This is a genomic window from Amycolatopsis sp. NPDC004625 (assembly GCF_040609695.1).
Lineage (GTDB): Bacteria > Actinomycetota > Actinomycetes > Mycobacteriales > Pseudonocardiaceae > Amycolatopsis.
In genome coordinates, this window is the sequence record NZ_JBEXKX010000043.1 from 1 (window position 1) to 57,199 (window position 57,199).

General features: G+C 71.1%; 52 protein-coding genes, 1 tRNA gene and 1 pseudogene (1 of these 54 cut by a window edge). 18 read left to right on the forward strand and 36 right to left on the reverse strand.

The genetic code is table 11. From position 1 onward, the window contains the following. Positions 1-117 precede the first annotated feature (117 nt). The 6 genes from ABZW17_RS35745 to dacB form a co-directional block, all read right to left on the reverse strand. The gene (locus ABZW17_RS35745; RefSeq protein ID WP_354823973.1) at positions 118-1,515 is read right to left on the reverse strand and encodes a hypothetical protein; all 1,398 of its coding nucleotides are present in this window, start codon (positions 1,513-1,515) and stop codon (positions 118-120) included. Between the two features lie 22 nt (positions 1,516-1,537). Then, positions 1,538-1,903 (reverse strand): hypothetical protein, encoded by a 366-nt coding sequence (locus ABZW17_RS35750; protein WP_354823975.1) that lies wholly within the window; start codon positions 1,901-1,903, stop codon positions 1,538-1,540. Positions 1,904-2,074: 171 nt separating this feature from the next. After that, entirely contained in the window at positions 2,075-2,626 is a 552-nt protein-coding gene (gene hpt, locus ABZW17_RS35755) for a hypoxanthine phosphoribosyltransferase (RefSeq protein ID WP_354823977.1), read from the reverse strand. 3 nt (positions 2,627-2,629) lie between these two features. Continuing rightward, positions 2,630-3,589 (reverse strand): tRNA lysidine(34) synthetase TilS, encoded by a 960-nt coding sequence (gene tilS / locus ABZW17_RS35760; RefSeq protein ID WP_354823979.1) that lies wholly within the window; start codon positions 3,587-3,589, stop codon positions 2,630-2,632. Beyond that, positions 3,586-4,596, reverse strand: a complete 1,011-nt coding sequence (locus ABZW17_RS35765) for a zinc-dependent metalloprotease (protein ID WP_354824107.1) — start codon at positions 4,594-4,596, stop codon at positions 3,586-3,588. The genes tilS and ABZW17_RS35765 overlap by 4 nt, the downstream gene beginning before the upstream one ends. Before the next feature lie 91 nt (positions 4,597-4,687). Beyond that, positions 4,688-6,973, reverse strand: coding sequence for a D-alanyl-D-alanine carboxypeptidase/D-alanyl-D-alanine-endopeptidase (gene dacB / locus ABZW17_RS35770; protein ID WP_354823981.1), 2,286 nt, complete (start codon positions 6,971-6,973; stop codon positions 4,688-4,690). A gap of 173 nt (positions 6,974-7,146) precedes the next feature. On the opposite strand from dacB, the gene ABZW17_RS35775 reads away from it, so the two are divergent. Further along, complete coding sequence (locus tag ABZW17_RS35775; protein WP_354824109.1) at positions 7,147-7,656, forward strand: inorganic diphosphatase; 510 nt, start codon at positions 7,147-7,149, stop codon at positions 7,654-7,656. Positions 7,657-7,721: 65 nt separating this feature from the next. On the opposite strand, the gene ABZW17_RS35780 is transcribed toward ABZW17_RS35775, so the two are convergent. The 7 genes from ABZW17_RS35780 to ABZW17_RS35810 all read right to left on the reverse strand — a co-directional run bounded on the left by ABZW17_RS35780 (position 7,722) and on the right by ABZW17_RS35810 (position 14,351). Further along, on the reverse strand, positions 7,722-9,377 hold the full coding sequence (locus tag ABZW17_RS35780; RefSeq protein WP_354823983.1) for an MDR family MFS transporter: 1,656 nt from the start codon (positions 9,375-9,377) through the stop codon (positions 7,722-7,724). Positions 9,378-9,544: 167 nt separating this feature from the next. Then, positions 9,545-10,813: a serine hydroxymethyltransferase gene (gene glyA / locus ABZW17_RS35785; RefSeq protein WP_354823985.1), complete on the reverse strand. Its 1,269-nt coding sequence runs from the start codon at positions 10,811-10,813 to the stop codon at positions 9,545-9,547. Positions 10,814-10,925: 112 nt separating this feature from the next. Further along, the gene (locus ABZW17_RS35790) at positions 10,926-11,330 is read right to left on the reverse strand and encodes a hypothetical protein (RefSeq protein WP_354823987.1); all 405 of its coding nucleotides are present in this window, start codon (positions 11,328-11,330) and stop codon (positions 10,926-10,928) included. A 1-nt stretch (position 11,331) separates the two neighbouring features. Next, a complete protein-coding gene (locus tag ABZW17_RS35795) occupies positions 11,332-11,754 on the reverse strand; it encodes a 50S ribosomal protein L11 (RefSeq protein ID WP_354823989.1) in 423 nt (140 codons plus the stop codon). Positions 11,755-11,787: 33 nt separating this feature from the next. Next, positions 11,788-12,306 (reverse strand): gamma carbonic anhydrase family protein, encoded by a 519-nt coding sequence (locus ABZW17_RS35800; RefSeq protein WP_004559890.1) that lies wholly within the window; start codon positions 12,304-12,306, stop codon positions 11,788-11,790. Positions 12,307-12,451: 145 nt separating this feature from the next. Beyond that, positions 12,452-13,657: a M14 family metallopeptidase gene (locus ABZW17_RS35805; protein ID WP_354824111.1), complete on the reverse strand. Its 1,206-nt coding sequence runs from the start codon at positions 13,655-13,657 to the stop codon at positions 12,452-12,454. A gap of 106 nt (positions 13,658-13,763) precedes the next feature. Beyond that, on the reverse strand, positions 13,764-14,351 hold the full coding sequence (locus ABZW17_RS35810) for a TetR family transcriptional regulator (RefSeq protein WP_354823991.1): 588 nt from the start codon (positions 14,349-14,351) through the stop codon (positions 13,764-13,766). 124 nt (positions 14,352-14,475) lie between these two features. Between ABZW17_RS35810 and ABZW17_RS35815 the strand changes: the two genes are divergently transcribed. The 3 genes from ABZW17_RS35815 (at position 14,476) to ABZW17_RS35825 (ending at position 15,941) form a co-directional block, all read left to right on the forward strand. Then, positions 14,476-14,931 carry a GreA/GreB family elongation factor gene (locus ABZW17_RS35815; protein WP_354823993.1) on the forward strand — a complete coding sequence of 152 codons (456 nt, stop codon included), beginning with the start codon at positions 14,476-14,478 and terminating at the stop codon, positions 14,929-14,931. A 164-nt stretch (positions 14,932-15,095) separates the two neighbouring features. Then, complete coding sequence (locus tag ABZW17_RS35820; RefSeq protein ID WP_354823995.1) at positions 15,096-15,482, forward strand: hypothetical protein; 387 nt, start codon at positions 15,096-15,098, stop codon at positions 15,480-15,482. Between the two features lie 30 nt (positions 15,483-15,512). Further along, complete coding sequence (locus ABZW17_RS35825; RefSeq protein ID WP_354823997.1) at positions 15,513-15,941, forward strand: hypothetical protein; 429 nt, start codon at positions 15,513-15,515, stop codon at positions 15,939-15,941. Here ABZW17_RS35825 and ABZW17_RS35830 read toward each other — a convergent pair whose 3' ends face one another. Continuing rightward, the gene (locus ABZW17_RS35830; RefSeq protein WP_354823999.1) at positions 15,942-17,105 is read right to left on the reverse strand and encodes a hypothetical protein; all 1,164 of its coding nucleotides are present in this window, start codon (positions 17,103-17,105) and stop codon (positions 15,942-15,944) included. Positions 17,106-17,333: 228 nt separating this feature from the next. Between ABZW17_RS35830 and ABZW17_RS35835 the strand changes: the two are divergent. Together ABZW17_RS35835 and ABZW17_RS35840 are read left to right on the forward strand one after the other, a co-directional pair. Further along, positions 17,334-17,480, forward strand: a pseudogene (locus tag ABZW17_RS35835) (hypothetical protein); the annotation flags it as partial. 161 nt (positions 17,481-17,641) lie between these two features. After that, on the forward strand, positions 17,642-18,094 hold the full coding sequence (locus ABZW17_RS35840) for a hypothetical protein (protein ID WP_354824121.1): 453 nt from the start codon (positions 17,642-17,644) through the stop codon (positions 18,092-18,094). A gap of 71 nt (positions 18,095-18,165) precedes the next feature. Here the strand turns inward: ABZW17_RS35840 and ABZW17_RS35845 are convergent. After that, positions 18,166-18,239: transfer RNA gene (locus ABZW17_RS35845), tRNA-Thr, on the reverse strand. A gap of 133 nt (positions 18,240-18,372) precedes the next feature. Between ABZW17_RS35845 and ABZW17_RS35850 the strand changes: the two genes are divergently transcribed. Further along, positions 18,373-20,040, forward strand: a complete 1,668-nt coding sequence (locus ABZW17_RS35850) for a hypothetical protein (RefSeq protein ID WP_354824001.1) — start codon at positions 18,373-18,375, stop codon at positions 20,038-20,040. Between the two features lie 60 nt (positions 20,041-20,100). On the opposite strand, the gene ABZW17_RS35855 is transcribed toward ABZW17_RS35850, so the two are convergent. From ABZW17_RS35855 to topA, 8 genes are all read right to left on the reverse strand, one after another. Next, positions 20,101-21,306 carry a DNA polymerase III subunit delta' gene (locus ABZW17_RS35855; RefSeq protein WP_354824003.1) on the reverse strand — a complete coding sequence of 402 codons (1,206 nt, stop codon included), beginning with the start codon at positions 21,304-21,306 and terminating at the stop codon, positions 20,101-20,103. Then, positions 21,303-23,414 (reverse strand): dTMP kinase, encoded by a 2,112-nt coding sequence (locus tag ABZW17_RS35860; protein WP_354824005.1) that lies wholly within the window; start codon positions 23,412-23,414, stop codon positions 21,303-21,305. The genes ABZW17_RS35855 and ABZW17_RS35860 overlap by 4 nt, the downstream gene beginning before the upstream one ends. A 138-nt stretch (positions 23,415-23,552) precedes the next feature. Next, positions 23,553-24,179 (reverse strand): hypothetical protein, encoded by a 627-nt coding sequence (locus ABZW17_RS35865; RefSeq protein WP_354824007.1) that lies wholly within the window; start codon positions 24,177-24,179, stop codon positions 23,553-23,555. Positions 24,180-24,425: 246 nt separating this feature from the next. After that, a complete protein-coding gene (locus ABZW17_RS35870; protein ID WP_354824009.1) occupies positions 24,426-25,217 on the reverse strand; it encodes a hypothetical protein in 792 nt (263 codons plus the stop codon). A gap of 98 nt (positions 25,218-25,315) precedes the next feature. Then, on the reverse strand, positions 25,316-25,501 hold the full coding sequence (locus ABZW17_RS35875; RefSeq protein WP_354824011.1) for a hypothetical protein: 186 nt from the start codon (positions 25,499-25,501) through the stop codon (positions 25,316-25,318). 10 nt (positions 25,502-25,511) lie between these two features. Further along, a complete protein-coding gene (locus ABZW17_RS35880; RefSeq protein ID WP_354824013.1) occupies positions 25,512-26,309 on the reverse strand; it encodes an ESX secretion-associated protein EspG in 798 nt (265 codons plus the stop codon). Between the two features lie 86 nt (positions 26,310-26,395). Then, a complete protein-coding gene (locus ABZW17_RS35885; protein WP_354824015.1) occupies positions 26,396-27,004 on the reverse strand; it encodes a hypothetical protein in 609 nt (202 codons plus the stop codon). A gap of 118 nt (positions 27,005-27,122) precedes the next feature. Further along, a complete protein-coding gene (topA, locus tag ABZW17_RS35890) occupies positions 27,123-29,984 on the reverse strand; it encodes a type I DNA topoisomerase (protein ID WP_354824017.1) in 2,862 nt (953 codons plus the stop codon). A gap of 296 nt (positions 29,985-30,280) precedes the next feature. Between topA and ABZW17_RS35895 the strand changes: the two genes are divergently transcribed. Next, entirely contained in the window at positions 30,281-31,087 is an 807-nt protein-coding gene (locus ABZW17_RS35895) for a serine protease (protein WP_354824019.1), read from the forward strand. Between the two features lie 18 nt (positions 31,088-31,105). Here the strand turns inward: ABZW17_RS35895 and ABZW17_RS35900 are convergent, their stop codons facing one another. The 3 genes from ABZW17_RS35900 to ABZW17_RS35910 all read right to left on the reverse strand — a co-directional run bounded on the left by ABZW17_RS35900 (position 31,106) and on the right by ABZW17_RS35910 (position 34,797). Continuing rightward, on the reverse strand, positions 31,106-31,750 hold the full coding sequence (locus ABZW17_RS35900; protein ID WP_354824021.1) for a hypothetical protein: 645 nt from the start codon (positions 31,748-31,750) through the stop codon (positions 31,106-31,108). Between the two features lie 51 nt (positions 31,751-31,801). Next, positions 31,802-32,386, reverse strand: coding sequence for a hypothetical protein (locus tag ABZW17_RS35905; protein ID WP_354824023.1), 585 nt, complete (start codon positions 32,384-32,386; stop codon positions 31,802-31,804). Between the two features lie 146 nt (positions 32,387-32,532). Further along, positions 32,533-34,797, reverse strand: coding sequence for a sodium-translocating pyrophosphatase (locus tag ABZW17_RS35910; RefSeq protein ID WP_354824025.1), 2,265 nt, complete (start codon positions 34,795-34,797; stop codon positions 32,533-32,535). A gap of 349 nt (positions 34,798-35,146) precedes the next feature. Between ABZW17_RS35910 and ABZW17_RS35915 the strand changes: the two genes are divergently transcribed. Beyond that, the gene (locus ABZW17_RS35915; RefSeq protein ID WP_354824113.1) at positions 35,147-37,954 is read left to right on the forward strand and encodes a DEAD/DEAH box helicase; all 2,808 of its coding nucleotides are present in this window, start codon (positions 35,147-35,149) and stop codon (positions 37,952-37,954) included. Between the two features lie 83 nt (positions 37,955-38,037). Here the strand turns inward: ABZW17_RS35915 and ABZW17_RS35920 are convergent, their stop codons facing one another. The 8 genes from ABZW17_RS35920 to ssd all read right to left on the reverse strand — a co-directional run bounded on the left by ABZW17_RS35920 (position 38,038) and on the right by ssd (position 44,283). Next, positions 38,038-38,655: a bifunctional DNA primase/polymerase gene (locus tag ABZW17_RS35920; RefSeq protein WP_354824027.1), complete on the reverse strand. Its 618-nt coding sequence runs from the start codon at positions 38,653-38,655 to the stop codon at positions 38,038-38,040. A 582-nt stretch (positions 38,656-39,237) separates the two neighbouring features. Next, positions 39,238-39,597 carry an Rv3654c family TadE-like protein gene (locus ABZW17_RS35925; protein ID WP_354824029.1) on the reverse strand — a complete coding sequence of 120 codons (360 nt, stop codon included), beginning with the start codon at positions 39,595-39,597 and terminating at the stop codon, positions 39,238-39,240. Continuing rightward, entirely contained in the window at positions 39,584-39,919 is a 336-nt protein-coding gene (locus tag ABZW17_RS35930) for a TadE family type IV pilus minor pilin (protein ID WP_354824115.1), read from the reverse strand. The genes ABZW17_RS35925 and ABZW17_RS35930 overlap by 14 nt, the downstream gene beginning before the upstream one ends. Positions 39,920-39,939: 20 nt before the next feature. Beyond that, positions 39,940-40,116, reverse strand: a complete 177-nt coding sequence (locus tag ABZW17_RS35935) for a DUF4244 domain-containing protein (RefSeq protein WP_354824031.1) — start codon at positions 40,114-40,116, stop codon at positions 39,940-39,942. Between the two features lie 23 nt (positions 40,117-40,139). Next, positions 40,140-40,862, reverse strand: a complete 723-nt coding sequence (locus ABZW17_RS35940) for a type II secretion system F family protein (protein WP_354824033.1) — start codon at positions 40,860-40,862, stop codon at positions 40,140-40,142. Further along, entirely contained in the window at positions 40,859-41,617 is a 759-nt protein-coding gene (locus ABZW17_RS35945; RefSeq protein ID WP_354824035.1) for a type II secretion system protein, read from the reverse strand. The genes ABZW17_RS35940 and ABZW17_RS35945 overlap by 4 nt, the downstream gene beginning before the upstream one ends. A gap of 13 nt (positions 41,618-41,630) precedes the next feature. Continuing rightward, entirely contained in the window at positions 41,631-42,776 is a 1,146-nt protein-coding gene (locus tag ABZW17_RS35950; protein WP_354824037.1) for a TadA family conjugal transfer-associated ATPase, read from the reverse strand. Positions 42,777-43,212: 436 nt separating this feature from the next. After that, the gene (ssd, locus tag ABZW17_RS35955; RefSeq protein WP_354824039.1) at positions 43,213-44,283 is read right to left on the reverse strand and encodes a septum site-determining protein Ssd; all 1,071 of its coding nucleotides are present in this window, start codon (positions 44,281-44,283) and stop codon (positions 43,213-43,215) included. Positions 44,284-44,898: 615 nt separating this feature from the next. Between ssd and ABZW17_RS35960 the strand changes: the two genes are divergently transcribed. The 7 genes from ABZW17_RS35960 to ABZW17_RS35990 all read left to right on the forward strand — a co-directional run bounded on the left by ABZW17_RS35960 (position 44,899) and on the right by ABZW17_RS35990 (position 54,580). Beyond that, the gene (locus ABZW17_RS35960; protein ID WP_003081661.1) at positions 44,899-45,729 is read left to right on the forward strand and encodes an HAD family hydrolase; all 831 of its coding nucleotides are present in this window, start codon (positions 44,899-44,901) and stop codon (positions 45,727-45,729) included. A gap of 770 nt (positions 45,730-46,499) precedes the next feature. After that, a complete protein-coding gene (locus ABZW17_RS35965) occupies positions 46,500-48,245 on the forward strand; it encodes a glycoside hydrolase family 3 N-terminal domain-containing protein (protein ID WP_354824117.1) in 1,746 nt (581 codons plus the stop codon). Then, complete coding sequence (locus tag ABZW17_RS35970; protein WP_354824042.1) at positions 48,242-49,498, forward strand: DUF1343 domain-containing protein; 1,257 nt, start codon at positions 48,242-48,244, stop codon at positions 49,496-49,498. The genes ABZW17_RS35965 and ABZW17_RS35970 overlap by 4 nt, the downstream gene beginning before the upstream one ends. An 11-nt stretch (positions 49,499-49,509) precedes the next feature. After that, entirely contained in the window at positions 49,510-51,270 is a 1,761-nt protein-coding gene (locus ABZW17_RS35975) for a serine hydrolase (RefSeq protein ID WP_354824044.1), read from the forward strand. A 211-nt stretch (positions 51,271-51,481) separates the two neighbouring features. Continuing rightward, positions 51,482-52,483, forward strand: a complete 1,002-nt coding sequence (locus ABZW17_RS35980) for a MurR/RpiR family transcriptional regulator (RefSeq protein ID WP_354824046.1) — start codon at positions 51,482-51,484, stop codon at positions 52,481-52,483. Positions 52,484-52,506: 23 nt separating this feature from the next. Further along, complete coding sequence (locus tag ABZW17_RS35985) at positions 52,507-53,436, forward strand: N-acetylmuramic acid 6-phosphate etherase (protein WP_354824048.1); 930 nt, start codon at positions 52,507-52,509, stop codon at positions 53,434-53,436. 46 nt (positions 53,437-53,482) lie between these two features. Further along, entirely contained in the window at positions 53,483-54,580 is a 1,098-nt protein-coding gene (locus tag ABZW17_RS35990; RefSeq protein WP_354824050.1) for a HoxN/HupN/NixA family nickel/cobalt transporter, read from the forward strand. On the opposite strand, the gene ABZW17_RS35995 is transcribed toward ABZW17_RS35990, so the two are convergent. Beyond that, positions 54,577-55,299, reverse strand: coding sequence for an oxidoreductase (locus ABZW17_RS35995; RefSeq protein WP_354824052.1), 723 nt, complete (start codon positions 55,297-55,299; stop codon positions 54,577-54,579). The genes ABZW17_RS35990 and ABZW17_RS35995 overlap by 4 nt on opposite strands. Continuing rightward, positions 55,292-55,789 carry a phosphoribosyltransferase gene (locus ABZW17_RS36000; protein WP_003081688.1) on the reverse strand — a complete coding sequence of 166 codons (498 nt, stop codon included), beginning with the start codon at positions 55,787-55,789 and terminating at the stop codon, positions 55,292-55,294. The genes ABZW17_RS35995 and ABZW17_RS36000 overlap by 8 nt, the downstream gene beginning before the upstream one ends. Positions 55,790-55,902: 113 nt before the next feature. On the opposite strand from ABZW17_RS36000, the gene ABZW17_RS36005 reads away from it, so the two are divergent. Beyond that, positions 55,903-56,505, forward strand: coding sequence for a GNAT family protein (locus ABZW17_RS36005; protein ID WP_354824054.1), 603 nt, complete (start codon positions 55,903-55,905; stop codon positions 56,503-56,505). 100 nt (positions 56,506-56,605) lie between these two features. Then, positions 56,606-57,199: the start of an acetate--CoA ligase gene (gene acs, locus ABZW17_RS36010; protein WP_354824056.1), read on the forward strand. It continues 1,389 nt past the right edge of the window; only the first 594 of its 1,983 coding nucleotides appear in the window; its start codon is at positions 56,606-56,608; the stop codon falls past the right edge of the window.

Here is a 57,199-nt window from a genome sequence, read left to right on the forward strand (position 1 = left end):
CGGGCGTAATCCCAATGTATTTCCACATCTACGGGGTTCACAAGTTCTGCGTTCGCATTCGAGCCACCCCCTGTAGACGCGGGCCGGCCCCCCGGGGGGGGCCCCGGCCCGAACGGATCAGCGGTCTTCGTCGTCCTCGGACCACGCGCCGATGACCGGCGGCGGGGTCGCCTGGTTCGCGCCGAAGGCCTCGTCCGGGTCCGCCTCGATGAGGAAGGACGCGTGCGTGTGCTCCTCGTCCTGCTCGCCCTGGGCGCCGTGCGGGGCCATGCCGCCCATGCCCGGGTTCATCGGCGGCGGGGTCTGGCCGCCGATGGTGCCCGCCGGCGAGACGACGCCCTGCTGCGGCGCCTGGGCCGAAGCGGCGCTCTGGCCCTCGGCCGACGCCAGCTTCGTGTCGTTCTCGGCCTTCGCACCGGACTTGCTGCCGGAGCCCAGTGCCCGCGTCGCCAGCGCGCCGAGGCCGCCGGCCAGGCCGCCGACGCCGAGGCCCATGCCGACCTTGCCGAGCGGGTTGCTGCTGCCGCCGGGGTGGGCGCTGCCCGAGCCGACGGTGCCGGCGCCGGTGGCCGCCCCGGCTCCGGTGACCGAGCCGCCGGCCGCGTCGCTGCCGAGCGACGCCGCCGCGTCCTGGCCGAAGCCCGCCGCACCCGGGACGCCGCCGTGCCCGCCGTTCGGGCCGCCGACCACGGCGTGCTGAGCGCCGAACGCGCCGCCGTGGCCGCCGAAGCCCGCGCCGCCGGAGGCGAAGACCGCGCCGCCCGCGCCGGGCAGGGCGTCGACCGGGCCGGTGCTGCCGACCGAGTTCACCGCGTTGAACGAGATGGAGTTGTGCGACGCCGTCGGCTTCATGCCGAGCGACTCCGGGCCGAAGCTCGGGGTCGAGTTGTCGACCTCCTTCATCGCCTGCGTGTAGGCGTTGAAGAAGGCGACCTGCTGCGCCTTGACGTCGTTGGCCGCGTCCGCCTGCGCCTTCTGGTCGGCGATCAGCGCCGCCGGGCCGCCCGCCAGCGCGGCCGCCATGGCCTGCTTGGGGTCGAAGTCCTTCGGGGCGGGCATCTTCTTGACCTCGGCGGCCGCCGCGGCCTGCCGGGCGAGCCGGTCGGACATCGTGTGCGCGGCGTCGGAGGCCTGCGAACCGGAGTTCGCGATCGCCACCAGCGCGCCCTGCGCACCCGCGGCACCCCGGCCGACCCACGCGTTGCCCAGCTCGGCGATCGCGTTGTACAGGTGGTCGGAGGCCTGCTTCAGCTCGGTGCCGTGGTGCGCCCAGGAGTGCCCGGTCGCCTCGGCCGTGCCGGGGTCGTTGTTGTTGACCGCGCCGGCGTAGAGCTGCTGGCTTTCCTGCGCGTTCCAGTTCGGCGGGTTGGCGATCGCCCGGTCGCTGCCCATGTCGAAGCCGCCGGCGCTGCCGCGGGCGTTGTCGACGATGTTCTGCGAGGACGCGTTTTCGCCGAGCGGGACCAGCGAACCCGGGTCAGTCGTGCCCGGCTGGTCGGTGTTCTTCGGAGCCATGACTACGAGTTCCCCTCTGGACTCAGGCGTTGCGGAACGGGTCGGCCGCGGCCTGGTCGATCTCGTGGTACCGGGACATCGCCGTGACGATGCCCTCTTCGGCGGCGGAGTACTGGTCGAGCAGGTTCTGCAACGCGGCGGCGTAGGAGTCGCCCCCGCCGTCGGCGCGCTGGACGAACTTCGCGGCCATCGCGTTGCCGACCGGGTTGTCGCCGAGCTTCGGCGGCTGCGCGAGCGCACCCGCCCCGGCGAGCAGGGTCTCGACCGCGTCCTTGCCGGTGCGGATCTTGTTCAGCACGGTCTGCGCGGCGTCGGGATCGATCCCGACCTGGCCCGCCGCGGCCGCGGCCTTGAAGGCGTTCGCGTCGGCAGCGCTGCTGTTCCCCATCTGCACTCTCTCCCGTTCCCCCGACCCGGACACCGCGGGCACGATTGGTCTTCGCATAGGTTAACGCACGTGATCAGAGCCTATGACGCAAACTTCGTGCCCGGGGTTCCGCGGATCCGGTAATTGCGGTGAACGGTCGGTGAACACCGCCGGAGGGACGACACCGGAGGACTACGAGGTGTAGACCTTCGGGTCCAATGTCCCGATGTAGGGCAGGTCCCGGTACCGCTCGGCGTAGTCGAGGCCGTAGCCGACGACGAACTCGTTGGGGATGTCGAAGCCGATGTACTTCACCGGGACGTCCACCTTCACCGCTTCCGGCTTGCGCAGCAGCGAAACGACCTCGAGCGACGCGGGGTTGCGGCTGGCGAGGTTCTTCAGCAGCCACGACAGCGTCAGGCCCGAGTCGACGATGTCCTCGACGATCAGCACGTCCCGGCCCGCGATGTCGCGGTCGAGGTCCTTGAGGATCCGCACGACGCCGGACGACGACGTCGCCGAGCCGTACGAGGACACGGCCATGAATTCCAGCTGCGTCGGCAGCGGCAGCGCACGGGCGAAGTCCGTCATGAACATGACGGCGCCCTTCAGGACACCCACCAGCAGGAGTTCACCCTGCCCGTTGGCCGGATAGTCGGCGGCGATCTGCGCCGACAGCTCCGTGATCTTGTCCTTGATCTGCTGCTCGGTGACGAGCACGGAGGCGATTTCGCCCTCGTACACGGGTCATTCTCCTCGTGTGGTGGGTTGGGAGGTGAGGCAGAGCCTGCCACGGCACCGGCGCGCCTCCAAGTTGCCGGGCAACCAGACGCCGCCCTGACCACGCCACCGGGCGACGAGGTCGTCGACCGCGCGCAGGTGCGCGTCGGTGAGCTCGCGCACACCCGATTGCAGCAACCACCTGCGAAGAACCCGCCGCCGCAGGGCCGGCGGCTCGCCCTCGAGGACGTCGACAGCCAGCCCTTCGACGCCGCCCGCGCGGGTGAAGATCAGGTCCGCGACTGTGTCCAGCGCCTCATTGTCTTCACGCAGCTGCGCCGCCGTGCGGGCGAGCGCGGCGGCGACTCCGCCGTTGAGGACGTCTTCCAGCAACGGCAGCACTTCGGTGCGCAACCGGACGCGCGTGAAGCGCGGTTCGGCGTTGTGCGGGTCGTCCCACGGCTCGACGCCGAGCTCGGCGCACGCGGCCCGGGTGGTGGCGCGGCCGACGGCGAGCAGCGGCCGTCCCCACGGCGGGTCGTGCGGCCGCATCCCGGCGACGCTGCGGGGGCCGGAGCCGCGGCCGAGCCCGAGCAGGACCGTTTCGGCCTGGTCGTCGAGGGTGTGGCCGAGCAGGACGAGGCCGTGCCCGGCCAGCGTCCGGTAGCGGGCCTTGCGGGCGGCGGCTTCCGGGCCGCCCGGGCCGGTCACGTCGGTCCGGCGCACCTCGGCTTCGTCGACGCCGAGTGACTTCGCGACGGCGGCCGCGTCGAGCGCGATCTTCGCCGAGCCCTCCTGCAGGCCGTGGTCGACGACCAGCGCGCGGACGACGTGCCCGCGGCGGTGCCCGACGTACGCCGTGGCCTCGGCCAGCGCGAGCGAGTCGGCGCCGCCGGAGACGGCGACGCACAGCTCGGGCGGGCCTTCGACGGACTCCAGGAAGCCGCGCACGGCCCGCCGGACGGCCGCGACCGCCGGCCCGGTCATCCGTGCAGGCGCCGGACCCACGCCGCCGGATCGGCGATCTCGGCGCGCGACGGCAGGGTGTTCGGCGACCGCCAGACGGCGTTGAAGCCGTCCATGCCGACGGCGTCCACGACGTGCTTCGTGAACTTGGCGCCTTCTTCGTACTGACGGATCTTCGCGTCGACGCCGAGCAGCGCGCGCAGCAGCCGGTCGAAGACGCCACCGCCCTTTCGCCGGGCGGTGAACCGCGCGCGGATCGTGTCGACGCTCGGCACGACCTGCGGCCCCACGGCGTCCATCACGTAGTCGGCGTGCCCTTCCAGCAACGTCGAGAGCGCCAGCAGCCGGTCGAACACCGCCCGCTCCTTCGGCGACTGGAGCAGCTCGGCCAGGTTCAGCTTCGGGCCCTGCTTGATCGCGTCGGGCAGCCGGCCGACCAGGTCGGCCAGGCTGTCGGTGCCGCCGCCGGCGAGGCCGGAGACGAGCCGCTCGACCTCGTCGGCGAAGTAGTCGCGCAGCCACCGGACCGCGGTGAACTGCAGCCGGTGGGTGCATTCGTGCAGGCAGACCCAGAGCCGGAAGTCGTGCCCGGACACGCCCATCGCCCGCTCGGCGGCGACCACGTTCGGCGCCACCAGCAGCAGCCTGCCCTCCTTGTCGGGCCCGCCGAAGGGGTCGTACTGGCCGAGCACGCGGCTGGCGAGGAAGGCCAGCACCAGCCCGGTCTGGACGCCGGCGCCGCCGGCCAGGATCGGCCCGAGCGGGCCGCCCTGCTGCGGTAGTGCCCGCCCGGTCAGCGCGCCCAGCCCGGCCGCGGCCGACCGGACCCAGCCGGGGCGGTCGACGACCTCGCCGGGCAGCAGCGGCAGGTCGAGCCCCAGGTTCGTCAGCCCGCGCACGTGGCCTTCGGCCTCGACGGTCAGCTCGCGCAGGTCGGTGACGGCCTCTTCGGCCTGTTCGCGCGGGACCTGCGGGCCGCCGCGCACGAGCAGCGCGCCGGTCTGCGCGGCGATCGCCCAGTCCACCATGGGCCGGGTCTGCGTTTCCTGACTCACCCTTCCGACGCTACCTGCCCGGGCGCGGGTTTCCGGCCACGATCTTCGTACGGTTCGGCGTCCGCTACGCGCAGCCGCACTTGCGGAGGCTGGTCGCGAGGACGTCGAGGGCGTCGCGGCCGGAGTCGGTGTCGGAGCCGTTGGACATGAACGCGAACACCAGCACCCGGCCGTCCTGGTCGAGGACCAGCCCGGCCAGGGTGTTGACGCCGGTGAGCGTGCCCGTCTTGGCCCGCACCCAGCCGCGGCCCGCCTGCGACGCCGGTGTGTCGAACCGCTTGTCGGCGAGGGTGCCCGAGCCGCCGGCCACCGGCAGGCCGGCCAGCACCGGGCGCAGCTTCGCGGTGCCCGGGTTCTTGCCCTCCGGCGCCGCCGCGGCCGCCAGCAGCTGGGTCAGCAGCCGCGCCGGGATGCGGTTCTGCGACGAGATGCCGCTGCCGTCGGACAGCGTCACGCCGCCGACGTCGAACCCGTGGTCCTTCAGCACCTTGATGGTCGCCTTGGCGCCACCGGCGTAGCTGGCTTCCTCGCCGTTCGCGAGCGCGACCTGCCGGGCGACCGCTTCGGCGAGGACGTCGTCGGACAGCTCCATCAGGTCGGACACCAGCTCGGTCAGCGGGGCCGACTTGACCTCGGCGACCACCTTCGCGTCCTTGGGCGCGGTCGCCTGGCCGCCGGCCGAGGCCCCCAGCTTGGAGGCGATCGACCCGGCGAGCGCGCTGCCCGCGTTCGCCGTGCGCTGCGAGTTGTTGTCCTTGGGGTTGATCCGGCCGCCGTCGGCCATCACGGGCGCCATCTGCGTCGCGTAGGTCGACGGCGCGTCCCCCGCTTCCCAGCCCGGCGCGGTGGTCGCGCCCTTGAACAGGGTCAGGTCGACCTGGACCTTCTTGACGCCCGGCACGGCCTTCTTGACCTGCGCGACGAGGTCGTCGACGTGGGCGCCCCCCGGGTACAGCGGCGAGTCGGTGCCCAGCGGCAGGTTGGTGAGCGTGGTGTCGCCGCCGCCGACCAGGATCACCGTGCCCGGGTCCGCGCCCTGCACGATCTTGGTCGACAGCCGCAGGTTGTGGTCGAGCGAGAGCAGCGCGGCCGCGGACGTGAGCACCTTCGTCGTCGACGCGGGCGTCACCGGCGTCGACGAGCTGTGGTCCCACAGCACGGTGCCGGTCACCGGGTCGATCACGCTGCCGGTGAGCGTCCCGAGCGCACCGTTGCCGGCCGCCCCGGCCAGCACGGACTTGACGCCGTTGGCGCTCGGGGCGGTGCCGGCGCCGGCCGGGCCCTGCAGCTGGCGCGTCGCCGAGGCCGGCGACGGCGGGTCGCCCTTGGGCGCGTTCGGCGCCCACGGCAGGGCCAGCCGGTTCGCCACCTTCGGCATCGCGGCGGCGACCCCGCCGCCCGCCAGCACCAGAAGGACCACCACGACCAGCGCGATCACTTTGCCCTTGCGCCGCTTCTTCGGCGGCTCTTCACCGGACGGCGCCTCGGCCGCGGGCGGGGCCGGCGGCTCGGCGGGCGGCTCGGCCCGCGGCGGCTCGTTGCGCGGCTGGGGCTGCTGCTGGAAGGCGCCGGGGAACTGGGTGGGCCGCTCGATCCCGACGGTCGCCTCGGCGTCGAACCGCTGCCCGTCCGGTTCGATCCGCTGCGGCCGGGCCAGCGTGCCGGCGGACGCCGAGGGCACCACCCCGCGCGGCGGCTCCGGCGGCAGCGGGGACCGGCGGTCGCCCGGCTCGGCCGGCCGGTCGCCGGCCCGTTCCTCCCGCAGCTCGATGCGCTGGCTCCAGGGCGCCTGCTGGGCCTCGGTCCGCTGGGGTTCTTCGCGGCGGCTCAGCTGCTCTTCGCGGCGTTGCTGCTCCTCGCGCCACAGCTGCAGTTCTTCCCGCCACTGCTGCTGCGGTTCCTCCGGGCGTTCCCGCTGCTCACGCGGCCAGACGTCGCGCTCGACCGGCACCACCGGCGTCGGCTGCTTCACCTCGATGAACTGGGTGCTCTCCGCGGCCGGCTTCGGCGGCTCGACCCGGATGTACTCGGTGCCCTCTTCGGCGGGCTTCGCCGCCGGCTGCTTCGGCTCCCGGCTGCCGAGCCGGTCGGCCAGGTCCTGCTTGGCCGGGGCCGGCGGGGGTGCGGCCTCCTCCGCGGGGACGTTGAGACCCGGGATCGGCTCAGGCGCCACGTTCGGCGCGAACCACGATCCCTTCGGCGCGTCGCTGCCTGTGACCTTGGGCACGCCGGCGCGGTCGCCGCCGCTCTCCGGCGGCTCGGGCAGCGACATCGGAGTGGTCTCCCGCGCGCCGGACGACGAGCGGTCTTCGTCCGACGAAGGCCACATCGGCTGGTCGTTTTCCGGCACCCACCACTCCTTCTCACCTGCCCCGGAAGGGGCCAAGCTCACATGCCGCGAGGCCGACATCGATGCGACCCCGCGGCAGGGCGTAGTCCACACTAGGAGACGTCAAGACAGTCATGAAGGTTGCCGCCCGCGACGCGTGGCATGCCCGGATCGAAAAGAAGCAGAGGGACGGCGTGGAGTTCGACGTCACGATCGAAATCCCCAAAGGGGAGCGCAACAAGTACGAGGTCGACCACAAGACCGGCCGCATCAAACTGGACCGGACCCTGTTCACGGCCACGCAGTACCCGGCCGACTACGGCTTCATCGACGACACCCTCGGCCAGGACGGCGACCCGCTCGACGTGCTCGTCCTCGTGCAGGAGCCGACGTTCCCGGGCTGCCTGATCCGCTGCCGCGCGATCGGCATGTTCCGGATGACCGACGAGAAGGGCCCGGACGACAAGGTCCTCGCGGTCCCGACGAACGACCCGCGCCTCGAGCACCTGCGCGACATCCACCACCTGAACGAGTTCCACAAGCTGGAGATTCAGCACTTCTTCGAGGTCTACAAGGACCTCGAGCCCGGCAAGAGCGTCGAGGGCTCGTCCTGGGTCGGCCGCGCCGAGGCCGAGAACGAGATCGCCCGCTCCTACGAGCGTGAGACCGACCGCCTGGCGAAGGAAGCAGCCAACGGTCACTGACCTGCGCAGAGCTTTCTCACGAGAAGGCCCCCTCGGGAGATCCCGAGGGGGCCTTTCTCGTTTCGTCAGTGCGCCAGGGCGAGGGCCGGAGCGGCTTCCTCGGCCTCCGCGCGCTGCTCCATCGCCGACTTGTCCGACAGCGGCTTCTCCTTGAGGAACCACACCAGCGCGAAGCCGACGGTCAGCACGATCCCGCCGACCAGGAACACCGTGCTCATCGACTCGGCGAAGCCCTGCAGGATCGGCCGGGCCAGCGCCGGGTCGAGCGTGGACAGGAACGACGTGTCGTTGACGTCCAGGCCGCCGCTCTTCATCTGCTGCGCGAAGGCCGGGTTCCGGGCCAGCGCCGACACGTAGGCCGGGCTGGTCATCGCCGAGCGGATGGCGTTCGCGATCCGGTCGCCGACCGTGCCGAACAGGATCGACAGGAAGACCGCGGTGCCCGCCGTGCCGCCGATCTGCCGGAAGAAGGTCGCCGCCGAGGTGGCGACGCCGATGTCCTGCGGGCGGACGTCGTTGGTCGCGGCCAGCACCAGCGTCTGCATCGAGGAGCCGAGGCCGAGGCCGATCACGAAGGCGATCACCATGACCAGTGCCAGCGAGGTGTCGACGGTGATCGTCGACAGCGCGAACAGCGCCGCCGCCATCAGGCCGATCCCGGCCACCGCGAACATCTTGTACCGGCCGGTGGCCGCGATGATCCGGCCGCTGGTCAGGCTGGCGACCATGATGCCGAGCGTCAGCGGCAGCATCTGCAGGCCGGCCTGGGTCGGCGTCGCGCCCTTGACGATCTGCAGGTACAGCGGCAGCGACATCATCGCGCCGAACATCCCGGCGCCCTGCACGACGGTGACGATGGTCGACATCCGGAACACCGACCGCTTGAACAGGCGCAGCGGCAGCAGGGCGGCGTCGCCCATCCGGCGTTCGATCCAGACGAAGGCGGTCACGCCCAGCGCGCCGACGACGTACATGGCGATCGAAGCGGCGGAGCCCCAGCCCCACTCACGGCCCTGCTCGGCGACGATCAGCAGCGGCACCAGGCCGGTGGCCAGCGCGACGGCACCCCAGTAGTCGACCTTCTGCTCGACGCGGCTGTGCGGGAGGTTCAGCACCTTGCTGACGACGACCAGCGCGGCCAGCGCGATCGGGACGTTGACCAGGAAGACCCAGCGCCAGCCGGTGATGCCGGCGAAGGTGTCGATCCCGGCGAAGAACCCGCCGACGACGGGCCCAGCCACGCTCGAGATGCCGAAGACGGCCATGAAGTAGCCCTGGTACTTGCTGCGTTCCCGCGGCGCGGTGATGTCGGTGATGATCGCCAGCGCGAGGGACATCAGGCCACCGGCGCCGAGGCCCTGGAAGGCGCGGAAGGCGGCGAGCTCGTACATCGACGTCGCCATGCCGCTGGCCAGCGAACCGACCAGGAAGAGGGAGATCGCCGTGAGGTACATGGGCTTGCGGCCGTAGAGGTCGGACAGCTTGCCGTACAGCGGCGTCGAAAGCGTGGCGGTGATGAGGTAGGCGGTGGTGGCCCAGGCCTGCAGCGACAGGCCGTGCAGCTCGTCGGCGATGGTGCGCATCGAGCTCGAAACGATGGTCTGGTCGAGCGCGGCGAGGAACATGCCGAGCATCAGGCCGGACAGGACGGTGAGGATCTGGCGGTGAGTCAGTTTGCCGTTCGTGGCGGCTGCTCCTTCCGCGGTGGTGGTGTCGCTCATGGTGGTCTCCCTCGAAGTCCTGGTAGTTGCTTGTACCTCTCAACTACTTGCTTCGACCAACTATTCCCCAGACGCTTGTATCGTGCAACCAAATAACCGTGTGACGCCGGTCTCGGACACACCGAAGGCCGCCTCCGGCTTCCGGAGGCGGCCTTCGGTGCGCTGGATCAGGCCGAGTAGCCCGGGATGGGGAACGGCGCCAGGAACTCGCGGATCTCCGCGGCGATCGTGTCGAGCGCGGCCTCCTCCGAGGCCGCGGCCGCCGTGACCGTGCGGTCGATCCACTCCGCCACCTGGACCTGGTGCTCCGGCCGGAGACCGCGCGTCGTGATCGCGGACGTGCCGAGCCGGATGCCGGACGGGTCGAACGGCTTGCGCGGGTCGAACGGGACCGTGTTGTAGTTCAGTTCGATGCCCGCGCGGTCCAGCGCCTGCGCGGCCGGCTTGCCCGCGACGCCCTTGTTCGTCAGGTCGATCAGCAGCAGGTGGTTGTCCGTGCCGCCGGACACGAGGTCGTAACCGCAGGCGAGCAGGGCGTCGGCCAGCGCCCGGGCGTTGGCGACGATCGTGTGCGCGTAGTCGCTGAACGACGGCTGCTGCGCCTCACCCAACGCGACGGCGATCGCCGCGGTCGTGTGGTTGTGCGGGCCGCCCTGCAGGCCCGGGAACACCGCCTTGTCGATCGCCTTGGCGTGTGCGGCGTCGGACAGGATCATCGCGCCACGCGGGCCGCGCAGGGTCTTGTGCGTGGTCGTCGTGATCACCTGCGCGTGCCCGACCGGCGACGGGTGCGCACCGCCCGCGACCAGGCCGGCGATGTGCGCGATGTCGGCGACGAGCACCGCGTCCACCTCGGCGGCGATCTCGGCGAACGCCGGGAAGTCGATCGTGCGCGGGATCGCCGTGCCACCGGCGAAGATCAGCTTCGGCCGGTGCTGCCGGGCCAGGTCCCGCACCTGGTCGAGGTCGACGCGGCCGGTCTCCTTCGAGACGCCGTAGCGCACCGGGGTGAACCACTTGCCGGTCGCCGAGACGCTCCAGCCGTGCGTCAGGTGGCCGCCGTCCGGCAGCGCCATGCCGAGCACGGTGTCACCGGGCTGGGCGAAGGCGAGGTACACGGCCAGGTTCGCCGGTGACCCGGAGTACGGCTGGACGTTCGCGTGGTCGGCGCCGAACACCGCCTTCGCCCGCTCGATGGCCAGCTGCTCGACCTGGTCGATGAACTGCTGGCCCTCGTAGTACCGCTTGCCCGCGTAGCCCTCGGAGTACTTGTTGGTGAGCACGCTCCCGGTCGCCTCGAGCACGGCCTGCGAGACGTAGTTCTCCGAAGCGATCAGGCGGATCTTGTCGTGCTGGCGCCGGGCTTCGTCCTCGACGAGCCCGGCGATGGCGGGGTCGGCGGTGGCGAGCGCGTTCAGTTTCGGCTGGTGTGTCATGGCGTACTCCGGCTCTGGAGTGGCCTTCACCCAGGCGCGCGGTGCCGGCCTCGTCGTCGCTTCCCGGTGGTGCTCCACCTCGATGGCGCCAGTCGCTGCTGCGCGGTGAAGCCTAGTCCACGCCACTAGAGGCTCGACGGTGTTCGGCGCACCATTTGCGGGTGCAGCCGGCGGTCCGGTCGCAGAACGGACGAGCGCAGGTCGCACAGCGCTTGACGCGGCGCCAGCCGCCGACGGTCACCAGTTCCGCCAGGCCCGCCGCGCCCGCGGCCAGCACGCCGGCGTCCGCCTGCGGCGTCACGTACACGATCCGCCACACCACTCCGGTGTCGACGAGCCGCGGCCGCGCACCGGCCTCCGCCAGCACGGCGTTGAGGCGGCGCGCGGCCGCGTGTTCGTCGGGGAGCCGCGCGACGATCGCGGTCAGCGCCGGATTTCCCTGCCGCAGCAACCGTTCCGCCACACCCAGCTCGGGGTCCAGCGCGTGGAACGGCGGCACGATCGCGTGTTTGCGCACCTCAGGGCACGACCACGACACCCATCGACCGGGCCGTGCCCGCGATCGTGCGCATCGCCGCCTCGATGTCGGCGGTGTTGAGGTCCGGCAGCTTGCGCTCGGCGATCGCGCGCAGCTTCTCCTGCGTCAGCTTGCCCGCGACCTCGTGCCCCGGTCGCGAAGAACCCTTGTCCCCCAACGCCTTCTTGATGAGGAACGACGTCGGGGGCGTCTTGAGCCGGAGCGCGAACGAGCGGTCCTCGAACACCGAGACGACCACCGGCACGATGTCGCCGCGCTGCGCCGCCGTGGCCGCGTCGTAGGCCTTCTTGACCTCGACGAGGTTGATCCCGGTCTGGCCCAGCATCTTGCCGAGGTCGACGACCGGGGCGTTGCCCGCGCTGAGCTCGAGGGTGACCTGGTGGGTGAGTTTCTTCGGAGCCATACCCCGAAGCTAGAGTCTCCAGTTACTGGAGAGTCAAACCGGTTTGGTGCCCGCCCGGTGCCGGCGCGCCAGCTCCTGGTAGATCGCCGCGTTGTGCTCGACCCACATCCGCGCCGAGTCGGTCAGCGGGACGAACTTCTTCGCCGGGCTGCCCATCGCGATGACCTCCTCCGGCACCTCCGTCGCCGGCGTGACCGTGGCCCCGGCCGCGACCAGCGCCCGCGCGCCGATCTTCGCCTTGTCGAGCACCGTCGAGCCGTTGCCGATCAGCGCCTGCTCCCCGATCGTGCAGTCGTGCACCAGGCACTGGTGGCCCACGGTGACGTTCTTGCCCACTTCGCAGACGCCGTCGTTGACGTGGATCACCGAGTTGTCCTGGATGTTGGCACCCTCCCGGATGACGATCCGGCCGAAGTCGGCCCGGATCACCGCGCCGAACCAGACCGAGGCGTCCTTCTCGACGACGACGTCGCCGATGAGGGTGGCGGTGGGGGCGATCCAGGCGTCCGGGTGGACCTGCGGGCTGAGCCCTTCGAACGAGAACAGAGGCATGCCCGCACCCTAAACCGCGCAGGCCCCCTCCCCCGGCCGAGCGGGGAAGGGGGCCGTTCGCGAGCCGCGCCGGCTGTGACATCCGAGGCTTCGCCTCGAGCCGGGGGCTCCGCCACCCGGAGCCCCCGAAAAGCAGCGTGGGGGGTCAGCCGGTGATCGCGGCGTTGATCAGGATGTCGACGGCCTGGTCGTTGCGCGTGGTCTGCGGGACGATCTGGGTGTCGCGCGGGTAGAAGCCGGGGCTGCTGCCCTTCGGGTACATCTCGAAGGTGAAGCTCCAGATCTTGTGCTGCGCCCACATCCAGTCGTTGACGCTGCCGTCGGTGATGTAGAGGTCGCTGGACTGCTCCGGGGTGTAGCCGTTGGTCGCGGCCATCTGCTTGCCGAGCGTCTGGAACTTCTGCGCCTCGGCCGCGGTCATGCCGGGCGCGGTGTCGGCGTAGGTGTAGCCGAACGGCCAGAGCACCAGCTCGGAGTAGGTGTGGAAGTCGATGTGCGTCCTGATCTGCTGGACGCCGCCGACCACCCGCGAGTTCACCCAGTTCGAGACGGCGCGGGTCTCGGGCGCGGAGAACGCCGCCGTGCCGCGGTAGGTCTCGCTGGACGTCGAGCCCGACGAGCCGCCGCAGCAGCCCCACTTGTAGCCCCAGTTGCGGTTGGTGTCGGTGCCCGGGCCCTGGCGGTTCTTGCGCCAGCTGTGGAACGTGCCGCCGGAGATGTCGTACTCGGAGCCGTCCGGGTTGACGCTGGGGATCACCCAGATCTCGGTGCTGTCGACCAGCCGCTTGATCGCGCTGTTCGTGGCGTATCCGCTGGTCAGCCGGTCGACGATGTGCAGGCACATCTCGGTGGTGAGGTGCTCGCGCGCGTGCTGGTTGCAGGTGAAGAGGACCTCGGGCTCGTTCTCGTCGGTGGCGGCGTTGTCGCTGATCTTGATCAGCGAGAGCGCCCGGCCCTCGTACGACGTGCCGGCGCTGCCGAGCTTGGTCAGCGACGGGTAGTTCGCGGCGGCCTTCTGCAGCTCGGTCTGGGTTTCGGCGTAGGTGTGGTAGCCGGTGTAGCCGGCCGGGAAGTCCTCGACGGTCTGCGTGCCCTGCGGCCGGTTCACTTGGCCGAGCGACTTGACGCCGAAGCCGAGCGCGCGCAGCTGGGCGGCTTCGCCGGGGTTGGCGATGACCGTGGTTGTCGCGCCTTCGGCGTCGAGGATGTCCGCGCCGGTGCGCGCGACCTCGGTGCGCTGCTGGGCGGTGGCGGCGCCGGTCACCTCGTACACCTGCGGTCCGCCGGGCTGGGCGGCACCGGCCCGGCCGCCGACGGTGAGCACCAAGAGGACGGCCGCGGCCGCTGCCATGCACGTTCGTGTGCGCATCACGTCTCCTGCTCTCGGGGGTTCCTCGACCTTGGCCGGAGCCGGACGGAGGACGCAATCCGGAGCAGTACGGATCTATTGGCGGTTTCTACCCGTAGTTCGCGAAGCAGAGCGCCTCGATGTCGGCACGCAGCGTGGCGAACGGCCGCGGGCGCACCCGCTGCTGGACGACGGTGCCCAGCAGGTAGGACAGCAGCGCCCGGGCCCGGGCCCGCGGGTCGTCGACGTCGAGCGGGGCGAGCAGCTCGGCGAGCAGTTCGGTGAGCGAGGTGAGCATGACGTCGATGGCCTGCGGGTGCTGGGCACGACCGGCGGCGATCCAGTACTCGAACCAGAGGAAGGCGGCGTTCGGGTTGGCGGCGAAGACGCTCAGGTACTCCTCGAGGACGGCGAAGAGCCGCTCACGGGGTTCGTCGTGCTTCGCGGCGACCTCGCGCAGGCCCGCGGCGAAGGCCGTGATGTGGGCGGCCATGGCCCGGTCGATGAGGACGTCGATGTCGGCGAAGTAGTAGTGGACGGCGCTCTTGGTGAGCGGCCCGGCCTCGGCGATGGCCCGGACGGTGCACCCGGCGAGGCCGTCACGGGCGAGCACCACACGGGCGGCTTCGACGATCTGTTCCTGCTTGGCCAGCTGGTTGGGCGAGAGCCGCTCGCTGCGACCGGGGACTGCGCTCACGGTGATTCTCGTTACCTTCTTCCTGGACGTCAGCCTGGAAATCCTAGGGCAGACGTCCTGTGCGTGGCGTTCGGGTGAAAAACCGGATTGGCCACCCCGGTCCGCGCGGCGGACAATGCCCGGCATGGTGATCTCAGGGGACAAGGGGCTCAGCCCGGCTGCGCGCAGCCAGCTGGAGAAGGAAATCGAGAACTTGCGCGCGCAGCGGGAAGCTCTCGCGCCGCAGCCGGGCGAGCAGGAGCGAACCGGCGACGCGGCGGACCAGGCGGACGTGATCGACCGAGCGGAGGCCGCGGCCCGCCTGGACCGCCAGATCGCCGACCTGGCCGCCAAGATGGAACACGGCGGCTACGGCAACAGCCAGCTCCCGGACGGCACGGTGGTCTCCCTCCGCTTCCCGGACGGCGACGAAGAGACGTTCCAGGTGGTAACGGTCCCGGGCGAGGACGCGGACGCAATCACATCGGACAGCCCGCTGGGGCTGGCCCTGGTAGGAGCAAAGGCCGGCGACGAGATCACCTACCGAACCCCCCGAGGCGACGCGAAGGCCACGGTGGTCAAGGTGACGGCCCCGAAGTAAGCAGCCCCCTGCGAAGGGCCCCCGGCTTGTGGCCGGGGGCCCTTCGCTGTCTGAACTTTGACCCGGAAGTGTGGTTCCCCAGAACGAATCCGCGCCCAGGGCCGCTCCGCCGAAGCAGCTGGCGGCGTGCCCACGAAGCCCGCCGGAGATGGCATCATCGCTGCATGACAGACGGGTCCGGCGATGACGTCGCGTACGCGGACGAGAACCGCGCCGAGTGGAACGAACTCGCGGCCGCCACCGCCACCGTGCGGGTGGAGCCGGACGAGGCGGAGCCATCGGTGATCCTCATATCGATGCGCTGCCCGCGCTGCAGTCACCAGACGGCGCACGTCGAACCGGTGGTCAGCTATCGCTCCCTCGACGACGTGGACGACGCCGGCCTCGCCCCGTCATCGATCCTGCGGGACGCCCTGCGTCGTGCCGGAGCCGACCAACGGGCCCGTGACGTGCTGATGCCGTGCGGTTGCGGCCGGGCCCACCCGGGCCGCCCGGACGGTCGACCGGGCTGCGGCGCCACGTGGTCACTGCACGTCGAATGGGGGGCGTAGGCCATGGCCGTTCGGGTGACACCAGGCCCGGTGACGCAACCGGCCGACCGGTTGCTTTTCGAAGCCGTCCGGGCCCGGAAGGCTGAGGAGCTGCGCGAGGTCCGAGCCGCCGCCGCGAACTGGCGAACCGCGCTCGCCGCAATGCTGGGTCTCGTCGCCACGGTGGCTCTGGTCAAGGGCCGCGACTCGGTCGCCGGTCTCGGCCTGACCATCCGCATCGTCGTCGGCTGCATACTGCTCACCGCCGTGATCACCGCGGCCGTCGGAGCGTTCGTCGCCTCCCGGTCGGCATTCGGCCTGCCGAAGGAGGAAGAAGTCCCGGCACGGCTGAGCGATCTCGTCGTAGTCGAACAAGCCCGCATCCGCCGAGCTGTCCGCGACCTGCGGGCCGCGATTGCGCTCACTTTCGTCACGCTGGCTTTGATCGTCGCAGCCGTCGGACTCGTTTGGTACGGCTAGCTAGTCCTTCCAGAGGGCCAGCGGGCGTGCGCCCTTCCGGTGAGCGTTCAGCAACGAGCCCCGCACTCCATTCCACAGCATTTCCACGATCGACTGAATCTGCCCGGCCATCTGCAGCGCCGACTGCCCTTGGTCGTCAGGCACCGATTTGGTCAGCACCTGGCGCAAGACCTCACGTCGGGCAGCGGGCGGTGGATGCGTGGTGTACGTCGTCCTGCCCTCTTCACCGTGACGCAGCAGGCTGACCGCCCGGTCGAGCAGATCAGACATGCTGAAGTAGAGGTCGGCACCGCCGTAGCTCAAAGCCACGTCGTAGCGGCCGAATTGGGCCCGCATCATCAGTTCCAGGCCACGGATATCGGCCATGATCTCCTGGGCCTGGCTGTAGCGGATCTCCTCCGGATCGGCGGCTTCGGTGCCGTTGAAGCGCGACACTGGCCGACGCTCACCGAGATGTCCGAGGGAGATGTGTGCGTACTCGTGGCCAAGGACGAACATCTCGGCCGAATCCACAAGTATGCTGGTCAGCGTGGCGGGAATGCGCTCCTGAACCCACTGCGGCGCAGCGCCGGGCCGCCCCTTCGCCAGGTAGCCGATGATCATTTCGGCAAACCGGTTGGCGACCTCGGGGCGCTGGGCGATCTTGGCCGCGATCTGGCCCTCATCGAGAGAGAAGCCTACGGAACCATCTTCGTTCTGATCGAAAGGCAGCACCTCGGTGACCGCTTTGGCAGCCAGGTGCGCAAACAGGAACAACTGGTCCTCGAACAGCACCAGATGCTCGTCGGTGCCCGGCACGACCAGCGTCATGGCGTTGATCTGCCCGGTCGGCATCGTGGCGAGCAGAGGCCGATCAGGAACCGGCCACCCGGCCTGCCGGGTGCGCTCCTCCAGCAGCGTCGCCACGTGCATCACCATGTTAAAGTCGTATCGGCTCTCGTACTTGCTGATGGGCTCGCCAAAGGACCGGTAGAGGTCCGCCAGACGTTGTTCGAAGCTCGCCACAGCCTCGGCAGACTGTCCGGGCAGGTGAGTCGCGATTACCTCCGCTGCGGTCCGGGCGGTGTCCCGGGCCTCCTGTTCGACGTCCCGGGCCGGCAGGAACCGCAACAGGTTCTCATACACACCGTCGAGGAAGCGCTTCGCTTGTGCGGAAGCCGCCATGTCCGGTCTCCTTGGTCGTGTCCGGTCAGCTGGCTTTACGGCGGATGAGGCTCCGGCCATCAAGCCTCAACTCGACGTCCGTGACCACAGAGTCGCTCAATCCGCTCGACCTGCTACACCCCGCATCACGAAACCTCCGTCTAGTGCCGAACGCTATCGACAAGCCCCCAGGACGTCTTGGACACCGACCAGACCTGCGGAGTCGCCCGGAGGAATCGAACCTAGTTCGTGACGTCGAAGAGGGCGCCGCTAACGCGTCCGCCGGATTCACGGTCGAGCAGGCAGTTAACGATTTGGCTGAAACGCTACGCGCGGAGCCAGCGAGAGAACACTGCCAAGGCCGTCCGCTCGCTGGTCAGTACCCACATCGTGCCGCTACTGGGCACGCGTCTGCTGATGAAGCTCGAAGCCGACGACGTAGGACAGTGGCTCGCGGAAAGACGGAAGTGTTGGTTACGTCGACCGTACGGAGCCTTCGCTCCATCCTCCGGTGAGCAATCAACCGCGCTCAGGTTGGAAAGCTTGTCAAGTACAACGTGGTACTGCTGTGCGACGAACTGCCGGCTGGCAGGGGGCCTGGCCGGCCGTCGAAAGCGCTCACGATCGCGCAGGCGGAAGCGTTGCTCGCGGCGGCGGAGTCATCGCCGATGCGCGCCTACATCATGGTGCCCCTGCTGACCGGCGCACGAGCTGAAAGATGCGACCGCTGGCGTGGGATCACTGACTGGATGCGGTGGCCTGCAGCAGCCTGGGCGGGCCACCTGGTCGTCGCCACCGGTGGCCGCGACAACACCGCGCAAGTCTGGGACCTCACCACCAGTGCAGCGGTGGCCGTACTCGACTTCCGCAGGATCCGCGCCCTCGCGGTCGGTGCTGGTTGGGATCTCGTTTCGCGGCTGGCTCGGACCTCATCGTGTTCGACCGCAATGCGAGACACTGATCCACTCTGGATCAGCCTGGCTGAACCGCTCGCCAACCAGGCCTCTTAGACACCCAGTTAGACCCTCACCAGACGAGTCAGGCCCCATCCGAAGACTCTCGGATGGGGCCTGACCTGCGGAGCCGCCTAGGGGAATCGAACCCCTGACCTATTCATTACGAGTGAATCGCTCTGGCCGACTGAGCTAAGGCGGCATGTCTCCCGCTTGCGCTGGCGACGATAGCAAGTGTAGCGGAAGCTGTGCGCGTCACTTTTCGGGGGGACCGTCGTTAGGGCCCTATGACGTCGGTCTCATCCCCGGTCGACCCTATCTGGAGGCTCTGGCACATGCGGCGAAGACTGCCCCGTTCGGTGGCGCTGCCGGCGGCTGCGGCGTTGGTGCTGCTCAGCGCGGCGCCCGCCGCTGCTGATACCACCTATCCGACGACGCCCATTCCGCAGCCCGCGAATCCGGGGCAGGCGCCGATCTCGGCGCCGATCGGGCCGCAGCCGCTGGGGCAGGCCGTGGGGGATGCCGGGACCGCGCTCGGGATCATCCGGTTGCTGCCCAACGCCGTTCCGACCAGCACCATCCTTCCCGGGTTCGGGCAGACGCTGCCGAAGCAGTCCGCGCTCGAGGCCGGGATGGGGTTGTCCAGCGCGTCGGCGAACTCGGATGCCTACCTGAACTACGAGAAGGCCATCGCGCAGGCGTCGCCGTTCGGGCTGTCCGTGGGCGGGAACGCGCCGCAGACGCCCGGCAGTGTCGTGCAGACCGCCTTGCCCGACAACCCGCAGCCGATCAGTGGTGGCCTGAACGCGCCGTCGAATCCGCTGCTCAACGTCGGGTTGCTCAACGGGAGCGCGCACGCGCGGTGGAGCCAGACGCTCGGTCCGTGTGTCGACACCATCGCCGATGCCAGTACGTCGGTGGCGAGCCTGTCGCTGCTGAACGTCGTGCCGTCGATGCCGAACCTCGGGCTGGACGCGCTGAAGCCGAAGCTCGACCCGGGCTCGCTGGCCAGCGGGTTCGACCTGACCAAGGGCCTGCAGAGCCTCGGCGGCCTGCTGCAGGGCGGCGGGCAGACCACCGCGGACGGCACCGGGTCGCTGCTGAGCCTGCCGAACACGCTGTCGTCGCGGTCGCAGGTGAAGCTGGTCGACATCCCGGGCTCGAAGAACAAGGCCGTGCAGTCGACGTCGACGCTGCAAGCCGCGGACATCGAGATCCTCAAGGGCACGCCGCTCGCGCTGAGCATCAAGGTGGCCAGCCAGCCGACGCTGAAGGTGACCTCCACCGGCGACGCGAAGACGTCCAAGGTCGAGTACACCGCGCCGGTGCTGACCATCGAAGCCGGCGGCAAGGTGCTGTACACGCTCGACGCGGCGCACCCGACGAAGGACATCCCGATCGGGCTGCCGCTGAAGCCACTGAGCGACCAGTTCGGCGCCGTCAAGGACATCCCGGTGGTCGGCGGCCTGCTGGCCACCGCGGCCGGGCAGGTCCAGCAGGTCGGCACCACCGCCGGCACCGTGCTCGACCTCGGCGTGCTGCGGCTGAGCATCGCCGGGCTGGACCAGAAGTCGGCGGACATGACCACGCCGTTCAAGGGGTTCCAGCTGGGCGCGTCGGCGCGGATGTTCGACCTGCAGCTGCTGCCGACGACCAAGCTCAAGAGCCTGCTGCCGGACGACCAGGCGAAGAACCTGCCGTCGTCGCTGGCCCAGCTGTCGCTCGGCGAGCAGATCGCCCGGGCGTACGCGCCGACCGGCGGCGTGGTCTGCGGCACGACGTCGACGCCGCCGCCCGCGGGCGGGGAGGCGCCGAAGGGGCCGGTGAAGAACCTCGCCTACACCGGTGGCGCGTACGACACCGTGCCGCTGTTCTGGACCGGCACGGCGATGCTGCTGCTCGGCGTGGTCATGGTGGCCGCGATGCCGGGTGCGCGGCGGCGCCCGCTGGCCGTGGCCGTCGCAGAGAAGCCGTTCAAGCCCTCGCCGCGTCCGCGCGAGTGATCCGAGGGGTGTGAAGGAGCCCGCCAGGTGCGCCTGGCGGGTTCCTTTGCGTTCGGCGGTTCAGCCCTGGCGAAGGGTCGTGACCATCGCCTCGACGGCGATGCGGGGCTTCACGTTCAGCTCGATCGCGTCCCGGCACTCCAGCACCGCTTCGAGCCGGCGGAGCGTCGACTCCGTCGTCCACGACGACGCCGCCTCGCGGATCTGGTCGGCGTGGTCCGGGTGGTTGAGGGTCGCGCCGGAGCGGGTCGCCGTCACCAGGACGTCGCGGTAGAAGCCCGCGAGGTCGACCAGGGCCAGGTCGAGCGTGTCGCGCTGGGTGCGCGTCGCGCGGGACTTCTGCTTCTTCTCGAGCTGCTTGACCGCGGCTTCGGCGGCCCGCTTGGCGCCGGCGACGCCCTTGCCGACGCCGTCGCCGCCCATCGCCGTCCGGAGTTCGTTGCGCTCGTCTTCGTCGCGGGCCTTGCTGGCCTCGCCCGCGTCCGCCTCGGCCGCGCTGATCAGCTGGTCGGCGCACGTGAAGACGTCGCTCATCCGGCGGAGGCCGAGCGGGATCCGCAGCACGGTGGCCCGGCGCTGCCGCGCGGCCTCGTCCGTGGCGAGGCGGCGCGCGCGGCCGACGTGGCCGCCGCACACCGAAGCGGCCCACTGCGCGCGTTCGGCGTCGACGTGGTCGCGGCGCATGAGGACGTCGGCGATCGCCTCCGGCGGCGGCGTCCGGAGCGTCACCAGGCGGCAGCGCGACCGGATCGTCACCGAGACGTCCTCGGGGTGGTCCGAGGGCGCGCAGAGCAGGAACACCGTGCGGTCCGGCGGCTCCTCGACGGCCTTCAGCAGGGCGTTCGACGCGCCTTCGGTGAGCCTGTCCGCGTCCTCGATGATGACGACCTGCCAGTTGCCGGTCGTCGGGCGGCGCGCGGCGGCCTGCACCAGCGCCCGCATCTCGGCGACCGAAATGGACAGTCCTTCCGGGACGACCAGCCGGACGTCGGCGTGCGTGCCCGCCATCGTCGTGTGGCAGCCGGGGCAGGCGTCGCAACCGGTACCGGTGCTGCACTGCAGGGCCGCGGCGAAGGTCCGGGCGGCCACCGAGCGGCCGGAGCCGGGCGGGCCGGTGAGCAACCACGCGTGCGTCATCGCCCCCGGCGGCGCGGGCTCGCCCGCGATGATCTTGGCGGCGGCCGACGCGGCCGCGCTCAGCGTTTCGACCGCGGGTTCCTGGCCGACCAGCTGGTTCCAGACGCCGATGCGTTCGGTCGTCGTCACTTCGCCTCCACGCGAGGCTCTTCCGGGGTCTCGACGGGCAGGGTCTCCATGGGCAGCGTGACCGGCTTTTCCGTCGTCGGCGCCAACGCGGACAGGCGGCCGACGAACACGGCGCGCAGCGCGGTGCGGATGCGTTCGGCGACCTCGACGTCGGTGCCGTCGGCGTCGATCACGACGTACCGGTCCGGGTCCGCCGCGGCCATCTCGGTGAGCAGGTGCTGGACGCGCCACTGGTCGTTCATCGCGGTCGACTTGTCGCGCGGGGCCCCGTTCGGGGCGGCGTCCAGGAGGACGGTCAGGTCGGGGCGCAGCCGGCCGGTCGCCCAGTCGGCGAGGCCCTCGAGCTCGTCGCTGTCGAGCCCGGCGACGGCGGACAGGTGCGCCAGCGGCGAGTCGACGAACCGCTCCATGACGACCACCGAACCGGCGTCGAGGGCCGGCTGGACGTGCCGCTCCACGATGTCGGCCCGCACCGCGGCGGCCGCCAGGGCCTGGGCACGCGCGCCGGTGAGCGAGGCGCCGGAGACGAGCGCGGTCAGCCGCTGGTCGTCGAGCGCGGGATCGGCCGCGACGACGACCGGCCGGGTGCCACCGCGCAGCCAGTCGGCGAGGTTGACGGCCTGGATCGCGGTGTTGATCGCGGTGGTGCCCTCGACGGCGATGAGGAAGCCGTTGACGCGCCGCGGCGTGAGGCGCAGCGCGTTGCGCAGGTCGGCGAGGATCGGCTCGGTGCGCTTGTCGTCCATCTGCCGGTAGGCGAAGAGGCCGGCGACCAGCGCGATCACGGCGCCGCCGAGCATCACCGGGCGGGTGCCGTCGATGCTGAGCTCGCTGCCCCAGACGGTGACGTTGCGCTGGTGCACCAGGCCGACCAGCAGCGGCACGGTGACGGTGGTGCCGAACAGCACCAGCTTCATCATCAGCTGGTAGATCGCGTTGATCCGGCCGCGGATGGCGTCCTCGACGCGGGAGCCGATGATCGTGACGCCGGTGAGGAACGCCGTCCCCGCCCAGATGCCGACGAAGAACACCGCGACCAGCGAGAACGCCAGGTGTGGCGACAACGCCACCACCGTCAGCGAGACCGCGGCGGCGACGATCGAGATGCCGAACAGGCGGTCGTGCGGGAGCCGCCGGGCGAGTTTCGGCGCGGTGGCCATCCCGGTGGCCAAGCCGAGGAAGACGGCCAGGACCAGCAGGTTGAACGCCGAGTCACCGGCGAGCAGGCTCGAGGAGTACGGCTTGGCCGAGCCGATCACGGCGCCGCCGGCGGCGAACGCGCCGAACGCGCCGACGAGCAGGCCGCGCACGAGCGGCGTGCTGCGGATGAACCGGAACCCGTCGGCGATCATCTGGCCGACGCCGAACCTCTCCTCGTCGGCCGGCTTGAGCTTCTGCTCCGGCAGCGCGTGGACGTTGCGCAGCGAGAGTTCGGGGATCCGGGTCGCGAGGATGATCGCGCTGGCCAGGTAGAGCAGGCCGGTGATGATGACGACGAGCTTCGCGATGCTGAGGCTCGCGTTGTCGCCGAACAGGTGGAAGGTCGTGTTGACGCCGGTGATGATGGCGTTCGCGCCGGCCGCGGTGATGACGGCGAGGCCGTAGGTCATCACCATGCCGAGCTGGTTGGCCGTCTCGACCTGGTCGGGCCGGCGGAGCAGGTTCGGGACCGCGGCCTCTTTCGAGGGGATCCACATGCTCGACGCGCAGCCGACGAGGAAGTTGCCGACGAGCAGCCACCACGGCGCGCCGACGATGGCGATGGACAGCAGGAAGCCGCACCGCAGCAGGTCGGCGACCACCATCACCTTGCGCCGGTCGAACCGGTCGGCGAGCAGCCCGCCGATCGGGGCGAACAGCAGCCCCGGCGCCAGTCCGGTCAGCACGACGCCGACGAAGGCGAAGTTCTGCGCGAAGTAGTTGTCCGTCAGCTTCGTGGCCAGGCCGGTGAGGGCCAGGATGTTCAGCCAGTCGGCGACGCTGCACAGGTACGTGACGCCCCAGAGGCGCCGGAACGGTTTGATCGCCAGTACCCGCCGGACCCGGTTGATCGTGGACGCCTCGGCGCCCGACGACGCACCCGGGCCGGCCCCGGGTACCGATCGCACGCCCTCGCTGATACGCCCACCCCACTAGTCACCGCGGTGCCGGACGCCCTCGCGCGAGAGCCCGACCGTGAAGTCAGGGTAGCCCGATCGGCGTCTGGAGCGCGGGACGGCCCCGTGGTGCGGGGCAGGGGGTAACCGCTAGTCGAACAGGCCGGTGACGCTGCTGACCAGGCTGGACACCATCTCGATGGCGACGAAACCGAACACGATCAGCAGCGCGACGGCGAGCATGACCCCCGCCGCACTCGACGACGGCCGGTTGAAGGCCGGCATCGCCACCGACGGCATCCGCGGCAGCCGCCGCCGCTTGACCGGTACGACATCGACGTCGTCGACCTCGTCCTCGGCCAGCGGATCCGGCCGGACGGGCCGCATGATCTGCGGCGGCCGGCTCGGCCAGGTGCTGCGCTGCCGGTTCCGCTGCCGGGGCAGCAACCCCATCGGCGGCGCACCGGGTTCCCCGAGCGTGCCGGCCGGCGGAATCGCCGCCGGTGTCCTGACCTCGGCGTCCCTGTCGTCGCGAAGCGTTTCCTCGACCATCCGCCGCACGGCCTCTTCGTCGGGCTTCACCGGCCCGGCCACCGGGATGGCGGCGGGGTCGCGGCCGTTCGGAAGTGCGGCACGTGGCTCGGGTGACGCGGTGACCAGCCCGGAAACCGGATCCGCGAACATCTCGCCAGGTGCTTCGGACAGAGTGCCGTCGCGCTGAGTGAGCTCGGGGGCATTGAAGAAGGGAGCCTCACCGTTCGCGCTCATGGTGACCACCTCACTACTGAATGTCCTCGCCTTTCCAGGGTAGCGACGCAGGCGGATAACGCATCCGCCCAATGGCTCTGTCTCCAGTGGATGGTCCGTCACGCAGCGCAAGCCCGCGCCCGAACCCCCTGCAGTGTCCAGTCCGCCGGTGGCTCGGTCGACCGCCAATGGTGACGGATCGTAGTGAGACCGGTCACAGCGGCGGTCGACGGGCGGCCGCCGGTTTCGACGGTCAGCTGAGCGCGTGGCGTTCGCTCAGGGCACCTCCTCCTGTCCGAGATCGATCATCTTCCGGCACCAGTCGCGGAGCATGCCGCGGCTGAACGGGCTCAGCACCAGCTGGCGGCGGCCGTCGCCGCGATCCAGGGCTGCCAGGGCGAAGCGGCCCAGGTCCGTGTCCACCAGGACGAATCCGTGGTCCGGGAACTCCGCGCACAGGCCACCGAAGGCCAGCATGTCCAGGACCGCCGTGCCCGACCTCGGGCGGCCCAGGAGCTCACGCATCGCTCCCACGTCGTCGTCCTGGCCGTCGTGGACCAGGCCGTCGGCGTCCACCGAGAGCCAGATCGCCCGCGGTGAGGCGCCGAACGGGACCTCGGGGAGCTCGGCCACCAGCATCTCCGGCAGCTCGTCGAAGTCGGCCAGGTGGATCGCCGTGCGGCCGGGGAGGGAGCCCATCATGAAGGCCCGCTCGCCGTCGGCGTAGCAGCGGATGTCCGCCATCTCCGGTCCTCCGTCGAAGACGCCGCACAGCGCCGCCCGGACCGAGCCGCGGAGCATCAGCGACACGACCTCGAAGCCGATCTCGTTGAGCTCGCCGGCCTCCCCGAACGGCGTGCCGTCGATCCAGGCGGCCCACGCCATGTGCCGCTCGACCTCCGCGACCAGGTCCGCCGGGTCGTCGGACACCGGGCCGTGCACCAGGATGTCGTCGTCGCTGACGTCCGGGTTGTACAGCCGATCGACCGGCTCGCGGTCGGGCATCGCCGCCAGCACGGGGCCGGCCGCCAGCTCGAGCAGCTCTCGCGCCGCTGTGCGTTCAGCCATGCCGCTGCCTCTCGGCCGGACCATGCCCGTCGGCGACGGCCGGCGGCCGCAGCGCCGGGGCCGCCGGCAACCCGCGCAGTCCTCTCACCAACGAGCGCTCAGCCATGCCGCCGCCCCTCGGCCGCGCTGCGCTCCTCACCCTCGTCGGGCTCGGCTGACGCCTGGCGTTGCTGCGGGACGCCGCTGTTGTGCTCGGCTGCTGCGAGGATCGCCTCGCGCACCGTCAGGTCCCTTGGGGCCGCCGCGACCACCCTGTCCACGCCCTCGCCTTCCGTCGTTCGCACTGCTCCTTCCTCATGCATGGCTCTGCACCGCCTCGACGATCCACTGCTCGGCCGTGCTGCGGGAGGCCGGTCCCCACGTCACCGTCCAGCGGCCGGTGCGGGCGACCGCGGCGCTGAACTGGTAGCGGCCCAGGTCGTTGTCCACCAGGCCGAACGCGCCGTGCGGGTACTCGGCCAGGATCGCGTTGCGCACCGCGAGGTCGACCAGCACCGTGCCCAGCCGCGGCCGGGCCGCGCACTCGCGGATCAGCTCGACCGCCCGCTCGCACCGGCGCGGGATCAGCCCGCGCTCGTCCGTTTCGATGCGCAGGTGCTCGCCCGGCCCGGGCGGCCGGTCCGGCAGGCCGTCGAACACCCAGCCCGGCAGCTCGCTGAGGAACCCCGACCGCAGCCGCGCGCGGTTGCCCAGCTTGTGCAGGACCGTCGTGTAGTCCTCGTCGCCGAAGAACCGCACCTCCCACGGCTTGGCCCGGGCCGGGAAGACACCGGTGACGACGCCGCGGATGAAGCCGCCGCGCAGCGCCCGGTACAGCCCGACGGCTTCCGCGGTGACCTCGCCACCGGGCGCGAGGCCGATCGCGGCCATCCCGGCGACGAACCGCGTGTACTGCTCCACCTCGTCCGCGAGGCTCCGCGCGGCCGGCGGCGTGGGACGACGGCCCGGCAGCGGTCCGGTGTCCGCCAGCACCGGCGGGATCTCGAACTCCGGGTCGTAGAACTCCATCACCGAGGGCCGCTCCGGCACCTCGGCCGAGAGCGGGGCGATGACCTCGTCGATGACGTCGAAGACGGCGACTGCGTTGCTCACCCCTAGATTGAACACCCTGGCACCGACAATTTCTCGCACATATGTTCGAGCGGGTGAGATCGGTCGGTGAACGGTCGCCGGGCGGCTCAGCCATGGTCCGGCACCCGCCCGTCGACGAACTCCGCGAGCCGGTCGACGCTTCCGGGCAGCCACCAGAGCCGGCGGTGGCCGCCCCTCGGTCTGCTCAGGGCCGCCAGGTGCCGGCCGCGGTCGTCGTCGACGAAGGCCAGCACCTCCCACAGCCGCCGCTCGCCGTCACGGGCGATGTCGAACTGGACGGTGGCGAGCCGGGGCCGCCGCAGGTCGTCCATCAGGTCGAGGAGGAGGCACTCCTGCTCGGGCTCGAGCACGCCGCGCTCGTCGGCCTCGAGGTACAGGCCCTCGCCCGACGCCGGCGGATGAGGATCCAGGCGAGCCAGCGCCGCGTGCAGCACCTCCACCGCCGAGCCCGACGAGGACCCGAACAAGCGAAGGCCGTCACCGGCGATGCCGAACGTGGTCCGGTCGTCGTAGAACGCCGAGGTCCACGGCTCGCCGGACATCGCGACGGCGACGCCGCAGACGCCGCCGCTGCCGACGAAGCCGGGCAGTGACTCGATCAGGTCCACGGCGGTGGAACTGCCGGCGGCCGCCGCCCGGACCGGCTTCAGGATCTTGGTGGTCACCGCGTGCACGGTGCGTGGTGTTTTGGTCACGCGTCCATGGAACCCGGCAGCACCGACAATTTCCCGAACATGCGTTCGAGGTGTCACCTGAAGGTGTGACGGCAGCGGCCTCCCCGCCAGTGGGCGGGGAGGCCGTGAAAACGCCGCTCTACTTGGCCTTCGTCGCCGTCGAGCCGGAGCGCTTGGCGGTGGTCGCCTTCTTCGTCGTCCCCGCCTTGACCGTCTTCGCCGTCGTCGCGGCCGGCTTGCGCGCCGGCGCCTTCCGCTTCGGCGCCGGACCCTTCGCCCGCTTCTCCGCCAGCAGCTCGGACGCCCGTTCCGCGGTCAGCGACTCGATTTCGTCGCCCTTCCGCAGGGTCGCGTTGTACTCGCCGTCGGTGACGTACGGGCCGAACCGGCCGTCCTTGACCACCATCGGCTTCTTCGACACCGGGTCCTCGCCGAGCTCCTTGAGCGGCGGCTTCGCCGTCGCGGAGCGCCCACGCTGCTTCGGCTCCGAGTAGATCTTCAGCGCTTCTTCGAGGGTGATCGAGAAGAGCTGGTCCTCGGTCGAGAGCGAACGCGAGTCCGTGCCCTTCTTCAGGTACGGCCCGTAGCGCCCGTTCTGCGCCGTGATCTCGTCCCCGGACTCCGGGTCCTTGCCGACCACGCGCGGCAGCGAAAGCAGCTTCAGCGCGTCGTCCAGCGTGATCGTCTCGATGTCCATCGACTTGAACAGCGAGCCCGTACGCGGCTTCGGCGCCTTCGCCTTGGCGGCCTTCTTCTGCGCGGCCGTGGCGTCTTCGGGGATCTCGATCTCCGGCAGCACCTCGGTCACGTACGGCCCGAAGCGGCCTTCCTTCGCGACGATCTCGTGCCCGCTCACCGGGTCGGTGCCCAGCGTGCGGCCCTCCTGCGGGGTCGCGAAGAGCTTCTCCGCGATCTCCTGCGTGAGCTCGTCCGGCGGCAGGTCCTCCGGCAGGTTCGCGCGCTGCGAGTTCCCGTCGACCTCGCGCTCCAGGTACGGCCCGTAGCGGCCGACGCGGACCACGACGGTGTGCCCGTTCTCGTCGCTGAACAGCGGGATCGAGTTGATCTCGCGCGCGTCGATGTCCTCGACGCTGCCCTCGACCAGCTTCTTCAGCCCGCCGAGACGGCCGATCGAGCCGTCGACGCCCATGTCGCCGCCGAAGTAGAACTTCGACAGCCACTGGCCGCGCTGCTCGTCACCGTTGGCGATGCGGTCGAGCTCGTCCTCCATGCCGGCGGTGAAGTCGTAGTCGACCAGCCGCTCGAAGTGCCGTTCCATCAGGCCGATCACGGCGAACGCGACCCACGACGGGACGAGCGCGGAGCCCTTCTTCCAGACGTACCCGCGGTCCTGGATGGTCTTGATGATCGACGCGTACGTCGACGGGCGGCCGATGCCCAGCTCTTCCAGCTTGCTGACCAGGCTCGGCTCGGAGTACCGCGCCGGCGGCGAGGTCGTGTGGCCGTCCGGGCTCAGCTCGGCCGCGGTCAGCGCCTGGTCCTTCTCCAGGACCGGCAGGCGGCTCTGCTTGTCGTCGGCTTCGCCACCGGTCTCGGTGTCGACGGCCTCGACGTACGCCTTCAGGAAGCCCGCGAAGGTGATCGTGCGGCCCGAAGCGGCGAAGGTGCACTCCTCGCCCGAAGTCGCGTTGCCGACGATGCGCACGGACATCGTGGTGCCCTTGGCGTCCGCCATCTGCGACGCGATCGTGCGCTGCCAGATCATCTCGTAGAGCCGGAACTCGTCGGTGTCCAGCTCGCCCGCGACCTGGCCCGGCGTGCGGAAGACCTCGCCCGACGGCCGGATCGCCTCGTGGGCCTCCTGCGCGTTCTTGACCTTGCGCGTGTACTGGCGCGGCGACGGCGAGACGTACTCCTTGCCGTACAGCTGCGTGGCCTGGCTGCGCGCCGCCGAGATCGCCGACTCCGACAGCGTCGTGGAGTCGGTACGCATGTAGGTGATGTAGCCGTTCTCGTACAGCTTCTGCGCGATCCGCATGGTGCGCTCCGAGGTGAACCGCATCTTGCGGCCCGCCTCCTGCTGCAGCGTCGACGTCATGAAAGGCGCGTACGGCTTGCGCGTGTACGGCTTCTCTTCGACGCTCGAGACCTTGAAGTCACGCTGCTTCAGCGCTTCGGCCAGGCGTCGCGCGTCGGCCTCCGCCAGCACGCGGATCTCGTTGTTCGACGCCTTGAGCTGCCCGTCCGAGCCGAAGTCGCGGCCGGTCGCCAGGCGGGCGCCGTCCACGGCGACCAGCCGGGCCGGGAAGTTCCGCGGCGAAGCCTCTTCCCCGGCGTCCATCGTCGCCGAGATGTCCCAGTACGACGCCGAGGTGAAGCGCATCCGCTCGCGCTCCCGCTCGACCACGATCCGGGTCGCCACCGACTGCACGCGGCCCGCCGAGAGCTTCGGCATGACCTTCTTCCACAGCACCGGCGAGACCTCGTAGCCGTAGAGGCGGTCGAGGATGCGGCGGGTTTCCTGGGCGTCGACGAGGTCGGCGTCCAGCTCACGGGTCGAGTCGGCGGCCGCGCGGATGGCCTGCTCGGTGACCTCGTGGAAGACCATCCGGCGGACCGGGACCTTCGGCTTCAGCGTCTCGAGGAGGTGCCACGCGATGGCCTCGCCCTCGCGGTCGGGGTCCGTGGCGAGGTAGAGCTCGTCGACGTCCTTCAGCAGGCCCTTGAGCTCGGTCACCTTGGACTTCTTGTCCGGGGTGACCACGTAGAGGGCCTTGAAGCCGTTGTCGACGTCGACGCCGAGCCGCGCCCACGCCTCGCCCTTGTACTGGGCGGGTACGTCGGCGGCACCGCGCGGCAGGTCGCGGATGTGCCCGACGGAGGACTCGACGACGTAACCGCCGCCGAGGTAGGGCGCGATCTTGCGGGCCTTCGTCGGCGACTCGACGATGACCAGCCGCCGGTGCCCGGCGCCGTTGCCCGCCGCGGCTCCGTTCTTCTTGGTCCGTGCTCCTGCCACGCTGTCCTGCTCTCCGCTCATCTCGTCCCGCCGCCGCGGGACTGCACCACGTCCCTGCCAGGGCCCGTGTCTCGACCTGCCAGTGTGCACGCTGTTCCGGCCCGGACGGCGCGGAGGTGGCCCAACACGCCGCCGGTCCTGTGCCCAGCGCATCGCCGTTGACCTCGGCGATGTTTCCCCAACGTACCTGCCACGTGATTTCGGCCACGTCCCGCGCAGCCTAGCGCGTGACCGTCCGGATACCCTCCGTTCGACGGTGGTGGGCACGGGGACGTCACCGCTTCACTGGTTTCCCCGCCCAGCCGAAAGGATCCGCCATGACCCGACGCCTGCTCGGCGCCTTGTTCACCGCTGCGACCGCCACAGTATTGCTGGGGGTCACTCCGGCGAACGCGGCCGCGGCGAACTTCGCCGGCACCGTGGCCCTGTCCAACTGCTCGGGGTCGGTGGTCAAGCCGGCCGCGACGCCCGACACCGCGCCCGCGCTCGTGATGTCCAACGGGCACTGCCTGGAAACCGGCTTCCCCGGGCCCGGCGAGGTGATCACCAACCGCGCCTCCAGCCGGACGTTCACGCTGCTCACCGCCAGTGGCAGCAACAAGGCGACGCTGCGCGCCAAGAAGATCGTCTACGGCACGATGACCGACACCGACGTGTCGCTCTACCAGCTCACCACCACCTACGCGCAGATCAAGTCGAGCTACGGCATCTCGCCCCTGGAACTTTCGAACGCGCACCCGGCGGCGGGCGCGGCGATCGACGTCGTCTCCGGCTACTGGAAGCGCATCTACTCCTGCAACATCGACGGGTTCGTCTACCGGTTGAAGGAGGGCAGCTGGACCTGGAAGGACTCGATCCGCTACACCTCCGCCTGCCAGACCATCGGCGGGACGTCGGGCTCGCCGATCGTCTCCGGCGGCAAGGTCGTCGGCGTGAACAACACCGGCAACGAGGACGGCGCACGCTGCACGGAGAACAACCCGTGCGAGGTCGACCAGGCCGGCAACGTCACCGTCCACTACAAGACGAACTACGGCCAGGAGACCTACGGCATTCCCGCGTGCCTCACCGCGGCCAACGAAATCGCCCTCACCCAGGCCGGCTGCACGCTGCCCCGGCCCTGACGCACCCGCCGCACCCGGTCAGGCCGTGCTCGTCGCGGCCTCCGGGTGCGGTTGCGGTTCCGCGCCGGGCCACGCCGCTTCGGCGCCCGGCGGCGGCTCCCCGATCAGCTCCAGCAGCGCCTCCAGCCGGCGTTTCCCGGTGACTTTCACGGCCGGGACCTCGGCCTTCGGGCCGGTCAGCTTCGCCGCGACGCCCAACGGCGTCAGCGCCTCGACCAGCCGCTCGTGCATGCCGGGGGCGAGCGGGTCGACGCCCAGCAGGTAACCCTGCGTGCCGGGACGGCCGCCGGCCAACGCCCACATCCGCAGCATCGCGCCGCTCAGCCGGAAGCCGGCCGGTACCGCCTTGCCCGAGTCGTCCTCGAACGGGCCCGCGCAGCCCTCACGCAGCCACCGCAGCGCCAGCGGCAGCAGGTCGACCCGGAACGACGTGCGCACCTGCGGACGGCCGCAGTCGGCCTTCGAGACCTGGGCGTCCGCGCCGCGGCAGCGGAACTCGCGCACCAGGACGTGGGCGCGCCACGGCTCCTCGACGACCACCGACAGCCGGGCGGCGGTGCGCCCGAAGCCGGTGATCTGGCCGTGGCAGCACAACAGGCCGGCCAGGTCGCCCAGGCCCGGCCCGCTGGCCTCGGCGGAGAAGAGCGAGATCGTCCGATCCACCGCGCCATACTAGAACACAAGTTCGATTCGTGGCGAGCGTCACGCCGATCTTCAGCCGGCCGGTTGATCCAGCTGCCGGCAGGCCGGGGCGCGCTGTTGCGCCGCCGCCAGGGCCGGGACGTCCTTGAGGCCCTTGAGGTAGTCGATGGCGTCGATGCGGTCGAGCGCCGCCTTGGCCTCGCCGAGGGCGGCCTTCGTCGCCGGCGCGTTGCCGCGGACGGTCTCGATGCGCTGACGCGCGCTCTCGGCCTCCGCGCGGATCTCACCGAACTGCCGGATGACGTCCCGGCGGCCGGCGTCCGCCGACGGCACCGGCGGCGCGCCGAGCGCGTTCAGGCCGGCCAGGCTCTGGTCGAGGCCCCCGACGACGGAAGACAGCAGGTCGCTGGACGTCCGGGACGCCTTCTGCGGCGTGCTCGGGTCGACCGCGGGCAGTTCGGCGAGCGTGCGGACCAGGTGCGTCACGGCGTTGCAGTAGCTTTCCGCCCAGTCCGCCGCGGGATCGGCGTGGGGCACGATGGTCGTGACCGGGGGATCCGGGTCCGGCGGCGGCTCGGTGGCCGGCTGCCCGCACCCGGCGAGGCAGAAGGAGATCGTCGTGGCCAGGGCGGCGAAGACGGTCGACCGCTGCCGCACTCGCGTACCTCCTGCCCGACGACGCCCCGGCAGGCCCGACGGTACCGACTCGGTGGTGCTTCGCAAGTCGCCGGGCCTTTCTGGGACGGCAAGCCCCGGGCCCGGCACGCGTCGCCGCGCGCCGGGCCCGGGGGTCACCCTGGAACTCAGGCCTTGATCTCGGCCGGGGTGTCGGAAATGACCGTGCCCCGCCGCTTCGAGACCACGATCGCCGCCACGATCACGGCGAGCGCGACCAGCGAGATGATGATGCGGACCGCGGTGTTCGCGCTGTCACCGATCGTCAGCTGGACGACGGCCGGCGCGATCAGCACGGAAACCAGGTTCATCACCTTGATCAGCGGGTTGATCGCCGGGCCGGCGGTGTCCTTGAACGGGTCGCCCACGGTGTCACCGATGATGGTGGCCTCGTGTGCGGCCGAACCCTTGCCGCCGTGGTTGCCGTCTTCGACCAGCTTCTTCGCGTTGTCCCACGCGCCACCGGAGTTGGCGAGGAAGATCGCCATCAGGGTGCCGCAGGCGATCGCACCGGCCAGGTAGCCGGCGAGCGCGCCGGTGCCCAGACCGAAGCCGACCGCGATCGGGGCGAAGACCGCCAGCAGACCCGGCGTCGTCAGCTCGCGCAGCGAGTCGCGCGTGACGATGTCGACGACCTTGCCGTACTCGGGGCGGGTGGTGCCCTCCATGATCCCCGGGATGTCGCGGAACTGGCGGCGCACCTCGTAAACGACCGCGCCGGCGGCCCGGGACACCGCGTTGACCGCGAGACCGGAGAACATGAACACGACCGCCGCACCGACGATCACGCCGACCAAGGTCGCCGGGGTCACGATGTTCGCGACGAAGCTGCCGCCGACGCCCACCGCCTTCGTGATCGCGTCCGAATAGGAGCCGAACAGCGCCGTCGCCGCGAGGACCGCCGTGGCGATCGCGATGCCCTTGGTGATCGCCTTGGTGGTGTTGCCGACCGCGTCGAGCTCGGTGAGGATCTGCGCGGCCTTCTCGTCGACGTCACCGGACATCTCGGCGATGCCCTGCGCGTTGTCCGAAACCGGGCCGAAGGTGTCCATCGCGACGATGACGCCGACCGTGGTCAGCAGGCCGGTACCGGCCAGCGCCACGGCGAACAGCGCGACGCCGCCGCCCAGCAGGTAGGCGCCGAACACGGCCGCGCCGATGACGAGCGCGGTGTACACAGCGGACTCGAAGCCGATCGAGATTCCGGACAGGATGACCGTGGCCGCACCGGTTTCCGACGTCTGGCCGACGTCCTTGACCGGCTTGTACTCGGTGCCGGTGTAGTACCCGGTCAGCTTCAGGATGATCGCCGCGAGCACGATGCCGATGATCACCGCGACGGTCGCGATGACCGCCGGGTTGCCCGAACCGTCGAAGCCCGCGCCGAAGTCGGAGAATCGGCTCGGCAGGTACACGAAGGCCGCGATCGCCGACAGCACCGCGGAAATCACCGCGGAGATGTAGAAGGAGCGGTTGATCGTGACCAGACCGCCTTCGCCCGCGCGCGCCTTGGTGATGTAGACACCGATGACGGCGGTGATGACACCGATGGCCGGGACGATCAGCGGGAAGATCAGGCCGTGCACGCCGAAGGCGGTGCTGCCCAGGATCAGCGCGGCGACGAGCATGACGGCGTAGGACTCGAACAGGTCCGCGGCCATGCCGGCGCAGTCGCCGACGTTGTCACCCACGTTGTCCGCGATGGTGGCGGCGTTGCGCGGGTCGTCCTCCGGGATACCTTGCTCGACCTTGCCGACCAGGTCCGCGCCGACGTCGGCGGCCTTGGTGAAGATACCGCCGCCGACACGCATGAACATCGCGATCAGGGCGGCGCCGAAGCCGAAGCCCTCGAGCACCTTGGGCGCCTGGCCGGTGTAGACCAGTACGACGACCGCGGCACCGAACAGGCCGAGGCCGACGGTGATCATGCCGACCACGCCACCGGTGCGGAACGCCACGCGCATGGCGATCTCACGGCCGCCTTCCTCACGCGCCGCGGCCGCGACGCGCAGGTTCGCCTGCGTCGCCAGCCACATGCCGAGGTAGCCGATCGCGAACGAGAAACCCGCGCCGACCAGGAAGAAGATCGAACGGCCGATCTTCTCGTTCCAGTCGTCGGCGGGAAGGATGAAGAGCAGGAGGAACACGATCACGCCGAAGATGGCGAGAGTGTTCCGCTGCCGCTTGAGGTACGCGGCCGCGCCTTCCTGCACCGCCTTGGCGATGTCCTGCATCTTGGCGGTGCCCTGGCCTGCGGCCAGCACCTCCTTGAGCAGGACGTAGCCGATGACGAGTGCGGCAAGCGCGACCACGGCGACTACACCGACAATCGTGTAGCCACCTCCGGAGAGCGAGATATTCCCGCCGCCCTCCGCGAGGAACTGCCGTGACATTCGTCCTCCATGAGACGTCGCCGAGCGCCAGCGTCGACGGCAAGCCGAGGGTTCGACACGGCCGGCGCTGGCATGGACCCTGTACCGAGCGACACGCTAGCCGGGCAGCAATGCACGTCTCACATGACGCTCACCACAGAGGGTGTGGATTGCGGGAGTGTATTGGTATCGCAACCAGCGTCTTCACGCCGTCCCGGGGACGGTACATTCCGTTACCTTGTGAGCCTCCTCACTTGAACGATCACTCTGTTGCCGATCCGTTGGCGCAGTTGGGGATGCCGGAACTGTCGGACCCCTGTGCCAAGCTCGGCGGGTGGACGAAACACGTGGGCAGCGGCTGCTGAGGCGGGTGACCGCCGGCATCCCGTCGCGCGAGCACCCGGTCACGCACGTCGCGGACCTGCCGGGCCGTCCCGCGCGCTACGCAGAGTGGCCGTTGTGGGCGGATCCGGCGGTTGTCGCTGCGCTGCGTGACTGCGGGGTTTCGGCGCCCTGGGCCCACCAGGCCGAGGCGGCTTCGCACGCGTACGAGGGCCGGCACGTCGTGGTCTCGACGGGCACGGCGTCGGGCAAGTCGCTGGCGTACCAGCTGCCGGTGCTCTCCCGGCTCGCGGCGGGCGAGAAGGCGAACGCGCTGTACCTGTCGCCGACCAAGGCGCTGGGCGCGGACCAGCTGCGGTCGGTGTCCTCTTTGGACGTACCCGGGGTGCGGGCGGCGTCGTTCGACGGGGACACCCCGATGGCGGAGCGCGACTGGGTGCGCGCGCACGCGAACTGGGTGTTCACCAACCCGGACATGCTGCACCGCGGGATCCTCTCGGCACACGGCCGGTGGGCGACGTTCTTCCGGCGGCTCAGGTACGTGGTCGTCGACGAGTGCCACAGCTATCGCGGCGTCTTCGGCTCGCACGTCGCGTTGCTGCTTCGCCGGCTTCGGAGGGTGGCTGAGCACTATGGCGCTTCGCCGGTGTTCGTGCTCGCGTCGGCGACGACTGCTTCGCCGGCTTCGTTCGCTTCGCGGCTGACGGGCGTGTCTTGCGTCGCCGTGACTGAGGACGCGTCGCCGCGCGGCGCCCGGACGGTGGCGTTGTGGGAGCCGCCGCTGCTGGAGGAGCTGACCGGGGAGAACGGCGCGCCGGTCCGGCGGCCGGCGGGTGCGGAGGCGTCGCGGATCCTCGCCGACCTGGTCGTGGAAGGTGCGCGGTCACTGGCCTTCATCCGCTCGCGGCGGGGCGCGGAGCTGGCCGCGCTGGGGGCGCGCCGGATATTGTCCGAAGTGGACCCCGCGTTGGCGGAAACCGTTGCGGCGTATAGGTCTGGTTACCTTCCGGAAGAGCGTCGGGCGCTCGAGGCGGCGTTGTTGTCGGGGCGTCTGCTGGGGGTCGCGACGACGAACGCGCTGGAGCTCGGCGTCGACATCGCGGGGCTGGACGCTGTGGTGCTGGCGGGCTACCCGGGCACGCTCGCGTCGTTCTGGCAGCAGGCCGGGCGCGCGGGCCGATCGGGCGACTCGGCGCTGGTGGTGTTCGTCGCGCGGGACGACCCGCTCGACACGTACCTGGTGCACCACCCGGCGGCGCTGCTGTCCCGGCCGGTGGAGACAGCGGTGCTCGACCCCACGAACCCGTACGTGCTGGCGCCGCAGCTGGCGTGCGCGGTGGCCGAGCTGCCGCTGACGGTGCCGGAGCTGGAGGTGTTCGGCGGCGCGGCGGCCCAGGAGGTGCTGGCCGAGCTGGCGGAGCAGAAGCTCCTGCGGCGCCGGTCGAGCGGCTGGTACTGGACGTCGCGGGACCGCCCGCACGCCGAAGTCGGCATCCGCGGCACGGGCGGCGAGCAGATCGCGGTGGTCGAGTCGGACTCGGGCCGGATGCTCGGAACGGTCGACCCGGGCTCGGCGTGCTTCGCGGTCCACCCGGGCGCGGTGTACCTGCACCAGGGGTCGTCGTACGTCGTCGACGAGCTGGATCTGGAGACCGGGCTGGCGCTGGTGCACGCGGAGAACCCGGACTGGACGACGACACCGCGTGAGGTCGTGGACATCTCGGTGCTGAGCACCCAGGAGAAGCAGGATTACGGAGGGGTGAGCGTCTGCCTCGGCGAGGTGGCGGTGACGTCCCAGGTGGTGGGGTACCTGCGGCGGCGGCCGTCCGGGGAGGTGCTGGACCACACGCCGCTCGACCTGCCGGAGCAGAGCCTGCACACGCGAGCGGTTTGGTACACGGTTTCGTCGGAGCTGCTGGGGCCGGCTGCCGGGGGTGGGAAGGGGTGGCGTGGCGGTGCGCGCGGTGCCGGAGATGCGAGCAGTTCAGCCGGTGCCGGTGCCGGCGGCGCCGACGTAGCGGGCGGCTCGGGTGATGCGCTGGGCTCCGCCGGGGTGGATTGCTCCGGTGTGGCGGTGAGCCCTTCGGCTGCGGGAGGCTTGAACGCTGCTGGAGCAAGGAGCGAATCCATTGCCGCAGGTGACTCAGCGGCTTCGGCGACCGTCGGCGGTTCCAGCTCAGCGGGTTCGGCGACCGCCGGTGACTCCGCGGCGTCGGCGGCTGCCGGTGGCTCCAGCTCAGCGGCGTCGGCCACCGTCGGCGGCTCCGCGAGCCACTTCCGCGCAGCGGCCGGCTCAGCGGCTGCCGGCGGCTCCGGCTTTTCGGGTGATGGTGAGGCGGGGACCGGGGGCCATCGGGTGGGGACCGAATCTGCGGGGCCGGTGGGGACCGGGGAGGAACCCCTGGCGAGCGGTCGGGGGCCCGCTCACGAGGGTGGCAGGGCACCGGGGGGTGCCGGATTGGTTCCGGCACGGGTCCCCGGTGCCCTGCATGCCGCCGAGCACGCGGCGATCGGCCTGCTACCGCTGTTCGCTACGTGCGACCGGTGGGACATCGGCGGGGTGAGTACCGCGTGGCACGAAGACACCGGGGAGGCGACGGTGTTCGTGCATGACGGGCATCCCGGGGGTGCGGGATTTGCCGAACGCGGTTATGCCGCGATTGTCCCGTGGCTGGCCGCAACGCGGGAGGCGATCGTCTCCTGCGAGTGCCCGACGGGTTGCCCGTCCTGCGTCCAGTCGCCGAAGTGCGGGAACGGCAACGATCCGCTGGACAAGGCGGGGGCAGTGGCTGTTCTGGACACCGTGCTCGGGGCGTTGCGTCAACACGGCGCCTAGGACGGCCACATCGTGGTTCATGGAGTTGTGTCGTACTCCGCCTCGGCCGGGCTGGGACCGGCCGGCGGCGGTGGTCGGGTGGATCAGGCCGCGCCGGACTGGACCAGCTGCGGGGCGTGCTCGCCGGCCAGGGCGCGCACGAGAACGCCGTGCACCTCGGCGGCGTCCGGCAGCTGCCAGCCGCACACCTCGGGCTTCACGCGCCAGTGCACGACACCGTGCTGGAACGGCGAAGGCGGCAGCGGGATGTAGCTGTCCTTGCCGTGCCACTGGATGGCGGCGCGCTCGGCCAGCTCGGCCGGAACGCTGTCGGCGACGGTGGTGAGGAACAGCCAGCGGCCGTTCGGCAGCGCGATGATCGGCGCCGGGTGGCCGAGGGCGCGGAGGAGGCGGCAGGCGCGCTTGCCGAGTTCGTCGTCGACCTCGATGGCGTCGAGCACGGTGCCGGTGGCGACGAGCAGGCTGTGCGTGCGGTCGGAGAACCAGGTGGCGACCTCGTGGGCGTGGGTGCCCAGCTGCTCACGCCAGGCGTCGCTGGCCGGAACGGGACGGCGCCAGGTGAGGTCGTCGCCGTCGGTGAGCGGAGCGGGGTTGACGCCCGGGAGCACCGGCCAGCCGCGCCAAGCGAGTCCGATCGCCTCCGCCCGCAGTTCGATGCGGAAGGCGCCGCGCCAGCTGTCCGGCCAATTCGCGTCCAACATTGTCTTCCTGCCTTAAGGTTCCGGTTCGCCGCGACCCGGCTAAACCCTGCCGTGGTGTCGCACATCTCACTTAACGGCAAGTTGCACATTGCCCGGAACCCCCGCGCGACAACCGGTGGTTACGGGGCGATGAACGCCCAGTGATCCATACGGCCCGACCGAACGCCCGGGCGCGGATGGACGGTAAACGGCAACCACACACGGACCGTTCGTCGCGCGAAAGCCCAGGATCCTTCGCTTTTCGAAGGCGCGGTCAGGGGCCGGCGTGCCCCCCTTCGGCCCAGGTGAGCAGCGGATTCGACCGCTCGCCGTGCACCAACGACCGCTGCCCGTGACAATCGGCCGCTCATCGCCAGGCCCGGCGGACCAGCCGGTCACCGCCGCATACCGACCGGTCGGCGTCCGGCGGACGGCACCGCCGGGCGCGCCGCGGAGGCGAGGGCCGCCCAAACGGCGGGGGCCGACCGCGGGGCCGCTCGGACGCAGGCGGGTGGTCGACGTGTGAGCCCGCGCCACCCCTCAGGTAGCCATGGGTGGGCAGCCCCTTGAGATGAGGGCTAGCGGTTCCGGCGGCCTCCACGGTCAGCCGGTGGGGCCTGCTCGGGCACGGGCCGACGAGTTGGGCAGGCCGACGAGACCGGGGCTTGGTGCCTCGACCTCGACCAGGGCGTCCAGTCGCTGCCATCGGCAGGTCAGGAGCGTGACTCCCATCCGGGTCGTCACCCACCTTGCGCGTTCGCAGGCTTCGGTCGGGCCCTCCGCGGCGTGCGAAGCCGCGGCGAGGGCGGCCAGGTCGGCTGCCGACTCGGCTCGGTGGCGGGCGGTCACCGCCGCTGCCAGCCAGAATGCCAGCACTGCTACTCCGGCCAGGGCCGTTACCGCCAGCGCTGTCCAGATCGTCGCCGCTCCGCTGTCGGGTGGTGGGTGGTCAGCCTGGGGCATTCGCCGCCTCCGTTCCTGGCTCGGCCACCGCGTATGCCGTGGCGTTCAGGTGCACCGCCGGGAGGAGGCCGCCTGCCGGGAGGGCCGTCACCTGCACCGTGATGGTGTCGCCGACGTGCTGGAACGTCAGGTTCGCGCCCGGTGGCGCGATCTGGTGGACCGCCGCTGCGGCCTCATGGGGTTGGCCCCTGGCCAGCAGCCGCGCAGCCTCGTGGGCTGCGTCCGTGCAGCGCAACTGGCTCGTCAGGGTTGCGAGGCCCGCGATCAGCAGCACCGTGACCACCGTCAGGCCGGCCAGACCGAGCGCCGCCTCGACGGTCACCGAGCCTTCGTCGCGGCGGCTCATGACGGCACCGACAACGCCCTCATGACCAGGTTCGTCAGCCACGAGACGACCGAATCCCCGGTGAGCAGGGAGTAGAGGACCGCGGCGAAGGCCGCCACGGCGACGGTGACGATGGCGTACTCGACCGTCGTGGAGCCGTCATCCGACCGAGGTCGGCGGCGGAACGTGCGCATGGGGTTTCCCTTCAGTCTTGTGGTCAGAGGAGCGGGCCGAGCCGTCCGGCCAGGCCGAGGACGACCGGCAGCACGCCCAGGCAGAAGAAGGCGGGCAGGAAACACAGGCCGACCGGCAGGGCCAGCGCCACGCCGGCCCGCTCGGCGCGCTCCTCCGCTTCGGTGGACAGCTCGTCGCGGATCCGGCCGGCGAGGTCGCCTGCTGATGCGGCGAAGGCGGCACCTGACCGGGACGTCCGGATCGCCGCGGCCGCCAGCTCGCCGAGGCCCGGGACCGTTCGCACCGGCGCCCACGCCTCGTCCGGCCGGGAGCCGAGAGCGAGCAGCCCGGCGGTGGAACTCAGCGCCGCATCGACGGGGACGGGCGCCGTGCCGGCCACGGCGTCAAGGGCCGACGGCACCGGCAGCCCGGCGCGCAAGCACGCGGCGAGGAGGTCGAGCGTGCCTGCCAGCCGCAACTTGGCGGCGATGTCCATGGCCGGTGGACGCGGACGGCGGGCCCGGCGGATCGCCCACCAGCCGCTCGCGGTGAGGATCGCGCCCAGCGCCGCGCCGGTGATTCCGCCGATCAGGACCGCTGCGGAGGCGCCGCCGATGATGACCGCCGTGTGGGGGACGGCGCGGTGCCACGTCCGGGCGGGGTCGGGTTTCGCGGCGCCGGTCAGCCAGGAGAAGCGCCGCGCGACTGTGTTGTCCGGCCAGCTGAGCAGGGCTCCGACGAATAAGAGGAGGGCGGCCGCGGTCATCGGACACGCACCTTTGCCGTCAGGGCTCGGCACCAGGCCGTGCCGGCCCAAAGCAGGGTGCTGCCCGTGACCAGCAGGATCTGACCGGGCGTGCTGTCTGCCAGCACGGGGAGCGGCGCTGCGCCCATGAGCTGGCCCAGCAGCACGCACAGGGCCGGGAGGGCGGTGAGCACCGCCGCGCTCGCCTGGGGGCCGGCCAGCTTTGCGCGGGCTCGGCGGGCGAAGGTCAGGGCTGCTTCGGCGTCGCGGCGGGTTGCGTCCAGGGCGTCGGCCATCGGGAGGCCGTGGCGCTTGGCCAACTTCCAGGCTGCTGCCAGCTGTGGGAAGGCCGGTGCGCTCAGCTCAGTGTCGAGGCGGGCCGCCGTTGCCAGGGCTTGGAGGTCGGCCGCCAGCGGCGGGACGGCGGCCCCTGCTGCTTCTGCCGCCGTTACCGGGTGGGCTCCCGTTCGGAGCTCCGCCACCATCGTCCGCAACGCCGTTGCCGTTTGCGCCGCCGTTGTCAGGTCTGCCGTGGCTCGGCGGTGGGCTCGCCATTCCTGGCGCCACGCCAGCGTGAGGACGCCGGCCGCGATCGCGCCACCGGGACCGGCGAGCAGTCCCGCGAGGGCGGCCGGGAGCAGCCAGCGGATGGTGCGCCACACGTCGGGGATCCGGACCTTCGCCGGTGGCTCGAGCGCCGCCTGGAGGCGGGTCGGTGCTGCGGGCCAGCAGGCCAGGGCCGCTCCCGCGCACAGCGGGACCCATGGGGTGATCATCACTGCCTCCTGGTCAGCAGAGAGATGCCGTTGCGAAGAGGTGGCGGTCGACCGTCCAGCGGCCTGCGCGCCACACCGGCACGACCCGAGCACGGCCGCGCTCGGTGCGGAGTACGCCGACTTCCGCCAGGCGTCGACGGCCGCCCGGTTCGCGCCGCATGTGCAGCACCACGCGGATCGCCGCGACCAGCTGGCTGTGCACCGCGTCGCGGCCGAGGCCGCCGAGTGCGGCCAGCGCCTCGATGCGGGCCGGCACCTCGGCCGGGGAATTGGCGTGGACCGTGCACGCGCCGCCGTCGTGGCCGGTGTTGAGCGCCGTGAGCAGGGCGCCGACCTCGGCGCCGCGGACCTCGCCGACCACCAGCCTGTCCGGGCGCATGCGCAGCGCTTGGCGCACGAGCTCGGGCAGGCCGACCGCGCCCGCACCCTCCACATTGGCCGGACGGGCGAGCAGGCTGACGAACTGCGGGTGCGCCGGCCGGAGCTCGCCGGCGTCTTCGACGCAGACGATCCGCTCGGCCGGGTCGACTGCGCCCAGCAGCGCGGCTAGGAGTGTGGTCTTGCCCGCGCCCGTGCCGCCGGTGACGAGGAAGGCCATCCGCCGCGAGACGACGGTTCGGAGGAGTTTCGCGCCCTCGGCGTCGAACGCGCCCAGTTCGCCGAGGGTGGTGAGGTCGTGCGTCGCCGGGCGGAGGATGCGGAGGGACAGGCACGTGCCACCGGCCGCGATCGGCGGGAGGACGGCGTGCAGGCGGATGCGGCCGTGGGGGCCGGAGCCGGGTAGCCAGCCGTCCACGTACGGCTGGGCGTCGTCGAGGCGCCGGCCCGCCACGAGGGCGAGGCGCTGGGCGAGCCGGCGGACGGACTCCTCGCCGTCGAACCGGATGCCGGTGCGCGTGAGGCCGGCCGGGCCGTCCGTCCAGACCTCGTCCGGGCCGGTGACGAGCACGTCGGTGGTCGCCGGGTCGTCGAGGAGCGGGGCCAGCGGGCCGGGCCCGACGAACTCGTCGCGGGCCTGGCGGGCCGCGTCGAGCGCGGCGTCGTGGCCGAGGACGCCGCCGGCTTCGGCGCGGACCGCGGTGGCGACGGCGATCGGGTCGGCCTGGCGGCGGTCGCCGGCGAGGCGGTTGCGGACGCGGTCGACGAAGTCGGTTGTCATGAGGTCACCGCCTTGGCTGGGTTGCGGGTCGGGGTGACACGGGTGCTCTGCGCACGCGGGCCAGCGGCTTTCGCCGGGGCCTGTGGTGCGTGGGCCGTGACGCGGGTGCGGGCACGCATCGCCGGCGGGCCGGGCTCCTCCGCACCAGCGGCCCCAGCCGACGCTCCGGGCGGGCTGACGCAAGCCGTGACGCGAGTGCCGGCACGAGCCTCCGCGGGACTTGCCGGGCGCGACGGTGCTCGGGGCGGTTCAGGCGGCGACGCAGGACCGGCGGGCCCGGCTGCCGTTTCGGGTGGGTGGCCGGGCGCGGATGCCAGCAGCGTTGAGAAGTTCGCCGCGCTCTGGGCACCTCTTGTTGTCAGGTGCAGGACCGTTGGGAGCAGGAGCTCGCCCACCGCGACCGGGCGGCTTGGCGGGCGGAGGTCGGCGGGTGTCGTCATCGGGAGGCCGTCCGGGCTTCGTGACGGGCCGTGGCCAGGACCCTCGCCGCCGCTTCGGCCAGGGGGCCTGATGGCTTGGCCGGGAACTCGCCGCGCTCCACCTCGGCTGCCAGGCCGCGCTCCGGGCGCATTGTGGCCAGGAGGGGCGGGCCGAGGAGGGCCGCCGTTCTGGTGGCGGATGCTGCCCTCGACCGTCCACACGCGACCACGCCGAGGCGGGCCGTCAGGTCCGACAGACCGCGCAGGACCTGCTTTGCCGCCATGCAGGCTCGGACCTCCGTCGGCACCAGGAGGACCACCATGTCGGCCACCGCAACCGCTTCCGCGGCCGCGCCGCCGAGAGAGCGGGGCAGGTCGCACACCACCGTGCGGCCCGACCGGCGGCCCGCGGACACCACCGCCGACAGCGACTCGACCGCCGGCCCTTCGCCTTCTTTACCGCACGCGAGGACCGGGAGGCTGCCGCCGCGATGTCTCCGGTGTGGCAGGACCGCCGCCAGGGACGACACCGAGATGCGGCCGCTCAAACGGACGTTGGGCCAGCGGGGGCCGGGGGTCTTTTCCAAGCCCAGCAACACATCCAGGCCGCCGCCGAGCGGGTCGCAGTCCACCAGCAGGGCGCCGCCCGGGGCACGGTCGGCCGCCAGGGCCAGCGCCGCCGCGAAGACGGATGCGCCCGCGCCGCCCCGGCCGCCGACCACGCCGAGCACCAGCCCGGCCTCCTCCGCCGGGGTCTCGACGACGTCGGCGAACGTGCCGGCGAGCTCGGTCTCCTCGTCCGGCAACGAAATCACGCGCTCGATGCCGCAGCGGAACGCGTGCTCCCACGTCGCCGTGCCCGGGCTGCCCTTGCAGACCAGGACGACCCCGCTGCGCCGCGGCAGCACGGGTGCCAGCCGCGCGGTTTCCTCGTCGAGCACCACCAGTGGCGCCCGTGCCCAGTGCCCGCGGGCCGCGGTCAGGTCCGGTGCCCGGTCGAGTTCGCAGCCCGCGACCGCCGCCACGCGCAGTATCTCGTCGAGCACGGTTTCGTCCGCGGCGACCACCAGCGGTCGTTCCCCCGTCATGCGTTCCTCCCCCGTCGTCGGTGCGGGCCGTGGGTGGCCCGGCTTCCACCGTCGCGGGCGGGGGTGGGGCGGCACAACGGGGTGGGTGGCCGGCTGTGGACAACCGGGGTGTTGTGGACAACTTGTGCCCGGGAACCGCTCGCCGGGCGGTTCTGTCGGTGGGGTGTGGCAGGATCGCGCCCGCCCGCGACGCACCTGCGGCGGAAACAAGCCCGGATATCCGCATCCGGCTTCGATCACCAACGGCACCCGCGCGGCGACGGAAATCGCCGAAGGTAAGAAGAAGGCAAGAAGATCGGCTCGGCCGGAATCCGCGCAGGGAAAAGGAAAGCCGCGAAGGCAAACGGAAGGTAAGAGGGCGGCCCCCGCCAGGGGGGAGGGACGGGGGCCGCCGTGGGTTCAGCCCCGGGGGGTCGGACTGAACCGGCCCGGTTGGACACCGGGCTCCCTCACTGTAACTCCGCCGAGCGCCGGTTCGCGCGGCGGGCGAGGCACACAGTTCGATAACGGCACAGCGCGCCCGAAGTGCCTGCCTGTCATGGATTTTCCGCCCGGCGCGACGCGCGCGTGGTGGATCAACGGGACGTGCCTCGATCAAGCTCCTATCCTGGGCGGGTGGCCGAACCGAGCAGCGCGCCGTCGCGCATCCGGAAGCCGGGCCCGGAGCACGCGGTGGCCGCGTTCTTCGACCTGGACAAGACGATCATCGCTTCCTCGAGCGCGTTGGCGTTCAGCAAACCCTTGCTCAAAGAAGGATTGATCAACCGCCGCGCCGCATTGCGGAGTGCGTACGCGCAACTGGTGTTCTCACTCGCCGGCGCCGACGAGAACAAGACCGAACGCCTGCGCGCCGAGGTTTCCGCGCTGTGCGCCGGCTGGGACGTCGCGCAGGTTTCCGCGATCGTGCGCGAGACGCTGCACGACGTCGTCGACCCGCTCGTGTACGCGGAGGCCGCGGAGCTGATCGCGCGCCACCGCGCGGACGGGCACGACGTGATCGTGCTGTCGGCGACCGGCGAGGAGGTCGTCGCGCCGGTTGCGGAGATGCTCGGGGCGAACCGGAGCGTCGCCACGCGGATGCAGATCGTCGACGGCCGGTACTCCGGCGAAGTCGACTTCTACTGCTACGGCGCCAACAAGGCCGTCGCCGCGAAGCAGCTCGCCGCCACGCACGGTTACGACCTCGCCGAGTGCTTCGCGTACACGGATTCGAGCACCGACATCCCGCTGCTCGAGGTCGTCGGGCACCCGCACGCGGTCAACCCGGACAAGCTCCTGCGGCGGGAGGCCCTCGACCGCGGCTGGCCGATCCTGGCCTTCGAGCGGCCGATGTCGCTGCGGACCCGGATCCCCACCCGATCGGCGGGAATCGTGGCGCTCGGCGTCGGCGCGGTGGCCGCCGGCGCGACCTGGTACGGCCTCAGCCGTCGCCGACGGTCCCGATAGCCGCACGGCCGCCACCCACACGGCCGTACGGCTGCGACTTTGCTTGGCCCAGCCCCGAATTGTCCGTCGCGCAGGGTGCCGATGTCACCCGATCCAGCCTCTGTACCGGTGCACCCGTACGCGCACTTGAAGTGACCGGGCTCACGGCGTAGAAAGTAGGTGCGGACGTTCGGTCGGCCAGGGAGCAGGTAGAAGAGAAGCCTGTTCCACCCCGGCAAACCTCCGTGCGCGGACTCCGGGTACCCACGCGCAGCGCGCCGCGGGAGGCTCGTCGTCTAGGGACTGCGTAGTGGGACGCCACACGCCGAGTCCATGTAGGTACGACCAGAGTTGCACGCTTGGTCGCCCGAGAAGTTCGCGCTCTGCAGGCGGCGCCCGTGGCCATTGGCTACGGGCGCCGCCTCGTCTATTGGGGGGGTCGGCACCGCGGGCCTACGTGCGGAATCGGGCATCACGTGTGACCAGCCGGGCATCGGCCGTGATTGACGGGGCATCACGCGTGACTGGAGGGGCATCACGCGTTAGGGGGGCGGAACTGGGGGTTTCACTCGTTCGGCCGCAGGTGGCCGGGCCTTTCTACCGATCCGGGTACGACTGGCGCGTTCGCGCGGTCGGTCGATGGACAGCGCCGGATTCGGTGAGTAGCTTCCCGATACTGGCGCCTCCGAGTGGACTTCTGACGTCCCGACCGGCGCCCGCTACTTTCTGGGAGGCTGGTCGTGACGACCCGAAATCGGAGGTTCCATGCGCTCGCCCTGCCCGTTGCGGGGGTGCTCGCCCTCACCGGTGTGGGTGTCGCGACCGCGGCGAGCTCACCCGCGGTGAGCGCGGAAGCCGCGGCGACGCAGGCGCTGCGCGGGCTGACGCTCGAGCAGAAGGTCGGGCAGCTGTTCGTCACCTGGGTGAACGGCAAGACCGCCGACGAGGTCAACCCCAAGAACCAGGCCGACTTCGGCGTCGACACCCCGGCTCAGGTCATCCGGAAGTACCACCTCGGCGGGGTCATCTACTTCAACAACGACACGCGCGACAACTTCGACGACCCCGTCCAGGTCGCGAAGCTCTCGAACGGCCTCCAGCAGGCCGCCGTCGGCAGCGGGGCGCACATCCCGCTGCAGATCGGGGCCGACCAGGAGGGTGGCACCGTGACCCGGATGGGCGCGCCGGCCACCGAGTTCCCGAACTCGATGGCCATCTCGGCCGGGCGGGACCCGAGCCGGGCCACCAAGGCCGCCACGATCCTCGGGCACGAACTGCGGGCCGTCGGGATCAACCAGGACTTCGCGCCCGACTCGGACGTCAACTCGAACCCGGCCAACCCGGTCATCGGGGTGCGCTCGTTCGCCGGGCAGCCCGGCCTCGCGAGCCAGTTCGTCACCGCCGAGGTCAAGGGCTACCAGGACGCCGACCTGCCCACGAAGACCGTCGCCGCGACGGCCAAGCACTTCCCCGGCCACGGTGACGCCGCCACCGACAGCCACACCGGCCTGCCGCGGATCGACCGCACCGAGCAGGCGTGGCGCGACATCGACGTGCCGCCGTTCAAGGCCGCCATCAAGGCCGGCATCGACTCGATCATGACCGCGCACATCCAGTTCCCCAGCCTCGACCCGTCGCTGGAACCCGCGACGCTGTCGAAGCCGATCGTCACCGGCAAGCTGCGGGGCGAGCTCGGCTACAACGGCGTCGTCATCACCGACTCCCTCGAGATGCAGGGCGTGCGCGAGATGCACAGCGACGCCGAAATCCCCGTCCTCGCGCTGAAGGCCGGCGTCGACCAGCTGCTGATGCCGGTGCACCTCGACGTCGCGATCAACGCGGTCCTGGCCGCCGTCAGGTCCGGTGACATCCCGATGTGGCGGATCGACCAGAGCGTGCTGCGCGTGCTGAAGCTGAAGTTCGAGCGCGGCATCCTGTTCTCGCCCTTCGTCGACCCGAACCGCGTGATGAAGACGGTCGGCACGCCGTCGAGCCTCAAGACCGCGCAGGACATCGCCGACCGCGGCATCACGGCCATCGCGAACGACGCCGGCGTCCTGCCGCTGACGCAGAAGCCCGCGACCGCGCTCGTCACCGGCTGGGGCGTCTCCACGACGGCGTCCCTCGCGCAGAAGCTGACGGCCCACGGCACCGCCGCGACGGCCTACCAGACCGGCCAGGCCCCGACCGACGCCCAGATCGCGCAGGCCGTCGCGAACGCCGGGGCCGCCGACCTGGTCGTCGTGCTGACCAACAACGTCGGCGCCTTCCCCCGGCAGACCAAGCTGCTCGACGCCCTCCAGGCCACCGGCAAGCCGGTCGTCGCGGTCGCCGCGCAGATCCCGTACGACGCCGGCTACCCGACCACCGTGAAGACCTGGCTGGCCACCTACGGCTACATCACGCCGACCCTCGAAGCGCTGGCCAAGGTCATCCTCGGCGAGACGAAACCGGTCGGGAAGCTGCCCGTCGACATCCCGGCGGGGGCCGACCTGCAGACCGTGAAGTACCCGTTCGGCCACGGGCTGACCTGGTGAACCTCAACCGGCGCCACTTCCTCGGCGCGAGCGCGCTCGCCGTCCCGGCTCTGGCGGGCGGCTCCGCCGTGGCCGGGGCACAGCCGGAGCAGACCGAAAGCCACGGCCGCGTCCTCACCGGCGCGGAGCAGCTGGCCGCACAGGGCTGGCGCACCTTCGAGGGCCGCAAGCTCGGCGTGCTGTCCAACCCGACCGGCGTGCTGCTGAACGGCGACCACATCGTCGACTCGATGGTCGCGGCCGGTGTCAAGCCGGTCGCGGCCTTCGGGCCCGAGCACGGCTTCCGCGGCAGCGCGCAGGCCGGCGGGTCCGAGGGCGACTACACCGACCCGAGGACCGGCGTCCCGGTGTACGACGCGTACGGCGTCGACGTCACGAAGCTCGCTTCGCTGTTCACCAAGGCCGGCGTCGACACGGTCGTGTTCGACATCGCCGACGTCGGCGCGCGCTTCTACACCTACATCTGGTCGCTCTACACCGCGATGGCCGCCGCCGCGAAGGCGAACGCGGCCCTCGTCGTGCTCGACCGGCCGAACCCGCTCGGCGGCCGCGCGGCCGGGCCGGTGCTCGACCCGAAGTTCGCCTCCGGGATCGGGAGACAACCCATCGCCCAGCAGCACGGCATGACCGTCGGCGAGCTCGCCCGCTTCTTCGCCGGGGAGTTCCTGCCGGACGAAAAACTCCAGCTCGAGGTCGTCCAGGTACGCGGCTGGCAGCGCGACACGCTCTTCGCGCGGACCGGGCTGAACTGGGTGCTCCCGAGCCCGAACATGCCGACGCCGGACACCGCGCTCGTCTACCCGGGCACCGGGATGTTCGAAGGCACGGTCTTCTCCGAGGGCCGCGGCACGACCCGGCCGTTCGAGATCATCGGCGCGCCGGGGCTCGACTGGCGCTGGCGCGAGAAGCTCGAAGCCGAGCGGCTGCCCGGGGCGAAGTTCCGCGAGACCTACTTCGTCCCGACGTTCAGCAAGTTCGTCAACCAGACCTGCGGGGGCGTGCAGGTGAGCGTCGAGGACCCGCGGGCCTTCGACGCGATCCGGACCGCGGTCGCCATGCTCGTCACGGCGAAGGCGCTGCACCCGGACGTCTTCGCCTGGCGCCCCGACAACTACATCGACAAGCTCTCCGGCTCCGATCGCCTGCGGACCATGGTCGACGCCGGTGCGGGCGTCGACGAGGTCACCGGGGCCTGGCGGGCCGAGCTGGCCGAGTTCGACCGGAAACGTCGTCGCTACCTGCTCTACCGCTGAGGGGGAGACTCATGCGTGCTAGGAAGGTCCTCGTCGCGGCCACCGGAGTGCTGGTCGCGCTGACCACCTTGACTTCGGGAGCCGGCGCCATCACGAGCCACGATCCGGCGGCCGGGCGCTTCGACCGGCCGCAGCACGGGTTCGCCCCGCCGTGGACGACGCTGCGCGACGGCCGCCCGCAGGACGTCAACCTGGATCCGGCGCCGATGAAGGCGGCCGAGGACTTCCTGGCGAGCTGGACGAAGCCGGACGCCACCGGGCACCCGCACTTCTCCGGCGCGGTGGGCCTGCTCGCGCACGACGGCGTGGTGGTCGACCGGTACGCCGTCGGCGGGGCGCTGCGGTACGCCGACGCCCAGGGCACCGAACTGCCCGCCGACCAGCAGGTCCCGATGCGCAACGACACCATCTTCGACATGGCGTCGATCTCGAAGCTGTTCACCTCGATCGCCGTCCTCCAGCTGGCCGAACGCGGGCAGCTGACCATCGACACGCCCGTGTCGAAGTTCTTCCCGGAGTTCGCGACCGGCGACAAGGCCGCCATCACGGTCAAGATGCTGCTCACGCACGTCTCCGGGTTCGACGCCGACCCGATCCCGTCGCTGTGGGCGGGCTACCCGGACATCCCGTCGCGCCGGCAGGCCGTGCTGGACAGCCCGCTGAAGAACAAGCCGGGCACGACGTACCTCTACTCGGACATCAACCTGCTGACCCTCGGCTTCATCGTCGAGAAGCTGACCGGGCAGCCCCTCGACAAGGTCGTCCACGACCGGATCACCGCGCCGCTGGGCATGGCCGACACCGGCTACAACCCGCCCGCGGCGAAGCTGGCCCGTGTCGCCGCGACCGAGTTCGAGGCGAACCCGCCCCGCGGGATGGTGCGCGGCAGCGTCCACGACGAGAACGCCTGGTCGCTGGGCGGTGTCGCCGGGCACGCCGGGGTGTTCAGCACCGCGAACGACATGGCCGTCCTCGCCCAGACCATGCTCAACGGCGGCAGCTACCGCGGGCACCGGATCCTCCGCGAGGACACCGTCCGGCAGATGATGCTGACGAACTACAACCAGCAGTTCCCCGACGACGCGCACGGCCTCGGCTTCGAGCTCGACCAGCCCTGGTACATGGGTGCGCTGGCGTCGCCGGTGACCGCCGGGCACACCGGGTTCACCGGAACGACGCTGGTCATCGACCCGGAGTCGCGCTCGTTCGCGATCCTGCTGACCAACCGGGTGCACCCGACCCGGAACTGGGGCTCGATCAACACCGCCCGCCAGGTGTGGGCGACGTCGCTGGCCAGGGCGATGGCCGTGCGGCCGGTCGTCGGGAAGGACGCCTGGACGAGCACCCTGGGTAACGCCGGCGTCGCTACGCTGAGCACCCGGCCGTTCACCACGCAAAGTGATCAGGCGCGCGTCTCGTTCGCCGCCTTCGTGGATACCGAAGGCCCGAGTGATCCACTTCAGCTGCAGGCCAGCACCGACGGCGTTAACTGGCAACCGATCGCGTTATCGGTATCCGGGCCGGGGGCACCCTCCGGAGCTGTGACGTCGCTCTCCGGACACGGGCACCGCGCCTGGTGGCGGGCGGTGGGCACGCTGCCGCAGGGCGCGGCGGTGAGCCTGCGCTGGCGTTACAGCACCGACCCGAGTTACACGGGCCGGGGAGTTTCCGTGGACGGTGTGAAAGTCACCGAGAGCGGCCGATCACTCCTCGACGGTGAACGAGACCCCGCGGTTTTCGTCGCAGAGGGTTGGCAGTTGAGCTCTCGGTGACCGCCTGGTTGCCCACCGTCGACCGGACGCTCGAATTTACCGTCCGCTTGCCGCTTGCACCGCGACACTAAGTTGCCAAGTCGTTAGCTTGACCTCGTTAACAAGGTTGACCCTGTTGGCGACTTTCTGGTCAGTGATTAATCGCAAATCCAGATCCGCAGACACGGACGGGTTGCGATCCGACCGAAGGGTGTGGGTAGCCTTGTCGCAGATGCCAACGGTTAGTAACTTTCCGACGGTGAGTGATACCGAATCCGTAATCGGCACGGCACAGTCCGAGCCCGTATCGGTCCAGCCGACCGTGCGTGACGCCGACTCCAGCCCGCTGGTGCGGATCCGGTCCCTGCTCCCCGGCCTGGCCCGCGCCGAGCAGCGCGTGGCCAAGGTGGTGCTGGAAGACCCCGCGTCGGTGGCGCGGCGCAGCATCACCGAGGTGGCCCTGGCCGCCAACACGAGCGAGACCACGGTGACGCGGTTCTGCAAGGCCGTCGGCGTCGGCGGGTACCCGCAGCTGCGCATCGCGCTGGCCGCGGACACCGCGCGCACCGAGGCGCGCACCACGCGCAACCTCGGCGGCGAGATCGGCCCGGAGGACGACCTGGCCGCCGTGATCGGCAAGGTCAGCTTCGCCGACGCGCGCGCGGTCGAGGAGACGGCGGACCAGCTCGACGTCGCCACCCTGGAGCGGGTGATCGAGGTCGTCGCGAGCGCCGGCCGGGTGGACGTCTACGGCGTGGGCGCCAGCGCGTTCGTCGCCGCCGACCTGCAGCAGAAGCTGCACCGCATCGGCCGCGTGTGCTTCTCGTGGTCGGACACGCACATCATGCTCACCTCGGCCGCGGTGCTGAGCCCCGGTGACGTCGCGATCGGCGTCTCGCACACCGGCGCGACCACCGACACCGTCGAGGCGCTGCGCGTGGCGCGCGAGCACGGCGCGATCACCATCGCCGTGACGAACTTCCCGCGGTCCCCGATCACCGAGGTCGCCGACCACGTTTTGACGACCGCGGCCCGGGAAACCACGTTCCGTTCGGGGGCGACGGCGAGCCGCATCGCCCAGCTCACCGTCATCGACTGCCTGTTCATCGGCGTCGCGCAGCGGCACATGGACGCGTCGGTCAGCGCCCTGGACGCGACCAGGGACGCCGTCGGCTCGCACCGCTTGGGGGTCAGGCCGGACGGTCGTCGCCGTCCGCGGGAAACCGGCAAGTAATGCCCGGAGAAAAAGTGAGGCGCATGATGACCGTCCCCATGCAGGCGGTGCACGTCGATTCGCCGACCGAGACCCGCAATCCCCGCACCAAGGACATCGACCTGATGTCCACCGCGGGGATCCTGGGCGCGATCAACGCCGAGGACCGCACGGTCCCCGGTGCCGTCGCCGCGGTGCTGCCCCAGGTGGCGCGCGCCGTGGACTACGCGGTCGACGCCCTGCGGGCGGGCGGCCGGGTGCACTACGTCGGGGCGGGCACGTCCGGGCGCCTGGCCACCCTGGACGCGGCCGAACTGGTGCCGACGTTCAACGTGCCGGGCGACTGGTTCATCGCGCACCACGCCGGCGGCGAGCGCGCCCTGCGTCACGCCGTCGAAAACGCCGAGGACGACTCGGCGGCGGGCGCGGCCGAGATGGCCGCGATGGTCCAGCCCGGCGACTTCGTGCTGGGGCTGACGGCGTCGGGCAGGACGCCGTACGTGCTGGGCGCGCTGCTGGCCGCGTCGCGCCAGGGCGCCCGGACCGGGCTGGTCTCGGGCAACGCCAAGGCCGCGAAGCCGGCCGGGGTGGACGTGCTGATCGCCGTCGACACCGGCCCGGAGGCGATCGCCGGCTCGACCCGGATGAAGGCGGGCACGGCGCAGAAGATGATCCTGACGTCGTTCTCCACGGCGACGATGATCAAGCTGGGCCGGACCTACTCGAACCTGATGGTCAGCATGCGGGCCACCAACGCCAAGCTGCGCGGCCGGACCATCCGGATCCTGCAGGAAGCCACCGGCATGACGATGGCGGACTGCTCGGACGCGCTCACCGAGGCCGGGGGCGACCTCAAGGTGGCGCTGGTGCACCTGCTGTCCGGGGAGGATGTGAAGAGCGCGGCCAAGGCGTTGCACGCGTCCGGTGGGCACGTTCGCAAGGCTTTGGACACTCTCAGGGTGCGCGCGAGCTAGACCTTCATCTGCTCATCTGTCTAACCTCTCAGATGAGGAAGGGCGGATGGCGATGGCGGGTACGACGGAGGACTCGCGGCGTGGGCTGTCGCGTCGCGAGTGGGTGTCGGTCGGTGGGATGGCCGGGTTCATCCTGCTGCTGAACGTCGTGGGCTGGGGCGTGCTCACGGCGTTCGTCGCGCCGCACCACTACGCGCTGGGCACGTCCGGGGTGTTCGGGATCGGGCTGGGCGTCACCGCCTTCACGCTCGGCATGCGGCACGCCTTCGACGCGGACCACATCGCCGCGATCGACAACACCACGCGCAAGCTGATGGCCGACGGCCGGCGGCCGCTGTCGGTCGGGTTCTGGTTCTCGCTCGGGCACTCGACGATCGTGTTCGCGCTGTGCCTGCTGCTGTCGCTCGGCGTCCGGGCGCTGGCCGGGCAGGTCGAGGACGACGGCTCGGCGCTGCACCAGACCACCGGGCTGATCGGGACGTCGGTGTCCGGGGTGTTCCTGTACGTGATCGCGATCCTGAACCTCGTGGTGCTGGCCGGGATCCTGCGGGTCTTCAGGCAGATGCGCCGCGGCGAGTTCGACGAGGCCGCGCTCGAGCGCCAGCTGGACAACCGCGGCGTGCTGAACCGGCTGCTGCGCGGCGCGACGAAGGCCGTGCGCAAGCCGTGGCACATCTACCCGGTCGGGCTGCTGTTCGGCCTGGGCTTCGACACCGCGACCGAAATCGGGCTGCTCGTGCTGGCCGCGGGCGCGGCGACGTTCGCGCTGCCGTGGTACGCGATCCTCGTGCTGCCGGTCCTGTTCGCCGCCGGGATGACCCTGTTCGACACCGTGGACGGCTGCTTCATGAACTTCGCCTACGGCTGGGCGTTCGCGAAGCCGGTGCGCAAGATCTTCTACAACCTCACGGTGACCGCGTTGTCGGTCGCGGTGGCGCTTCTGATCGGGACCATCGAGCTGGTGTCGATCCTCGCCGAGAAGCTGGACATCACGTCCGGGCCGCTGGCCGCGATCGCGTCGGTCGACCTGGACTACGTCGGGTTCGGGATCGTCGGGTTGTTCGTGCTGACGTGGGTCGTCGCGCTGGCCGTGTGGCGGTTCGGGCGGATCGAAGAGAAGTGGTCGGCGAAGCTGTCCGGTTAGGAGGCCGCGTCCGAAATGGACTTAGCTTCGCGCGCACCGGCCTCGAACGCTTCGCAGCAGAAGAGCAGCCACGCGCGTACGCCCTCGGGCGTCCCACCCGCAAAGCCTTCCGCCGCTTCGAGATAACGCGGGACGCGGCGGAAGAACGTCACTTCCGGGACGCTCAACGACTTCGGGTCCAGCCCGGTCGCGACCATCGTCAGCCGGGCGGCCGCGCGCGCGACGACGCCGTCCGCGGTGCCGAACGGCTTGAGCGCCAGCAGTTCCCCGTGCACGACCGCCGTCAGGACCGGCCCCGGCACCGACGTCGCCCCGGTCACCAGCTGGGCCAGCAGCTCGAGCCGGCCGCCGCCGGAATGCGGCCGTCCCAACGCATCCGCGTCGTCGACGAGGTCGGCCGCGGCGAGAACGTGCAAGCGCGCCAAGGCTTGCAGCGGTGCGCGGCGCCACGTCGGCAGCAGCGTTTCGAGGGTCTCCGCGACGCGCAGGGCGCCCGCGAGGACCGGGTCGGCGACCGCGCCGTCGGCCGGCAGTTCCGGGTTCGCGCCCTCGATGCCGGCGGACGCGCGGGCGGCCCGCACGGACGCTTCCGCCGCCGTCGCCGCGCCGCCGCGGAGGTTCGCCGGGAGGCGGTGGACCGCGAACACGGCGTCCTGGGCGGACTTCGCCGCCGCCGCGACGCCTTCGAGGTCGAGGAGGGGCTTCAGCGGATCAGGCATCGAGGACCTGGCCTTCGCGGGAGACCACGGGCGGCAGGACCGACCACGGGAAGTTGATCCAGCGGTCGGTGTGCCGCCAGACGTACTCGCACTTGACCGTCGAATGCGGCTTCTCGTAGACGACGGCCGAGCGGACCTCGGCGACGTGCTCGAGGCAGAAGTCGCGGACCAGCTTGAGCGTGGCGCCGGTGTCGGCGACGTCGTCGGCGATCAGCACCTTCTTGCTCGTCAGGTCGACGACGTTGGGCACCGGCGGCAGCATCACCGGCAGGTCGAGGCGCTGGTCGACGCCGGTGTAGAACTCGACGTTCATCACGTGCAGGTTCTTCACGTCGAGCGCGTAGCCGAGGGCGCCGGCGACGAACAGGCCGCCGCGGGCGATGGACAGGATGAGGTCGGGTGCGAAGCCGTCGTCGGCGATGGTGTGAGCCAGTTCACGGCTCGCCGTGCCGAACAGCTCCCAGCTCAGCTCTTCCCGCTCCTCGGCCATCGAGCCCGCCCTTCCGTCGTGGTCCGCCGAGCATAGGCAACGCGCAAGTGGTCCCTGGAAACGCTCGGAAATTGGCTATCCGGAGCAGCCACTGGCCGATCTACAGTGATCACGTGAGCGAGTGGAGCACCCGACCGACCCTGTCCGGCGAGCACGTCCGCCTGGAGCCGCTGTCCCCCGAGCACGCCAAGGGCCTGCTGGAGGCCGGCGCCGACCCGGGCATCTGGGCGTGGCTGAGCATCCGGCAGCCGGGGGATCTTCCCGCCGCGGAGCGGATGGTCGAGCAGGCGCTCGCCGACCCCGCGCGCCGGGCGTTCGCGCAGATCGACGTCACCTCCGGCCGGGTCGCCGGTACGACGTCGTACTACCAGGTCGTCGAAGCGCACCGGATCCTCTCGATCGGGCACACGTGGATCGGCGCGGACTGGCAGCGCACCGGGCTGAACACCGAGTCGAAGCTGCTGCTGCTCACGCACGCGTTCGAAACCCTTGGCGCGCAACGCGTTTCGTGGGAGACCGACATCCGCAACCTCCGCTCGCAACGCGCCATCGAACGGCTTGGCGCGCTTCGCGAAGGCGTCCTGCGGGCGCACCGGATCCGGCCGGACGGCTCGTCGCGCGACACCGTCACCTACTCGATGCTGGTACCGGAATGGCCTGCCGCGAAGGCACGGCTGAGCGAACGCTTAGTCACCGGGGCTCGCCTGGCACGGTGAACCGGCCGGGCAACGTGGGTGCAACCTTTTACAAGGCGGACTAACGTCGCTAGCGTGCCGCTAGCCGTCATGTCGGCGCACTACAGGAGGCCTTGCAACCATGACCGAGCAGTCCCCCGCCCTGGACAACCTGCTCACCGAGAGCCGCACCTTCCCGCCTGGCGATGATTTCGCTGCTCAGGCCAATGCGAAGGCCGATCTCTACGCCGAAGCGGACGCCGATCGCGAAGCGTTCTGGGCGAAGCAGGCCGAGCGGCTGACGTGGGACACGAAGTGGACCACGGTACTGGACTGGACCAATGCGCCGTTCGCGAAGTGGTTCGTCGGCGGCAAGCTGAACGTCGCCTACAACTGCGTCGACCGGCACGTCGAGTCCGGCCACGGCGAGCAGGTCGCGATCCACTGGGTCGGCGAGCCGGGTGACACCCGGGACATCACCTACGCCGAGCTGAAGACCGAGGTTTCCAAGGCCGCCAACGCACTCGCGTCCCTCGGCGTCACCGCGGGCGACGTCGTGGCGATCCAGCTGCAGATGGTGCCCGAGGCCATCTTCGCGATGCTCGCGTGCGCGAGGATCGGCGCGCTGCACAACGTCGTCTTCGGCGGCTTCTCCCCGACGGCGCTGCGGGCCCGCGTCGACGACGCCGCCGCGAAGATCGTGATCACCTCCGACGGCCAGTTCCGCCGCGGCAAG

Coding starts and splice junctions, on each gene's coding strand:
- ABZW17_RS35745 (WP_354823973.1), bottom strand. CDS start 1,515: ATGGCTCCGAAGAACACCGACCAGCCGGGCACGACTGACCCGGGTTCG.
- ABZW17_RS35750 (WP_354823975.1), bottom strand. CDS start 1,903: ATGGGGAACAGCAGCGCTGCCGACGCGAACGCCTTCAAGGCCGCGGCC.
- tilS (WP_354823979.1), bottom strand. CDS start 3,589: ATGACCGGGCCGGCGGTCGCGGCCGTCCGGCGGGCCGTGCGCGGCTTC.
- ABZW17_RS35765 (WP_354824107.1), bottom strand. CDS start 4,596: ATGGTGGACTGGGCGATCGCCGCGCAGACCGGCGCGCTGCTCGTGCGC.
- ABZW17_RS35780 (WP_354823983.1), bottom strand. CDS start 9,377: ATGAGCGACACCACCACCGCGGAAGGAGCAGCCGCCACGAACGGCAAA.
- glyA (WP_354823985.1), bottom strand. CDS start 10,813: ATGACACACCAGCCGAAACTGAACGCGCTCGCCACCGCCGACCCCGCC.
- ABZW17_RS35795 (WP_354823989.1), bottom strand. CDS start 11,754: ATGGCTCCGAAGAAACTCACCCACCAGGTCACCCTCGAGCTCAGCGCG.
- ABZW17_RS35800 (WP_004559890.1), bottom strand. CDS start 12,306: ATGCCTCTGTTCTCGTTCGAAGGGCTCAGCCCGCAGGTCCACCCGGAC.
- ABZW17_RS35805 (WP_354824111.1), bottom strand. CDS start 13,657: ATGGCAGCGGCCGCGGCCGTCCTCTTGGTGCTCACCGTCGGCGGCCGG.
- ABZW17_RS35815 (WP_354823993.1), top strand. CDS start 14,476: ATGGTGATCTCAGGGGACAAGGGGCTCAGCCCGGCTGCGCGCAGCCAG.
- ABZW17_RS35820 (WP_354823995.1), top strand. CDS start 15,096: ATGACAGACGGGTCCGGCGATGACGTCGCGTACGCGGACGAGAACCGC.
- ABZW17_RS35830 (WP_354823999.1), bottom strand. CDS start 17,105: ATGGCGGCTTCCGCACAAGCGAAGCGCTTCCTCGACGGTGTGTATGAG.
- ABZW17_RS35850 (WP_354824001.1), top strand. CDS start 18,373: ATGCGGCGAAGACTGCCCCGTTCGGTGGCGCTGCCGGCGGCTGCGGCG.
- ABZW17_RS35870 (WP_354824009.1), bottom strand. CDS start 25,217: ATGGCTGAACGCACAGCGGCGCGAGAGCTGCTCGAGCTGGCGGCCGGC.
- topA (WP_354824017.1), bottom strand. CDS start 29,984: ATGAGCGGAGAGCAGGACAGCGTGGCAGGAGCACGGACCAAGAAGAAC.
- ABZW17_RS35895 (WP_354824019.1), top strand. CDS start 30,281: ATGACCCGACGCCTGCTCGGCGCCTTGTTCACCGCTGCGACCGCCACA.
- ABZW17_RS35910 (WP_354824025.1), bottom strand. CDS start 34,797: ATGTCACGGCAGTTCCTCGCGGAGGGCGGCGGGAATATCTCGCTCTCC.
- ABZW17_RS35920 (WP_354824027.1), bottom strand. CDS start 38,655: ATGTTGGACGCGAATTGGCCGGACAGCTGGCGCGGCGCCTTCCGCATC.
- ABZW17_RS35925 (WP_354824029.1), bottom strand. CDS start 39,597: ATGCCCCAGGCTGACCACCCACCACCCGACAGCGGAGCGGCGACGATC.
- ABZW17_RS35935 (WP_354824031.1), bottom strand. CDS start 40,116: ATGCGCACGTTCCGCCGCCGACCTCGGTCGGATGACGGCTCCACGACG.
- ABZW17_RS35940 (WP_354824033.1), bottom strand. CDS start 40,862: ATGACCGCGGCCGCCCTCCTCTTATTCGTCGGAGCCCTGCTCAGCTGG.
- ABZW17_RS35945 (WP_354824035.1), bottom strand. CDS start 41,617: ATGATCACCCCATGGGTCCCGCTGTGCGCGGGAGCGGCCCTGGCCTGC.
- ABZW17_RS35950 (WP_354824037.1), bottom strand. CDS start 42,776: ATGACAACCGACTTCGTCGACCGCGTCCGCAACCGCCTCGCCGGCGAC.
- ssd (WP_354824039.1), bottom strand. CDS start 44,283: ATGACGGGGGAACGACCGCTGGTGGTCGCCGCGGACGAAACCGTGCTC.
- ABZW17_RS35975 (WP_354824044.1), top strand. CDS start 49,510: ATGCGTGCTAGGAAGGTCCTCGTCGCGGCCACCGGAGTGCTGGTCGCG.
- ABZW17_RS35980 (WP_354824046.1), top strand. CDS start 51,482: ATGCCAACGGTTAGTAACTTTCCGACGGTGAGTGATACCGAATCCGTA.
- ABZW17_RS35985 (WP_354824048.1), top strand. CDS start 52,507: ATGATGACCGTCCCCATGCAGGCGGTGCACGTCGATTCGCCGACCGAG.
- ABZW17_RS35990 (WP_354824050.1), top strand. CDS start 53,483: ATGGCGATGGCGGGTACGACGGAGGACTCGCGGCGTGGGCTGTCGCGT.
- ABZW17_RS35995 (WP_354824052.1), bottom strand. CDS start 55,299: ATGCCTGATCCGCTGAAGCCCCTCCTCGACCTCGAAGGCGTCGCGGCG.
- ABZW17_RS36000 (WP_003081688.1), bottom strand. CDS start 55,789: ATGGCCGAGGAGCGGGAAGAGCTGAGCTGGGAGCTGTTCGGCACGGCG.